The sequence below is a fragment of the Roseivivax marinus genome (assembly GCF_900109705.1).
Taxonomy (GTDB): Bacteria; Pseudomonadota; Alphaproteobacteria; order Rhodobacterales; family Rhodobacteraceae; genus Roseivivax; species Roseivivax marinus.
The window spans coordinates 1-53,617 of the sequence record NZ_FOAI01000009.1; the positions used below are offsets into that span (position 1 = coordinate 1).

General features: G+C 66.9%; 68 protein-coding genes (1 of these 68 cut by a window edge). 57 read left to right on the forward strand and 11 right to left on the reverse strand.

The window, feature by feature from the left end; all coding sequences use genetic code 11:
• From BMX29_RS12090 to rpmD, 24 genes are all read left to right on the forward strand, one after another.
• On the forward strand, positions 1-177 hold a 177-nt coding region (locus tag BMX29_RS12090; protein ID WP_483313988.1), incomplete at its 5' end, for an EF-Tu C-terminal domain-related protein.
• A 234-nt stretch (positions 178-411) separates the two neighbouring features.
• Entirely contained in the window at positions 412-720 is a 309-nt protein-coding gene (gene rpsJ / locus BMX29_RS12095) for a 30S ribosomal protein S10 (RefSeq protein ID WP_043773807.1), read from the forward strand.
• Positions 721-735: 15 nt separating this feature from the next.
• Positions 736-1,605 (forward strand): 50S ribosomal protein L3, encoded by an 870-nt coding sequence (gene rplC, locus BMX29_RS12100; RefSeq protein ID WP_092813458.1) that lies wholly within the window; start codon positions 736-738, stop codon positions 1,603-1,605.
• On the forward strand, positions 1,602-2,219 hold the full coding sequence (gene rplD, locus BMX29_RS12105; RefSeq protein WP_043845674.1) for a 50S ribosomal protein L4: 618 nt from the start codon (positions 1,602-1,604) through the stop codon (positions 2,217-2,219). The genes rplC and rplD overlap by 4 nt, the downstream gene beginning before the upstream one ends.
• Entirely contained in the window at positions 2,216-2,512 is a 297-nt protein-coding gene (locus BMX29_RS12110) for a 50S ribosomal protein L23 (protein ID WP_043845675.1), read from the forward strand. The genes rplD and BMX29_RS12110 overlap by 4 nt, the downstream gene beginning before the upstream one ends.
• Before the next feature lie 325 nt (positions 2,513-2,837).
• Positions 2,838-3,680 carry a 50S ribosomal protein L2 gene (rplB, locus tag BMX29_RS12115; protein WP_043845677.1) on the forward strand — a complete coding sequence of 281 codons (843 nt, stop codon included), beginning with the start codon at positions 2,838-2,840 and terminating at the stop codon, positions 3,678-3,680.
• A gap of 3 nt (positions 3,681-3,683) precedes the next feature.
• Positions 3,684-3,962 (forward strand): 30S ribosomal protein S19, encoded by a 279-nt coding sequence (rpsS, locus tag BMX29_RS12120; RefSeq protein WP_043845679.1) that lies wholly within the window; start codon positions 3,684-3,686, stop codon positions 3,960-3,962.
• 3 nt (positions 3,963-3,965) lie between these two features.
• Positions 3,966-4,346 (forward strand): 50S ribosomal protein L22, encoded by a 381-nt coding sequence (gene rplV / locus BMX29_RS12125; protein WP_043845681.1) that lies wholly within the window; start codon positions 3,966-3,968, stop codon positions 4,344-4,346.
• Entirely contained in the window at positions 4,346-5,053 is a 708-nt protein-coding gene (gene rpsC, locus BMX29_RS12130; RefSeq protein ID WP_043845683.1) for a 30S ribosomal protein S3, read from the forward strand. The genes rplV and rpsC overlap by 1 nt, the downstream gene beginning before the upstream one ends.
• Before the next feature lie 13 nt (positions 5,054-5,066).
• Positions 5,067-5,480 carry a 50S ribosomal protein L16 gene (gene rplP, locus BMX29_RS12135; RefSeq protein WP_043845685.1) on the forward strand — a complete coding sequence of 138 codons (414 nt, stop codon included), beginning with the start codon at positions 5,067-5,069 and terminating at the stop codon, positions 5,478-5,480.
• Between the two features lie 85 nt (positions 5,481-5,565).
• Positions 5,566-5,856 carry a hypothetical protein gene (locus tag BMX29_RS12140; protein WP_092813176.1) on the forward strand — a complete coding sequence of 97 codons (291 nt, stop codon included), beginning with the start codon at positions 5,566-5,568 and terminating at the stop codon, positions 5,854-5,856.
• Positions 5,857-5,927: 71 nt separating this feature from the next.
• Positions 5,928-6,548, forward strand: a complete 621-nt coding sequence (locus BMX29_RS12145) for a TIGR02466 family protein (protein ID WP_092813179.1) — start codon at positions 5,928-5,930, stop codon at positions 6,546-6,548.
• 132 nt (positions 6,549-6,680) lie between these two features.
• Entirely contained in the window at positions 6,681-7,097 is a 417-nt protein-coding gene (locus BMX29_RS12150; protein WP_092813182.1) for a hypothetical protein, read from the forward strand.
• Between the two features lie 264 nt (positions 7,098-7,361).
• Complete coding sequence (gene rpmC, locus BMX29_RS12155; protein WP_043845692.1) at positions 7,362-7,568, forward strand: 50S ribosomal protein L29; 207 nt, start codon at positions 7,362-7,364, stop codon at positions 7,566-7,568.
• 13 nt (positions 7,569-7,581) lie between these two features.
• A complete protein-coding gene (gene rpsQ, locus BMX29_RS12160) occupies positions 7,582-7,908 on the forward strand; it encodes a 30S ribosomal protein S17 (RefSeq protein ID WP_043845694.1) in 327 nt (108 codons plus the stop codon).
• A 94-nt stretch (positions 7,909-8,002) separates the two neighbouring features.
• The gene (rplN, locus tag BMX29_RS12165) at positions 8,003-8,371 is read left to right on the forward strand and encodes a 50S ribosomal protein L14 (RefSeq protein WP_043845696.1); all 369 of its coding nucleotides are present in this window, start codon (positions 8,003-8,005) and stop codon (positions 8,369-8,371) included.
• Positions 8,371-8,682, forward strand: a complete 312-nt coding sequence (gene rplX, locus BMX29_RS12170; RefSeq protein WP_092813185.1) for a 50S ribosomal protein L24 — start codon at positions 8,371-8,373, stop codon at positions 8,680-8,682. The genes rplN and rplX overlap by 1 nt, the downstream gene beginning before the upstream one ends.
• The gene (rplE, locus tag BMX29_RS12175; protein WP_043845700.1) at positions 8,675-9,235 is read left to right on the forward strand and encodes a 50S ribosomal protein L5; all 561 of its coding nucleotides are present in this window, start codon (positions 8,675-8,677) and stop codon (positions 9,233-9,235) included. The genes rplX and rplE overlap by 8 nt, the downstream gene beginning before the upstream one ends.
• A 13-nt stretch (positions 9,236-9,248) precedes the next feature.
• On the forward strand, positions 9,249-9,554 hold the full coding sequence (gene rpsN / locus BMX29_RS12180) for a 30S ribosomal protein S14 (RefSeq protein WP_043845701.1): 306 nt from the start codon (positions 9,249-9,251) through the stop codon (positions 9,552-9,554).
• Between the two features lie 12 nt (positions 9,555-9,566).
• Positions 9,567-9,959 carry a 30S ribosomal protein S8 gene (rpsH, locus tag BMX29_RS12185; protein WP_092813188.1) on the forward strand — a complete coding sequence of 131 codons (393 nt, stop codon included), beginning with the start codon at positions 9,567-9,569 and terminating at the stop codon, positions 9,957-9,959.
• 12 nt (positions 9,960-9,971) lie between these two features.
• A complete protein-coding gene (rplF, locus tag BMX29_RS12190) occupies positions 9,972-10,505 on the forward strand; it encodes a 50S ribosomal protein L6 (protein ID WP_043845705.1) in 534 nt (177 codons plus the stop codon).
• Between the two features lie 11 nt (positions 10,506-10,516).
• Complete coding sequence (gene rplR, locus BMX29_RS12195; RefSeq protein ID WP_092813190.1) at positions 10,517-10,876, forward strand: 50S ribosomal protein L18; 360 nt, start codon at positions 10,517-10,519, stop codon at positions 10,874-10,876.
• A gap of 189 nt (positions 10,877-11,065) precedes the next feature.
• Positions 11,066-11,656 (forward strand): 30S ribosomal protein S5, encoded by a 591-nt coding sequence (gene rpsE, locus BMX29_RS12200; protein WP_043845709.1) that lies wholly within the window; start codon positions 11,066-11,068, stop codon positions 11,654-11,656.
• A gap of 3 nt (positions 11,657-11,659) precedes the next feature.
• On the forward strand, positions 11,660-11,848 hold the full coding sequence (gene rpmD, locus BMX29_RS12205; protein ID WP_043845711.1) for a 50S ribosomal protein L30: 189 nt from the start codon (positions 11,660-11,662) through the stop codon (positions 11,846-11,848).
• A 130-nt stretch (positions 11,849-11,978) separates the two neighbouring features.
• Here the strand turns inward: rpmD and BMX29_RS12210 are convergent, their stop codons facing one another.
• The 3 genes from BMX29_RS12210 to BMX29_RS12220 form a co-directional block, all read right to left on the reverse strand.
• The gene (locus tag BMX29_RS12210) at positions 11,979-12,986 is read right to left on the reverse strand and encodes a zinc-dependent alcohol dehydrogenase family protein (protein ID WP_043845712.1); all 1,008 of its coding nucleotides are present in this window, start codon (positions 12,984-12,986) and stop codon (positions 11,979-11,981) included.
• 95 nt (positions 12,987-13,081) lie between these two features.
• Positions 13,082-14,356, reverse strand: a complete 1,275-nt coding sequence (locus tag BMX29_RS12215; protein WP_092813192.1) for a DEAD/DEAH box helicase — start codon at positions 14,354-14,356, stop codon at positions 13,082-13,084.
• A gap of 318 nt (positions 14,357-14,674) precedes the next feature.
• Entirely contained in the window at positions 14,675-15,298 is a 624-nt protein-coding gene (locus tag BMX29_RS12220) for a hypothetical protein (RefSeq protein WP_092813194.1), read from the reverse strand.
• Positions 15,299-15,444: 146 nt separating this feature from the next.
• Between BMX29_RS12220 and rplO the strand changes: the two genes are divergently transcribed.
• From rplO to BMX29_RS12270, 10 genes are all read left to right on the forward strand, one after another.
• Entirely contained in the window at positions 15,445-15,918 is a 474-nt protein-coding gene (gene rplO, locus BMX29_RS12225) for a 50S ribosomal protein L15 (RefSeq protein WP_092813197.1), read from the forward strand.
• A gap of 110 nt (positions 15,919-16,028) precedes the next feature.
• Positions 16,029-17,390, forward strand: coding sequence for a preprotein translocase subunit SecY (secY, locus tag BMX29_RS12230; RefSeq protein ID WP_043845722.1), 1,362 nt, complete (start codon positions 16,029-16,031; stop codon positions 17,388-17,390).
• Complete coding sequence (locus BMX29_RS12235) at positions 17,387-18,031, forward strand: adenylate kinase (protein WP_043845724.1); 645 nt, start codon at positions 17,387-17,389, stop codon at positions 18,029-18,031. Before secY ends, BMX29_RS12235 begins: the two co-directional genes overlap by 4 nt.
• A gap of 321 nt (positions 18,032-18,352) precedes the next feature.
• On the forward strand, positions 18,353-18,721 hold the full coding sequence (rpsM, locus tag BMX29_RS12240) for a 30S ribosomal protein S13 (protein WP_043845726.1): 369 nt from the start codon (positions 18,353-18,355) through the stop codon (positions 18,719-18,721).
• A 15-nt stretch (positions 18,722-18,736) separates the two neighbouring features.
• Complete coding sequence (gene rpsK, locus BMX29_RS12245; RefSeq protein ID WP_043845728.1) at positions 18,737-19,132, forward strand: 30S ribosomal protein S11; 396 nt, start codon at positions 18,737-18,739, stop codon at positions 19,130-19,132.
• Between the two features lie 118 nt (positions 19,133-19,250).
• Positions 19,251-20,267, forward strand: coding sequence for a DNA-directed RNA polymerase subunit alpha (locus tag BMX29_RS12250; RefSeq protein WP_043845730.1), 1,017 nt, complete (start codon positions 19,251-19,253; stop codon positions 20,265-20,267).
• Positions 20,268-20,397: 130 nt separating this feature from the next.
• Complete coding sequence (gene rplQ, locus BMX29_RS12255; RefSeq protein WP_043845732.1) at positions 20,398-20,817, forward strand: 50S ribosomal protein L17; 420 nt, start codon at positions 20,398-20,400, stop codon at positions 20,815-20,817.
• 227 nt (positions 20,818-21,044) lie between these two features.
• Positions 21,045-22,421: a trypsin-like peptidase domain-containing protein gene (locus BMX29_RS12260; protein ID WP_092813199.1), complete on the forward strand. Its 1,377-nt coding sequence runs from the start codon at positions 21,045-21,047 to the stop codon at positions 22,419-22,421.
• A gap of 2 nt (positions 22,422-22,423) precedes the next feature.
• Positions 22,424-23,743: a replication-associated recombination protein A gene (locus BMX29_RS12265; RefSeq protein ID WP_092813201.1), complete on the forward strand. Its 1,320-nt coding sequence runs from the start codon at positions 22,424-22,426 to the stop codon at positions 23,741-23,743.
• A gap of 166 nt (positions 23,744-23,909) precedes the next feature.
• A complete protein-coding gene (locus tag BMX29_RS12270; protein ID WP_217644383.1) occupies positions 23,910-24,320 on the forward strand; it encodes a c-type cytochrome in 411 nt (136 codons plus the stop codon).
• A gap of 99 nt (positions 24,321-24,419) precedes the next feature.
• Here BMX29_RS12270 and BMX29_RS12275 read toward each other — a convergent pair whose 3' ends face one another.
• Positions 24,420-25,376: an L-malyl-CoA/beta-methylmalyl-CoA lyase gene (locus tag BMX29_RS12275; RefSeq protein WP_092813204.1), complete on the reverse strand. Its 957-nt coding sequence runs from the start codon at positions 25,374-25,376 to the stop codon at positions 24,420-24,422.
• A 64-nt stretch (positions 25,377-25,440) separates the two neighbouring features.
• On the reverse strand, positions 25,441-26,274 hold the full coding sequence (locus BMX29_RS12280) for a LytS/YhcK type 5TM receptor domain-containing protein (protein WP_092813207.1): 834 nt from the start codon (positions 26,272-26,274) through the stop codon (positions 25,441-25,443).
• 244 nt (positions 26,275-26,518) lie between these two features.
• On the opposite strand from BMX29_RS12280, the gene dgcN reads away from it, so the two are divergent.
• The 3 genes from dgcN to BMX29_RS12295 all read left to right on the forward strand — a co-directional run bounded on the left by dgcN (position 26,519) and on the right by BMX29_RS12295 (position 29,611).
• Positions 26,519-27,520, forward strand: coding sequence for an N-acetyltransferase DgcN (gene dgcN / locus BMX29_RS12285; RefSeq protein WP_043845742.1), 1,002 nt, complete (start codon positions 26,519-26,521; stop codon positions 27,518-27,520).
• Positions 27,521-27,615: 95 nt separating this feature from the next.
• Positions 27,616-28,581, forward strand: a complete 966-nt coding sequence (gene dgcA / locus BMX29_RS12290; protein WP_092813210.1) for an N-acetyl-D-Glu racemase DgcA — start codon at positions 27,616-27,618, stop codon at positions 28,579-28,581.
• Between the two features lie 169 nt (positions 28,582-28,750).
• Positions 28,751-29,611 carry a D-amino-acid transaminase gene (locus BMX29_RS12295; protein WP_092813213.1) on the forward strand — a complete coding sequence of 287 codons (861 nt, stop codon included), beginning with the start codon at positions 28,751-28,753 and terminating at the stop codon, positions 29,609-29,611.
• A gap of 193 nt (positions 29,612-29,804) precedes the next feature.
• Here BMX29_RS12295 and BMX29_RS12300 read toward each other — a convergent pair whose 3' ends face one another.
• From BMX29_RS12300 to BMX29_RS12310, 3 genes are all read right to left on the reverse strand, one after another.
• Positions 29,805-30,431, reverse strand: coding sequence for a DUF5671 domain-containing protein (locus tag BMX29_RS12300; protein ID WP_092813216.1), 627 nt, complete (start codon positions 30,429-30,431; stop codon positions 29,805-29,807).
• On the reverse strand, positions 30,431-30,745 hold the full coding sequence (locus BMX29_RS12305; protein WP_092813219.1) for a DUF1244 domain-containing protein: 315 nt from the start codon (positions 30,743-30,745) through the stop codon (positions 30,431-30,433). Before BMX29_RS12305 ends, BMX29_RS12300 begins: the two co-directional genes overlap by 1 nt.
• A 74-nt stretch (positions 30,746-30,819) precedes the next feature.
• Positions 30,820-31,683: a MurR/RpiR family transcriptional regulator gene (locus tag BMX29_RS12310; protein ID WP_051487814.1), complete on the reverse strand. Its 864-nt coding sequence runs from the start codon at positions 31,681-31,683 to the stop codon at positions 30,820-30,822.
• Between the two features lie 118 nt (positions 31,684-31,801).
• Between BMX29_RS12310 and BMX29_RS12315 the strand changes: the two genes are divergently transcribed.
• The 16 genes from BMX29_RS12315 (at position 31,802) to BMX29_RS12390 (ending at position 47,976) form a co-directional block, all read left to right on the forward strand.
• The gene (locus BMX29_RS12315) at positions 31,802-32,575 is read left to right on the forward strand and encodes an N-formylglutamate amidohydrolase (protein WP_092813222.1); all 774 of its coding nucleotides are present in this window, start codon (positions 31,802-31,804) and stop codon (positions 32,573-32,575) included.
• The gene (locus tag BMX29_RS12320; protein ID WP_205620768.1) at positions 32,572-33,117 is read left to right on the forward strand and encodes a TRAP transporter small permease subunit; all 546 of its coding nucleotides are present in this window, start codon (positions 32,572-32,574) and stop codon (positions 33,115-33,117) included. The genes BMX29_RS12315 and BMX29_RS12320 overlap by 4 nt, the downstream gene beginning before the upstream one ends.
• A complete protein-coding gene (locus tag BMX29_RS12325; protein WP_092813225.1) occupies positions 33,107-34,435 on the forward strand; it encodes a TRAP transporter large permease in 1,329 nt (442 codons plus the stop codon). The genes BMX29_RS12320 and BMX29_RS12325 overlap by 11 nt, the downstream gene beginning before the upstream one ends.
• Positions 34,436-34,498: 63 nt before the next feature.
• A complete protein-coding gene (locus tag BMX29_RS12330; protein WP_043845752.1) occupies positions 34,499-35,539 on the forward strand; it encodes a TRAP transporter substrate-binding protein in 1,041 nt (346 codons plus the stop codon).
• Positions 35,540-35,622: 83 nt separating this feature from the next.
• The gene (locus tag BMX29_RS12335) at positions 35,623-36,987 is read left to right on the forward strand and encodes a glutamine synthetase family protein (protein WP_092813228.1); all 1,365 of its coding nucleotides are present in this window, start codon (positions 35,623-35,625) and stop codon (positions 36,985-36,987) included.
• 70 nt (positions 36,988-37,057) lie between these two features.
• Entirely contained in the window at positions 37,058-38,440 is a 1,383-nt protein-coding gene (locus BMX29_RS12340; RefSeq protein ID WP_092813230.1) for an aldehyde dehydrogenase family protein, read from the forward strand.
• 64 nt (positions 38,441-38,504) lie between these two features.
• On the forward strand, positions 38,505-39,650 hold the full coding sequence (locus BMX29_RS12345; RefSeq protein WP_092813233.1) for an iron-containing alcohol dehydrogenase: 1,146 nt from the start codon (positions 38,505-38,507) through the stop codon (positions 39,648-39,650).
• Between the two features lie 331 nt (positions 39,651-39,981).
• On the forward strand, positions 39,982-41,427 hold the full coding sequence (pyk, locus tag BMX29_RS12350; RefSeq protein WP_092813236.1) for a pyruvate kinase: 1,446 nt from the start codon (positions 39,982-39,984) through the stop codon (positions 41,425-41,427).
• Positions 41,428-41,636: 209 nt separating this feature from the next.
• A complete protein-coding gene (locus BMX29_RS12355; RefSeq protein ID WP_043845761.1) occupies positions 41,637-41,861 on the forward strand; it encodes a hypothetical protein in 225 nt (74 codons plus the stop codon).
• 116 nt (positions 41,862-41,977) lie between these two features.
• On the forward strand, positions 41,978-42,178 hold the full coding sequence (gene rpmI, locus BMX29_RS12360; RefSeq protein WP_043845762.1) for a 50S ribosomal protein L35: 201 nt from the start codon (positions 41,978-41,980) through the stop codon (positions 42,176-42,178).
• A 26-nt stretch (positions 42,179-42,204) separates the two neighbouring features.
• Positions 42,205-42,570, forward strand: coding sequence for a 50S ribosomal protein L20 (rplT, locus tag BMX29_RS12365; protein WP_043845763.1), 366 nt, complete (start codon positions 42,205-42,207; stop codon positions 42,568-42,570).
• Between the two features lie 148 nt (positions 42,571-42,718).
• Positions 42,719-43,792, forward strand: a complete 1,074-nt coding sequence (gene pheS, locus BMX29_RS12370) for a phenylalanine--tRNA ligase subunit alpha (RefSeq protein ID WP_092813239.1) — start codon at positions 42,719-42,721, stop codon at positions 43,790-43,792.
• 381 nt (positions 43,793-44,173) lie between these two features.
• Positions 44,174-44,464 carry a YrhK family protein gene (locus BMX29_RS12375; protein ID WP_092813241.1) on the forward strand — a complete coding sequence of 97 codons (291 nt, stop codon included), beginning with the start codon at positions 44,174-44,176 and terminating at the stop codon, positions 44,462-44,464.
• Between the two features lie 89 nt (positions 44,465-44,553).
• Positions 44,554-46,950, forward strand: coding sequence for a phenylalanine--tRNA ligase subunit beta (gene pheT, locus BMX29_RS12380; RefSeq protein ID WP_092813244.1), 2,397 nt, complete (start codon positions 44,554-44,556; stop codon positions 46,948-46,950).
• Positions 46,951-47,014: 64 nt separating this feature from the next.
• Positions 47,015-47,452 carry a hypothetical protein gene (locus BMX29_RS12385; RefSeq protein WP_092813247.1) on the forward strand — a complete coding sequence of 146 codons (438 nt, stop codon included), beginning with the start codon at positions 47,015-47,017 and terminating at the stop codon, positions 47,450-47,452.
• A gap of 74 nt (positions 47,453-47,526) precedes the next feature.
• Positions 47,527-47,976: a YtoQ family protein gene (locus tag BMX29_RS12390; RefSeq protein ID WP_092813250.1), complete on the forward strand. Its 450-nt coding sequence runs from the start codon at positions 47,527-47,529 to the stop codon at positions 47,974-47,976.
• Between the two features lie 42 nt (positions 47,977-48,018).
• Here BMX29_RS12390 and BMX29_RS12395 read toward each other — a convergent pair whose 3' ends face one another.
• Positions 48,019-48,720, reverse strand: coding sequence for a glutathione S-transferase family protein (locus BMX29_RS12395; RefSeq protein ID WP_092813253.1), 702 nt, complete (start codon positions 48,718-48,720; stop codon positions 48,019-48,021).
• Positions 48,721-48,852: 132 nt separating this feature from the next.
• Here BMX29_RS12395 and mscL point away from each other — a divergent pair, with 132 nt between their 5' ends.
• Positions 48,853-49,287 (forward strand): large conductance mechanosensitive channel protein MscL, encoded by a 435-nt coding sequence (gene mscL, locus BMX29_RS12400; RefSeq protein WP_043845776.1) that lies wholly within the window; start codon positions 48,853-48,855, stop codon positions 49,285-49,287.
• A gap of 49 nt (positions 49,288-49,336) precedes the next feature.
• The gene (locus BMX29_RS12405; protein WP_043845778.1) at positions 49,337-50,224 is read left to right on the forward strand and encodes a cation diffusion facilitator family transporter; all 888 of its coding nucleotides are present in this window, start codon (positions 49,337-49,339) and stop codon (positions 50,222-50,224) included.
• Between the two features lie 10 nt (positions 50,225-50,234).
• Here the strand turns inward: BMX29_RS12405 and BMX29_RS12410 are convergent, their stop codons facing one another.
• Positions 50,235-50,594 carry a YigZ family protein gene (locus BMX29_RS12410; protein WP_092813461.1) on the reverse strand — a complete coding sequence of 120 codons (360 nt, stop codon included), beginning with the start codon at positions 50,592-50,594 and terminating at the stop codon, positions 50,235-50,237.
• A 33-nt stretch (positions 50,595-50,627) separates the two neighbouring features.
• Positions 50,628-51,749: an alanine dehydrogenase gene (gene ald, locus BMX29_RS12415; RefSeq protein ID WP_092813255.1), complete on the reverse strand. Its 1,122-nt coding sequence runs from the start codon at positions 51,747-51,749 to the stop codon at positions 50,628-50,630.
• A 136-nt stretch (positions 51,750-51,885) separates the two neighbouring features.
• On the opposite strand from ald, the gene BMX29_RS12420 reads away from it, so the two are divergent.
• Complete coding sequence (locus BMX29_RS12420) at positions 51,886-52,344, forward strand: Lrp/AsnC family transcriptional regulator (protein ID WP_092813258.1); 459 nt, start codon at positions 51,886-51,888, stop codon at positions 52,342-52,344.
• Between the two features lie 100 nt (positions 52,345-52,444).
• On the forward strand, positions 52,445-53,617 hold the 5' portion of the coding sequence (locus BMX29_RS12425) for a BCCT family transporter (protein ID WP_092813261.1). Its footprint extends 489 nt past the window's final position; 1,173 of the gene's 1,662 nt are visible here — the first part of the coding sequence; its start codon is at positions 52,445-52,447; the stop codon falls past the right edge of the window.

Below are 53,617 nucleotides of genomic sequence, written 5' to 3' on the forward strand. Positions count from 1 at the left end.
GACGTGACCGGCACCGTGACGCTGCCCGAGGGCACCGAGATGGTCATGCCGGGCGACAACCTGAAGTTCGGCGTCGAGCTGATCGCGCCGATCGCGATGGAAGACGGCCTGCGCTTCGCCATCCGCGAAGGCGGCCGCACCGTCGGCTCGGGCGTGGTCTCCAAGATCATCGAGTGATCGGGTAACCGGTCTCTCGATGCCCCGGGCAACGTTCCGGGGCACCCCTCCGCCGCCGTCGCGTCCTTCGGAACGCGGCGCCGGTGTAAAAAGAATACGGGCCGACGGCCCGGCCAGGCCCCGGATCACGTCCGGGGCCACGCCGGTCCGGAGGTCCGATGCGGGTTCGACGAAGGGGCAGGGTGGTCTTGCTCCCTCCTCTCAACTCTCACCTGACCGATGAAGGCCAGAGACATGCAAAGCCAGAACATTCGCATCCGGCTCAAGGCGTTCGATTACCGCGTGCTGGATGCCAGCACGCAGGAGATCGTGAACACCGCCAAGCGGACCGGTGCCGACGTGCGCGGGCCGATCCCGCTGCCGAACAAGATCGAGCGGTTCACCGTCCTGCGTGGTCCCCACGTGAACAAGAAGTCGCGCGACCAGTGGGAGATCCGGACCCACAAGCGCCTTCTCGACATTGTCGATCCGACCCCGCAGACCGTGGACGCGCTGATGAAGCTCGACCTCGCTGCCGGCGTCGACGTCGAAATCAAGGTGTAAAGGAGGGCAATGACCATGCGCTCTGGTATCATCGCAAAGAAGGTCGGGATGACCCGGATCTTCCAGGACGACGGGAAGCAAGTCCCCGTGACCGTCCTGCAACTCGACAAGCTTCAGGTCGTCGCACAGCGCACCGTCGACGCACACGGCTACTCGGCCGTGCAGCTCGGCTGCGGCACGATCAAGGCCAAGAACGTCTCCAAGCCCATGCGCGGCCACTTCGCGATCGCGAAGGTCGAGCCCAAGCGCAAGGTCGCGGAGTTCCGCGTCGCGCCCGAGAACCTGATCGAGGTCGGTGAGGAAATCACCGCCGACCACTACTTCGAAGGTCAGTTCGTGGACGTGTCCGGCACCTCGATCGGTAAAGGCTTCGCCGGCCCGATGAAGCGCCACAACTTCGGCGGTCTGCGGGCGTCGCACGGTGTGTCGATCTCGCACCGTTCGCACGGCTCCACCGGCCAGTGTCAGGACCCCGGCAAGGTGTTCAAGGGCAAGAAGATGGCCGGCCACATGGGCGCTGCCCGGGTGACCACGCAGAACCTGCAGGTCGTGAAGACGGACGCGGATCGCGGCCTCATCATGATCAAGGGTGCGGTTCCCGGCGCCAAGGGCGGCTGGGTGACGATCAAGGACGCGGTCAAGAAACCGACGCCCGAGAACATCATCCTGCCCGCGGCCCTGAAGTCGGCTGCCGACGAGGCCAAGCGCCTCGCCGAGGAAGCCGCCAAGCAGGCCGAGGAAGAGGCCCGCGCTGCAGAGGAGGCCCGCCTCGCGGAGGAAGCCGCCCAGCAGGAGCAGGCGCTGAAGGAAGCCGAGGCCGAAATCTCCGAAGAGTCGGCCGAGACCGACAACTCGGACGCCGAGAAGAAGGACGGTGAGGCATGAAACTCGACGTGATCAAACTGGACGGCGAGACCGCCGGGTCGGTGGATCTCGCGGACGAGATCTACGATCTCGAGCCGCGCGCCGACATCCTGCACCGTGTCGTGCGCTGGCAGCGCAACAAGGCGATGCAGGGCACCCACTCGACGCTGGGTCGCTCGGAGGTCAGCTACTCGACCAAGAAGATCTACCGCCAGAAGGGCACCGGTGGCGCACGCCACGGCGACCGCGGCGCGCCGATCTTCCGGAAGGGCGGCATCTACAAGGGCCCGAAGCCGCGCAGCCACGCGCACGACCTTCCCAAGAAGGTTCGTCAGCTCGGCCTCAAGCACGCGCTGTCCTCGAAGGCCCGCGCCGGCAACCTGGTCGTGATCGACTCGGCCGAGACCGACGGCAAGACCAAGTCGCTCGCCAAGGCGATCAAGGATCTGGGCTGGAAGCGTGCGCTGGTCATCGACGGCGCCGAGGTCAATGACGGCTTCGCCCGTGCCGCGGCGAACATCGACGGTCTGGACGTCCTGCCGTCGATGGGCGCGAACGTCTACGACATCCTCAAGCGGGACACCCTGGTGATCACCCGCGCGGGGATCGAAGCTCTGGAGGCTCGTCTGAAATGAGCGCGAAGGCAGAACATTACGACGTGATCCGCCGCCCGGTCATCACCGAGAAGTCGACCATGACGTCCGAGGACAACGGCGTCGTCTTCGAGGTGGCGATGGACTCGACCAAGCCGCAGATCCGCGACGCGGTCGAGGCTCTGTTCGGCGTCAAGGTGAAGGCGGTCAACACGCTGATCCACAAGGGCAAGGTGAAGCGCTTCCGCGGCCAGAAGGGCCGTCGCGCCGACACCAAGAAGGCCTATGTGACGCTCGTCGAGGGCAACACCATCGACGTGACCACCGGTCTCTGATCTGGCCCCTCGGGGCTGATGGACCCGGGCGGCCCCTGCAGCGATGCGGGGGCCGTCCTGCTTCTGACGAAGGCCCGCCGCGGGCAATTGTCACGCGTCGGCCCGCCGGTTCGACCGGACCGCGACATCCCCTCTGGACGTGTCGCTGCCGCCGCGTTAGAAGCCCCCGATCGCGCGGCCCGGGATTCGCTCCCGGGCCGCGCGACCATTCTACCACCGGGGACCTTCGGGGCCCTACATCCGACGACCGGGTTCGCCCGGTCCGAACATAGGCGGGGCGCCCATCCGGGGCCGCTTCGCCGTCTGCAAACGGAAGACAGAAAGCATGGCACTCAAGTCGTACAAGCCGACGACGCCGGGCCAGCGCGGGCTGGTGCTGATCGACCGTTCGGAGCTGTGGAAAGGACGTCCGGTCAAGTCCCTCACCGAGGGTCTGACCAAGAAGGGCGGCCGCAACAACACCGGACGGATTACCGCGCGTCGTCGCGGCGGCGGGGCAAAGCGCCTCTACCGGATCGTCGATTTCAAGCGCAACAAGTTCGACGTCAACGGCACCGTGGCGCGGATCGAATACGATCCCAACCGCACCGCCTTCATCGCGCTCGTCCAGTATGACGACGGCGAACAGGCCTACATCCTCGCGCCCCAGCGCCTCGCCATCGGCGATCGCGTGGTTTCGGGCTCGCGCGTGGACATCAAGCCCGGCAACGCGATGCCGTTCTCGGGCATGCCGATCGGCACGATCGTTCACAACATCGAGCTGAAGCCCGGCAAGGGCGGTCAGATCGCACGCGCCGCGGGCACCTACGCCCAGTTCGTCGGCCGGGACGGTGGCTACGCCCAGATCCGCCTGTCCTCGGGCGAGCTTCGCCTCGTGCGCCAGGAATGCATGGCGACGGTCGGCGCGGTCTCGAACCCCGACAACTCGAACCAGAACTTCGGCAAGGCCGGCCGTATGCGCCACCTTGGCAAGCGTCCGTCGGTTCGCGGTGTCGTGATGAACCCGATCGACCACCCGCACGGTGGTGGTGAGGGCCGGACCTCGGGTGGTCGTCACCCGGTCAGCCCGTGGGGCAAGCCGACCAAGGGTCACCGTACGCGGGACACCAACAAGGCTTCGCAGAAGCTCATCATTCGCTCGCGTCACGCTCGGAAGAAGGGTCGCTAACACATGACACGTTCCGTCTGGAAGGGTCCTTTCGTCGACGCCTACGTCCTGAAGAAGGCCGAGGCATCGCGCGAGTCGGGCCGCAACGAAGTCATCAAGATCTGGTCGCGCCGGTCGACCATCCTGCCGCAGTTCGTCGGTCTCACCTTCGGCGTCTACAACGGCCACAAGCATGTGCCCGTCAACGTCACCGAGGACATGATCGGCCAGAAGTTCGGTGAATACTCGCCCACCCGCACCTACTACGGGCACGCGGCGGACAAGAAAGCGAAGAGGAAATAAGCCATGGGCAAGGATAAGAATCCCCGCCGCGTGGCGGATAACGAGGCGATGGCGAAGCTGCGCATGCTCCGCACCTCGCCGCAGAAGCTGAACCTCGTCGCGGCGCTCATTCGTGGCAAGAAGGTGGATCGTGCCCTGAACGACCTGACCTTCTCGAAGAAGCGTATCGCCGAGGACGTCCGCAAGTGCCTTCAGTCGGCCATCGCGAACGCCGAGAACAACCACGGTCTCGACGTCGACGAACTGATCGTCGCAGAGGCCTATGTCGGCAAGAACCTGGTCATGAAGCGCGGGCGTCCCCGGGCACGTGGCCGCTTCGGCCGCATTCTCAAGCCGTTCTCGGAAATCACCATCAAGGTGCGTCAGGTCGAGGAGCAAGCCTAATGGGTAACAAGACCAATCCGATCGGGATGCGCCTCCAGGTCAACCGCACCTGGGACAGCCGCTGGTATGCCGACACCAAGGACTACGGCAACCTGCTGCTGGAAGACCTGCGCATCCGCGAGTTCATCCACGAAGAGTGCAAGCAGGCGGGCGTCGCCCGCGTGATCATCGAGCGTCCGCACAAGAAGTGCCGCGTCACGGTGCACGCAGCGCGTCCGGGCGTCATCATCGGCAAGAAGGGCGCGGACATCGAGACGCTCCGCAAGAAGCTTGCCTCGATGACCGCATCCGAGCTGCACCTCAACATCGTCGAGGTCCGCAAGCCCGAGCTCGACGCGCGCCTCGTGGGCGAGAACATCGCCCAGCAGCTCGAGCGCCGGGTGTCGTTCCGCCGTGCCATGAAGCGCTCGGTGCAGAACGCCATGCGCATGGGCGCCCAGGGCATCCGTGTGAACGTGTCGGGCCGTCTCGGCGGCGCCGAGATCGCACGGACCGAGTGGTACCGCGAAGGCCGCGTACCGCTGCACACGCTGCGTGCCGACATCGACCACGCGAATGTCGAGGCGGTCACGCCCTACGGCATCATCGGGATCAAGGTCTGGATCTTCAAAGGCGAGATCATGGAGCACGATCCCCAGGCACGCGATCGCAAGTCGCAGGAAATCCAGGACGGACCCGCACCGCGTGGCGGCCCCGGCCGTCGGTAAGGAGGGCTGAGACATGCTTCAACCTAAGCGTACCAAGTACCGCAAGCAGCAGAAGGGCCGGATCAAGGGCGAAGCCAAGGGCGGCTCCGACCTGAACTTCGGCACCTTCGGCCTGAAGGCGACCCAGCCCGAGCGCGTCACCGCGCGCCAAATCGAGGCAGCTCGTCGTGCCATGACGCGTCACATGAAGCGTCAGGGCCGTGTCTGGATCCGCATCTTCCCGGACGTGCCCGTGTCGGCCAAGCCGATCGAGGTCCGGATGGGTAAAGGTAAGGGTTCGGTCGACCGCTGGGCCTGCAAGGTCAAGCCGGGCCGCGTGATGTTCGAGATCGACGGCGTGGGTGAGGAAGTGGCGCGCGAGGCGCTGCGCCTGGCCTCCATGAAGCTGCCGATCAAGACCCGCGTCGTTCAGCGCGAAGACTGGTAAGGGATCGCGGCGGACATTAGGTGTTCGCCCGACGGGGCCCCCGGTGGAAACGCCGGGGGCCCTTTTCTGTCTGACGGGGGACGCGATGCAACTCTACACCGTTCGGTTCCGCGGCACCGGCGTGCCGGTTGTGACGCCCGAGGGTGCCGCGCGGGCGTTCGAGGTGTCCGTGACGCTCAATGCCACCGGCGAGGAGGCGGCCGAGGCGCGGGCGCGGCTCGACGTCTACCGCGAATGGACGTCGCGGGGCTGGGGCGCAGAGGCGAGCGGCGCGCTGCCCGACCTCGCGGTGCTCGCGCTCGAACGTGTGTCATCGCTGCGCGCGCCGTTCACCGCCAAGGGCGTGGGCGACATCGTGCCCCTCCACGACGGCTGACGCACCCCGTTCCGTTCGGCGCGGCCCTGCGCTAGGGAGGCGGCAACCGCCAGCCAGCCCGGAGAGCCCCCATGGCCGACATCCGCTCCCTCTTCGCGACCCGCCTCTACCGCGCGCGCCTGTCCGATTTCGATCCGCAGGTGGACGCGCGCGAACTCGAAGCGTCGTGCCTGTCCATCGCCGAGGACGACGAGGCCGGCCAGGACTGGTGCAAGGAGAACGGGTATCCCGGCTACACCTCCTATGCCTCGCTGACCGATTTGCCGTGGCGCTTCCCGATCTTCGCCGACGTGGTGAAGGCGCTCGACAAGCACGTGATGGCGTTCGCCGAAGACCTTCAACTCGATCTGGGCGAGAAGGGCCTCCGGCTCGAGGATATCTGGATCAACGTGCTGCCCGAGGGCGGCAGCCACGGCAGCCACATCCACCCGCATTCGGTGATCTCGGGCACGACCTACGTGGCGATGCCCGATGGCACCAGCGCGCTCAAGCTCGAGGACCCGCGCCTGCCGATGATGATGGCCGCGCCGACGCGCGAAAAGGACTGCCGCGAAGAGCTCAAGAGCTTCGTCTATGTGGCCCCTCAGGCGGGGGACGTGATGCTGTGGGAAAGCTGGCTGCGCCACGAGGTGCCGATGAACATGGCCGAGGACGACCGCATCAGCGTCTCTTTCAACTATGCATGGGAATAAGGCGCCCTGATGCAGCGGTGCGCGCACGCGGATTAACCTTCGGGCGCGGCGCTTAGTCCGTTTTGAGATTTCGGCAAGCTTCCGTAGCATAATTTTCACGAGGGATCGTGAAGGTGTTACGGAGGGTATCCGATGATGAGTGTTTCGAAGGGACTGGCCGTTATCGCGGCAGGATTGGCCCTGTCGCCCGTGGCGGCAGTGGCTCAGAACATCGAGTGGATCAACGCGGTGGCCGTGATCGCCGAGGACCGCGAGGGGATGGAGTTGCACCTGCGCGCCGACGAGGTGACCGATGACCTCTCGCGCGCCCGCGTCATGCGCGGGATCTGCGACCATTTCCTCCCGTCCGCCGTGCCGCTCATCAAGGAACTGACCAAGGTGCAGGAGCCGGACTTCGTGAAGGTGCGGATCACTACCCGCGCGTGGGAACAGGTCCTGGGTGCCGGCGGCCGGTGGGAGGCTACGTTCGCCATCGAGAACGCGACCTGCGGCGATGAGGATATCGCCAGCCGTCGCACCATGTCGCCTTCGGCGCTCCACTTGCGCTAAAGTCAGGGGCAGGGGGCTCGAACTGGCCCCCCTCCTCACGGTGCCGCTCGAACGTCGCGTGCCGCGAAGAGGCTAGGTGGGACCGTCGTTGCGGCCCGTCTGCCGGCATCGTCGCGCCCGCGCGCGACGTGCCGGCAATCGAGTCTTGCGTTCTTCTCCTTATCCGTCTAATGGGGCCGCTCATCCACGGACTCCACCGGAATCAGGGTGACCCTCGCGCATAGGGCAGGGGCCCTCCGGTGATGTTGAGAAGAAAGGGGCGACATGAACGCCAGCGAACTCCGTGACAAGACCCCGGATCAGCTCCGGGATCAGCTTGTCCAGCTCAAGAAGGAGGCCTTCAACCTCCGCTTCCAGCAGGCCACCGGCCAGATGGAAAATACCGCGCGCATGCGCACGGTCCGCCGCGACGTGGCGCGGATCAAGACCGTCCTGAACGAAAAGGCCGCGTCCGCGGCCGCGACCGAGTAAGAGGAAACGACACATGCCCAAGCGCATCCTGCAAGGCACCGTGACCTCGACCGCCAACGCACAGACGGTGACGGTCTCGGTCGAACGCCGCTTCAAGCACCCGGTGCTTCAGAAGACGATCAAGAAGTCGAAGAAGTACCGTGCCCATGACGAGGACAACAGCACCCAGGTCGGTGCCTCGGTCCTCATCCGCGAATGTGCGCCGAAGTCCAAGACCAAGCGGTGGGAAGTGATGACCCCCGCGATGATCGAGGAGCAGAAGGCCCAGCACGAAGAGCTTGCCCGGATGGAGCGCGAACGCGCCGAAGCCAAGCAGGCCGAAGCCCAAGGCGCCGAGTGACGGTGCCGACCGCGTCCCCAGCGGGGGCCCGGACTTTTCAGTCGAAACCCCGGAGAGTTAACGAGAACAGCTCCGGAAGGTCGGGAGAAACCACATGATCCAGATGCAGACCAATCTGGATGTCGCTGACAATTCGGGCGCCCGAAAAGTTCAGTGCATCAAGGTTCTGGGTGGCTCCAAGCGCAAGTACGCATCCGTGGGCGACATCATCGTCGTCTCGGTCAAGGAAGCCATCCCGCGCGGTCGCGTGAAGAAGGGCGACGTCCGCAAGGCTGTCGTCGTGCGCACCGCCAAGGAGGTCCGCCGTGAGGACGGGACCGCCATCCGTTTTGATCGCAATGCCGCGGTGATCCTCAACAACTCGGGCGAGCCTGTCGGCACCCGTATCTTCGGCCCCGTCGTGCGCGAGCTCCGGGCGAAAAACTTCATGAAGATCATCTCGCTGGCCCCGGAGGTGCTCTGATGGCTGCGAAACTCAAGAAGGGTGACAAGGTCGTCGTCCTTGCCGGCAAGGACAAGGGCAAGGAAGGTACGATCCAGCAGGTCATGCCGAAGGAAGGCAAGGCCGTGGTCGAGGGCGTCAACATGGCGATTCGCCACCAGCGCCAGACCCAGTCGAACCAGGGCGGGCGCCAGCCCAAGGCTCTGCCGATCGACATCTCGAACCTCGCCTTCGTCGACGCCAAAGGCAAGCCGACCCGCGTGGGCTTCCGCATGGAAGGCGACAAGAAGGTCCGCTTCGCCAAGACCACGGGGGACGTGATCGATGCTTGATACCGCGAACTACACCCCGCGTCTGCGTCAGCAGTTCCGCGAAGAGATCCGCGCCAAGCTCAAGGAAGAGTTCGGCTACACGAACGACATGCAGATCCCGCGTCTGGACAAGATCGTGCTCAACATCGGCTGTGGTGCCGAGGCGGTGCGCGATTCCAAGAAGGCGAAATCGGCTCAGGAAGACCTGACCAAGATCGCCGGCCAGCACGCCGTGGTGACCAAGGCGAAGAAGTCGATCGCAGGCTTCCGCGTCCGCGAAGAAATGCCGCTCGGTGCGAAGGTGACCCTGCGCGGTGACCGGATGTACGAATTTCTCGACCGGCTGATCACCATCGCGATGCCGCGCATCCGCGACTTCCGCGGCGTGAAGCCCAGCTTCGACGGCCGCGGCAACTTCGCGATGGGTCTGAAGGAGCACATCGTCTTCCCCGAGATCGAGTTCGACAAGGTCGACGAGGTCTGGGGCATGGACATCATCATCGCCACCACGGCGAAGACCGATGCCGAAGGCAAGGCGCTGCTGAAGAACTTCAACATGCCGTTCACGAGCTGAAGGGAAACGAGACATGGCTAAGAAATCCATGGTCGAACGTCAGAAGAAGCGTGAGCGGCTCGTTGCACAATACGCCGCCAAGCGCGCTTCTCTGAAAGAGATCGCAAACGACGAAGCGAAGCCGATGGAAGAGCGGTTCAAGGCACGCCTGAAGCTGGCGCAGCTGCCCCGCAATTCCTCGCCGACGCGTCTGAACAACCGCTGTCAGCTGACGGGGCGTCCGCACGCCTATTACCGCAAGCTGAAGATCAGCCGGATCATGCTGCGCGACCTGGGCAACCAGGGTCTGCTGCCCGGCATGGTCAAGTCGAGCTGGTAAGGAGGGGCTGACATGAACGATCCTATCGGCGATATGCTCACCCGCATCCGCAACGCCGGCATGCGTGGCAAATCCACCGTCTCGACGCCGGCCTCCAAGCTGCGCGCCTGGGTTCTCGACGTGCTCGCGGACGAAGGCTACATCCGCGGCTACGAGAAGATGACCGGCAAGGACGGTCACCCGGCACTGGAAATCTCGCTCAAGTACTACGAGGGCGAGCCGGTGATCCGCGAGCTGAAGCGCGTCTCCAAGCCCGGCCGCCGCGTCTATCTCGGCGTCCAGAACATCCCGCAGGTCCGCCAGGGTCTCGGCATCTCGGTCGTGTCCACGCCCAAGGGCGTGATGAGCGATCACGCTGCCCGTGCCCAGAACGTCGGCGGCGAAGTGCTCTGCACGGTATTCTAAGGAGGACACCTGATGTCTCGTATTGGTAAAAGGCCGGTCGAGCTGCCCTCGGGTGTATCCGCATCCATGTCGGGCCAGACGATCGAGGTGAAGGGGCCGAAAGGCACCCAGACGTTCACCGCGACCGACGACGTGACGATCGCGATCGACGACAGCTCGGTGACCGTGTCGCCGCGCGGCAAGTCGAAGCGGGCGCGCCAGCAGTGGGGCATGACCCGCACGATCGTCGCCAACCTCGTCCACGGGGTCCAGAACACCTTCAAGAAGGAGCTGGAGATCCAGGGCGTGGGTTACCGGGCACAGGTTCAGGGCAACGTCCTGAAGCTGAACCTCGGCCTGTCGCACGACGTCGAATTCCCCATTCCGGAAGGGATCACCATCACCGCGGCGAAGCCGACCGAACTCACCGTCGAAGGCCACGACCTTCAGCAGGTGGGGCAGGTGGCCTCGAACATCCGCGACTGGCGGCGGCCGGAGCCCTACAAGGGCAAAGGCATCCGCTACAAGGGTGAGTACATCTTCCAGAAGGAAGGCAAGAAGAAGTAAGGACGGCGAACATGGCATACGACAAGAGAGTGCAGTTCCTGAAGCGCCGTCTGCGCGTCCGGAACAAGCTGCGCGCGGTGAACGAGGGGCGGATGCGCCTTTCGGTCCACCGTTCCAACAAGAACATCTCGGCGCAGCTGATCGACGACGTGAACGGCGTGACCGTCGCCTCGGCCTCCACGCTCGAGAAAGAGTTCGGCGTGGTCGGCAAGAACTCCGTGGAAGCGGCCGCCAAGATCGGCGCCGCGATCGCGGAGCGGGCCAAGAAGGCCGGCGTCGAGGAAGCCTACTTCGACCGGGGCGGCTTCCTGTTCCACGGCCGCGTGAAGGCGGTTGCGGACGCGGCCCGCGAGGCGGGTCTCAAGATCTGATGGCGGAGGCGGGGCGCGATGCGCGTCCCGCCCTCGCCCGGTTCCGGCGCTTCAGCGCAGGAGCCACGGCGCAGACGGCCCGCGGGCCGTCTCGATGATCGGGGGGCGCCCGCGCTACGGCCCGGGTCCCACTTCGATTGGACCGAGAAGCGGCGCGCAACGCGCCCATGACGGAACAAAGGATGCCTAATGGCAGAACGTGACAACAGACGGGGCGGCCGTCGCGACCGCGACGAAGCGCCCGAATTCGCAGATCGCCTGGTCGCGATCAACCGCGTCTCGAAGACGGTGAAGGGCGGCAAGCGCTTCGGCTTCGCGGCACTCGTCGTCGTGGGCGACCAGAAGGGCCGCGTCGGCTTCGGCAAGGGCAAGGCTAAGGAGGTCCCCGAGGCCATCCGCAAGGCGACCGAGCAGGCCAAGCGCAAGATGATGCGCGTGCCGCTGCGCGAGGGCCGGACCCTGCACCACGACATCGAGGGTCGCCACGGCGCGGGCCGCGTCGTGATGCGCACGGCGCCGCAAGGTACCGGGATCATCGCCGGTGGTCCCATGCGTGCTGTGTTCGAGATGCTCGGCGTCCAGGACGTCGTGGCGAAGTCGAACGGCTCGCAGAACCCCTACAACATGATCCGTGCCACGCTCGAAGGCCTCGGCCGCCTGCAGTCGCCGCGCCACGTCGCGCAGCGTCGCGGCAAGAAGGTCTCGGATATCCTTCCCAAGCGCGAGGAGAACAACCCGCAGGCGGAAGGCGATCACGTGCGCGTGTCGGAGGAGGCGTAACCCATGGCCAAGACCATTGTCGTCAAGCAGATCGGCTCGCCGATCCGCCGCCCCGCCATCCAGCGCCAGACGCTGATCGGCCTCGGGCTGAACAAAATGCACAAGACCCGCGAGCTCGAGGACACCCCCTCGATCCGCGGCATGATCCGCAAGATCCCCCACCTCGTCGAGATCGTCGAAGAGCGGGGCTGAGCCCAGAAAATCTTATTTAAGATTTTTGCGCCCCTTCGGCCTTCCGGCCGGAGGGGTTCTTATTTGTGCTTTACCGTCCTGCGCCGGGAAGCGGCACGATCTTAATTGAGATCGTGCCCGGCGGAGCGCCTCAGATCTGGACGACGATCTTGCCGAAATGCGCGCCCGACTCCTCGTGCCGGAAGGCGTCGGCAAGATCCTGAAGTGGGAATGCCCGGTCGAGGATCGGCTTGAGGCCCGTCGTCTCCATGCCCCTGACCATGTCGGCCTGGTGCGCGCGGCTGCCGACGATCAGCCCCTGCAGGACCTGATGCTTGGCCATCAGCTTGGCTGTGGGGATCTCGCCCGCGCGGCCGGTAAGGACGCCGATCAGGGCCATGTGCCCACCGATCCGGCAGGCCGAGATCGACTGCGCCAGTGTCGCCGGTCCGCCGACCTCGACCACGTGGTCGACGCCACGCCCACCGGTCATCCCGGCGATCGTCTCGCCCCACGTCTCGTCCTCGCTGTAGTTGACCACGGCGTGGGCGCCCAGTTCCCGCAGGCGCTCCGCCTTCTGGTCCGACGAGGTCGTCGCGAAGACCCGGGCGCCCATGGCGCGGGCGATCTGGAGCGCGTAGATGGACACGCCGCCGGTGCCCAGCACCAGCACGTCGTCTCCCGCCTTCAGACCGCCGTCGACCACCAGGGCGCGCCACGCGGTCAGACCGGCCGTGGTGATCGTCGCGGCCTCCTCGTGGCTCCAGCCGATGGGCGACCGGGTGAAGGACGTGGCGGGCGCGACCACGACCTCGCGGGCGAAGCCGTCGATGCCGTCGCCGGGGGTGGTGGTGAAGTCGGCGATGGGCGGCGGTCCGTCGTGCCAGCCGGGGAAGAACGTCGACACCACGGCGTCGCCCGCCGCAAACTCGGTCACGCCGTCGCCCACGGCCTCGACCTCGCCGGCGCCGTCCGACATCGGAATGCGGCCGTCCTCGCTGGGCATGGCGCCCGACACGATGCCGTAATCGTGGAAGTTCAGCGACGAGGCGCGCACCCGCACCCGGATCTCGCCAGGGCCGGGATCGCCGGGGTCGTCCATGTCTGTGAGGGTCAGCTTGTCGAGGCCACCGGGGGCCTTGAGGGTCATGGCTTTCATCTGCCGTCTCCGGTTCCGTGGGAATGGAGGGCAGGTAACCGCGCAGGGCGCGGGTTCAACCGGCCCCGCCCGCATCGGGGCAGGGCCGGTCGGGATCAGGCCGCGCGGCGTCCGCGGCGGGGACGGCGATTGCGGGCGGGCTGGCCGCCTCCGCCGCCGTTGCCACCCCCATTGCCACCGCCGCCGCCCGAGCGGCGCCGACCGCGGCCACCGCCGCCGCCGGGCTTCTTGCCGCGGCCTTCGGACGGGGCACCGGCCCACGGCTCGCCGCCGGCCACGGGGATCGCCTTGCCCATGACCTTCTCGATGTCGCGCAGCTCGCCCATCTCGGCGGGCGCACAAAATGCAACGGCGGCGCCGTCGCGGCCCGCGCGGGCGGTCCGGCCGATGCGGTGGACGTAGTTGTCCGGCACGTTCGGCAGGTCGTAGTTGTAGACGTGGCGCACCTCGGGCACGTCGATGCCGCGCGCGGCCACGTCGGTCGCGACCAGCACGCGCAGGTCACCGGCGCGGAAGCCGCGCAGCGCGCGCTCACGCTGACCCTGGCTCTTGTTGCCGTGCACCGACGCGGCGGAGAAGCCCGCGCGGTCCAGCGTCTTCATCAGCCGCTCGGCCCCGTGCTTGGTGCGCGCGAAGACCAGCGCCGATTCGTCGCGGTGCTTGCTCAGCATGTCGATCAGCAGGCCGGTTTTCTCGGTCTGCTCGATGAAGTGCACGCTCTGCGTGATCTTGTCGGCGGGCTTGCCGGGAGGGGCTGTCTCGATCCGGACCGGGTCGGTCAGGTAGGCGTTCGCGATCTCGGTCATCTGCTTGGGCATGGTGGCCGAGAACAGCATGGTCTGACGCTCGGCCGGCAGCAGAGGCGCGATCTTGCGCAGCGCGTGGATGAAGCCGAGGTCGAGCATCTGGTCCGCCTCGTCGAGGACGAGGAACCGGGTTTCCGACAGCGACACCGAACCGCGGTCTAGCAGGTCGATGAGGCGGCCGGGTGTCGCGACGAGCAGGTCGCAGCCGCGTCCGAGCCGCTGCTCCTGCGGCCGGATCGAGGCGCCGCCCACGACCAGTTCGACCCGGATCTGAGTGCCGGCGGCGTAGGCGCGCAGGTTGTCGAGGATCTGCTTGGCCAGTTCCCGGGTGGGCGCGAGGATCAGGCCGCGCGTGGTCTTGGGCGCGGGCCGGCCCTCCATCCGCATGAGCGCGGAGGTCAGCGGCAGACCGAAGGCCGCGGTCTTGCCGGTTCCGGTCTGGGCAAGGCCCATGACATCGCGGCCGTTCATGGCCTCGGGGATGGCCTTGGTCTGGATCGGGGTCGGGTCGGTGATGCCCATCTCTTCGAGATTGCGGGCGAGGCGGGGCGGCAGCCCCAGCATGTCAAAATCCAAGGGATCGTCCTGTGATGCGACGGCACACCGCGCGCGCCGACGAAAGAAAAAGAGGCGCTGCCGGCGAAAGGGCAGAGCGGTCGCGTTCGGGCTCGCCTGGCGGACGGCACGAAGGGCCGGCTGCAAGCGTCGGACCCCCGCGTGAATTGGGAACCTGTTCGGGATGGTTGCGCTGCGCCTCGGGGATGTCGCATCCCACGTCTACGGGCGGCACCTGCTCACGCGGCAGGTCTGGCGCATGGGTGCAGATAGCCATGTGAACCTTGAAAGTCAATGACCGCCGGTTTGGCTTCCCGCGGAGTGACCCTACGCCCTCTCTCTCAGGTTGCTGACCAGTGCGTCGACAATCCAGATCGCTGTGGTGAGCGGAATATCGGCTTCAAACTGCCCGATCCGATAGCGCTTTCGATGATCCATCCTCTGTAAGGGGTATCGAAACAGGCTCCCGTGTTTTGCGTGTCGCTCGGAAAACCATTGCAGCGCCTTGCGCGGGTCCTCGATGCCTTGTCCGATGTCTGAATTATCCGGGACGCCCATCTCACGAAGCCACCGCTCATCGTCGATACCCATCCGCTTGAAGGGTTCTGCGATGTCGTCTCGCTGACCGCGCAACAGGGTCTTCCAGTTCGACCGGACCCGCTTCGTCACGGATTTCATGAGCTCGGGGTCGTGAAGCTCTAGTTCGTCATAAAGCTTGAGAAGATCGTGACCGAAGACTTTGTTCAGAGTTTCTTCGGAAAACAGACGCATCCTCAACTGCGCCTTCAGTGACAACTCCAAAGCGTGGGCCGCGAGATAGTCCAAGGGCGCGGAAACCCGCGCCGACTGATCCGGAGCGTCTCTGAGAGTGATGGCAGCATCCCGGAAGCTCTCAGCCATGGTGTGGAACCCGATGGCCGCCCCTTTCGATCCAGCGTTTTCGTCGGTCACCTGCTCACGCCTCCAACGTCTTGATCCTATGCCTGAGCGCGTCTATACGCACCCGGCGGTTCCATCCGGGAGCTGCGACTCAATCACGTCAAGCCGTGGTCGGCCCAAACTCGCTTCGGGGGCCGCATCCGGCAAGGAGAAGCGACATGAAACTGAACGAACTGCGCGACAACGACGGCGCGATGCAGCGCAAGAAGCGCATCGCGCGCGGCCCGGGCTCCGGCAAGGGCAAGATGGGCGGCCGCGGCATCAAGGGCCAGAAGTCCCGCTCGGGTGTGGCCATCAACGGCTACGAAGGCGGCCAGATGCCGCTCTACCAGCGTCTGCCCAAGCGCGGCTTCACCAAGCCGAACCGCAAGAAATTCGCCGTCGTCAACCTCGGCATGATCGACAAGTTCGTCATCGCGGGCAAGATCGACGCCGGCCAGCCGGTGACCGAGGATGTCCTCGTCGCCTCGGGCCTCGTGCGCCGCAAGCTTGACGGCATCCGCGTGCTTGCCAAGGGCGAACTGTCCAAGCCGGTGAACCTCGAAGTCACGGGCGCCTCCAAATCGGCCGTCGATGCGGTCGAGAAGGCGGGTGGGTCGCTCAAGGTCGCGACCGCGGCAGCGGCCGAATAAGGAGTTGTGGGCGACCGCGTCGCCCATTACACCTCCGACGAGTTTTCCGACGCCGCCCCGAGCTCGAAAACGCTCGCGGGCGGCGTTCGTCTGAAAAAGAAGGGCGCTTCATGGCATCCGCAGTCGAACAGATGGCCGCCAACACGAGTTGGGCGGCTCTGGGCAAGGCCACCGACCTCCGCAACCGCATCCTCTACACGCTGGCGCTGCTGTGCATCTTCCGGCTGGGCACGTTCATCCCGGTTCCGGGCATCGACGGCGTCGCGCTGCGCGATTTCATGGAAGGCGCGGCTGCCGGGATCGGCGGCATCCTCACCATGTTCACCGGCGGCGCGCTGGGGCGGATGGGCATCTTCGCCCTGGGCATCATGCCCTACATCTCGGCCTCGATCATCGTTCAGCTGCTGGCCTCGATGGTGCCCGCGCTCGAACAGCTCAAGAAAGAGGGCGAGCAGGGCCGCAAGAAGATCAACCAGTATACGCGCTATGGCACCGTTCTGCTTGCGACCTTCCAGGCCTACGGCCTCGCCGTGTCGCTCGAGGCGGGTGACCTTGTGACCGATCCGGGCTGGTACTTCCGCGCGGCCACCGTGATCACCCTCGTGGGCGGCACCATGTTCCTGATGTGGCTGGGCGAGCAGATCACCCAGCGGGGCATCGGCAACGGCATCTCGCTCATCATCTTCGTCGGCATCATCGCCGAGGTGCCCGCCGCGCTGGCGCAGTTCCTCGCCTCGGGTCGCTCGGGCGCGATCAGCCCGGCCGTCATCATCGCCGTCATACTGATGGTCGTGGCGGTGATCATGTTCGTGGTCTTCATGGAGAGGGCGCTGCGAAAGATCACCATCCAGTATCCGCGCCGCCAGGTCGGCATGAAGATGACCGAGGCGCAGAACAGCCACCTGCCGGTCAAGGTTAACCCGGCCGGCGTGATTCCCGCGATCTTCGCCTCGTCGCTGCTGCTGCTGCCGACCACGATCTCGACCTTCTCGGGCACCGATACCGGTCCCGTGATGTCGACGATCCTGGCCTATTTCGGCCCCGGCCAGCCGCTCTACCTGCTGTTCTTCGCCGCGATGATCGTGTTCTTCGCCTACTTCTACACGTTCAACGTCTCGTTCAAGCCGGACGACGTGGCCGACAACCTGAAGAACCAGAACGGCTTCGTGCCGGGCATCCGCCCCGGCAAGCGGACGGCAGAGTATCTTGAATACGTGGTCAACCGCATCCTGGTGCTCGGCTCGGCCTACCTGGCGCTCGTCTGCCTGCTGCCCGAGATCCTGAGAAGCCAGTTCGCGATTCCGTTCTACTTCGGCGGCACCTCGGTGCTTATCGTGGTGAGCGTGACCATGGACACCATCCAGCAGGTGCAGAGCCACCTCCTGGCGCATCAGTACGAAGGTCTTATTCAGAAGTCGCAGCTGCGCGGCAAGGGTAAGGGCCGCAAGAAGGGGGGACCGGCGCGCCGATGAACATCATACTTCTAGGACCGCCCGGCGCGGGCAAGGGAACGCAGGCGCGCCGACTGGAGCAGTCGCGCGGAATGAAACAGCTCTCCACCGGGGACATGCTGCGCGAGGCGAAGGACTCCGGCAGCGAGATGGGCCTCAAGGTCGCGGACATCATGGCGCGGGGCGACCTCGTGACCGACGAGATCGTCATCGGCCTCATCCGCGAGAAGCTGCAGACCGAGAATGCCAGCGGCTTCATCTTCGACGGGTTCCCGCGCACGCTGAAGCAGGCCGATGCTCTGGGCGAACTGCTGTCCGAGATGGGCCAGACGCTGGATCACGTGATCGAGCTGCGGGTGGACGACGAGGCGCTGGTGCAGCGCATCACCGCGCGGTCGACCTGTGCCAATTGCGGCGAGGTCTACAACGACATCACCAAGCCGATCCCGGCCGACGGCAAGTGCGCGAGCTGCGGCGGCACGGAGTTCAAGCGCCGTTCCGACGACAACGAGGACAGCCTGCGCAAGCGTCTGATGGAGTACTACAAGCAGACCTCTCCGCTGGTCGGCTACTACTACGTCAAGGGCACCTATTCCCGCGTCGACGGTCTGGCCGAGATCGACGAGGTCGGCGCCGCCCTGGCCGAACGCCTGGACAGCTGATCGACGCTACGAACCAGGCACCGGGCCGCGCCGCCGAAAGGTCGCGCGGCCCGGTCCGGTCCGGGGCGGGGGATCGCTTTGGCGGGCGTGCGGCCCGCCCGGATCACCGCGGCTTGGCGGCCGTCCCGGCGCGGGGTTGACGCGACGGTCAAATCGCACTACCCACCGCCATCTCTAGCAGAGAATCGCGCTTGCCGGGCGCTTCACGCGCGCGGCAGACCACCTGATCGACGGACGGCCCGAAGGCATCGCGCCCCGAGGGCCAAATGTTGTGAAAAAAGGTTCTGGAGCTACGGAACCGCAACGAAGAGGAATTCCGGTTTGGCACGTATTGCCGGCGTCAACATCCCCACCGCGAAGCGCGTTCCGATCGCGCTGACATACATCCACGGCATCGGTCCTTCGACCGCGAAGGAAATCTGCGCCGCCGTGAACATCGACGAAGCCCGTCGCGTGAACGAGCTGAGCGACGCCGAAGTCGTCGCCATGCGCGAGCACATCGACGCGAACTTCACCGTCGAAGGCGACCTGCGCCGTGAAGTGCAGGTGAACGTCAAGCGCCTGATGGATCTCGGCTGCTACCGCGGCCTGCGCCATCGTCGCAACCTCCCCGTGCGCGGTCAGCGCACCCATACCAATGCCCGCACCCGCAAGGGCCCGGCAAAGCCGATCGCTGGCAAGAAGAAGTAAGGGAGGTCACGAGACATGGCACGAGATACCCGTACGCGCGGAGGCAAGAAGAAGGTCTCCAAGAACATCGCCGCAGGCGTGGCGCATGTGAATTCGTCATTCAACAACACCAAGATCCTCATCTCGGACGTGCAGGGCAACGCGATCTCCTGGTCGTCGGCCGGCACGATGGGCTTCAAGGGCTCGCGCAAGTCGACGCCCTACGCCGCCCAGCTCGCCGCAGAGGATGCCGGCAAGAAGGCGCAGGAGCACGGCATGAAGACCCTCGAGGTCGAAGTGCAGGGCCCCGGCTCGGGCCGCGAATCGGCGCTGCGCGCGCTGGCCGCGGTTGGCTTCAACATCACGGCAATCCGTGACGTGACGCCGATCGCGCACAACGGCTGCCGCCCGCCGAAGCGTCGCCGCGTCTGAACGACACCGATGACGGAACGGGGCCGCGCCACGCCCGCGCGGCCCCGAACTGCCGTTTTAACCTCGGGCGTCCGCGGCCTTCGGGACATGGGGCCGGGACAGGAATGGAGGTCACCACATGATCCACAAGAACTGGGCCGAGCTGATCAAGCCCACGCAACTCGACATCCGTCCGGGCAACGATCCCAGCCGGACCGCGACCGTCGTGGCCGAACCGCTCGAGCGCGGCTTCGGTCTCACGCTCGGCAACGCCCTGCGCCGCATCCTGCTGTCCTCGCTGCAGGGTGGCGCCATCACGTCGGTGCAGATCGACAACGTCCTCCACGAGTTCTCGTCGGTGGCCGGCGTCCGTGAAGACGTGACCGACATCGTCCTGAACCTCAAGGGTGTCAGCCTGCGTATGGAAGTCGAGGGCCCCAAGCGCCTCTCGATCTCGGCCAAGGGGCCGGGCGCCGTGACCGCCGGCGACATCTCCGAGTCGAACGGCATCGAGATCCTCAACAAGGATCACGTGATCTGCCACCTCGACGACGGCGCCGACCTGTTCATGGAACTGACTGTCAACACCGGCAAGGGCTACGTCTCCGCGGACAAGAACAAGCCCGAGGACGCGCCCATCGGCATGATCCCGATCGACGCGATTTACTCGCCGGTCAAGAAGGTCGCCTACGACGTGCAGCCCACCCGTGAGGGCCAGGTGCTGGACTACGACAAGCTGACCCTCAAGGTCGAGACCAACGGCGCGGTCACGCCCGAGGACGCGATCGCCTACGCGGCCCGCATCCTGCAGGACCAGCTGTCGATCTTCGTCAACTTCGACGAGCCGGAAAGCGCCTCGCGCGACGACGGCGATGACGGTCTGGAGTTCAACCCGCTCCTTCTCAAGAAGGTCGACGAGCTCGAGCTTTCGGTCCGTTCGGCGAACTGCCTGAAGAACGACAACATCGTCTACATCGGCGACCTGATCCAGAAGACCGAAGCCGAGATGCTCCGCACCCCGAACTTCGGCCGCAAGTCGCTGAACGAGATCAAGGAAGTGCTGTCGGGCATGGGGCTGCACCTCGGCATGGATGTCGAGGACTGGCCGCCGGACAACATCGAGGATCTCTCGAAGAAGATGGAAGACTCGTTCTGAGTCTTTGACACGGCGCGCGGCGTGCTGCATGGCCCGCCGCGCGAACCGGGTGCCCCGCGCACCCCAAGGAGAGCGGTTTTCACGCAAGGGACCGCCGGACAAAGCACAACGACGACCAAGGAGACCAGACATGCGTCATGGACACGGATACCGCAAACTCAACCGCACCCACGAGCACCGCAAGGCGCTGTGGGCGAACATGGCCGGCTCGCTGATCGAGCACGAGCAGATCAAGACCACGCTGCCCAAGGCGAAAGAGCTCAAGCGCGTGATCGACAAGCTGATCACCCTCGGCAAGCGCGGCGACGTGCACGCCCGTCGCCAGGCTGCCGCGCAGCTCAAGCAGGACATCCACGTCGCCAAGCTGTTCGACGTGCTCGGTCCGCGCTACACCGAGCGCTCGGGGGGCTACTGCCGCGTGCTGAAGGCTGGCTTCCGCTACGGCGACATGGCACCGATGGCGATCATCGAGCTGGTCGACCGCGACGTCGAAGCGAAGGGCGCCGCCGACCGTGCGCGCCTCGAGGCCGAGGAAACCGCCGAGGGCTGATCCTCGTCCGCGCGCAGTTGCGAGAGTTTCGGAGGTCCCGCCATCGTGCGGGGCCTCTTTTCGTTCCGAGGCAATTCATCCCGGGGCCGCGGCCAGTAACAAGCGCCGCTGTGCCCCGCGGGGCTTAGCGCGGCATACCGGGCAAGGATACGTAACCTGCCCTTGCGCTTGAAGTGGGGGGCGGCGCTGGACTATCTCGAAGCCCGGGGATCGTGAAGGTGTCATCCATGCGTGTTCTGATCTTGATTCTCTGTCTGGGCCTGTCCGCGCCGCTGGCGGCGGAAGAGCGCGTGCCGCAAAGCCCCGCCGAGATTTCGTTGACGTTCGCGCCGCTCGTGCGGGAGGCGGCACCAGCGGTTGTGAATATTTACGCGCGTCGTGTCGTGGAACAGCGGTCCCCCTTCGCGGGCGATCCGTTCTTCGGTGAGTTTTTCCGGAATTTCGGATCGACCCGGCCGAGAGTGCAAAACTCGCTCGGCTCCGGGGTGATCCTGTCGGCGGACGGCATCGTGGTGTCGAACTACCACGTGGTCGGAGAGGCCGAGGATATCCGCGTGGTCCTCAACGACCGCCGTGAATTCGGCGCGCGGGTGCTGCTGGGCGACGAGGAAGCCGATCTCGCGATCCTGAAGCTCGAAGGCGCGGGCGACATGCCGCACCTCTCCTTGCGCGACAGCGACGACGTCGAGGTGGGCGAGCTGGTGCTGGCCATCGGCAACCCGTTCGGTGTCGGCCAGACGGTGTCCTCGGGGATCGTGTCCGGCCTCGCACGGTCGGGGACCGCCACCGGGAGCGCACGCGGCTACTTCATCCAGACCGATGCGCCGATCAACCCGGGCAATTCCGGCGGCGCTCTGATCGACGTCTCGGGACGGCTGATCGGGGTGAATACCTCGATCCTGTCGCGCTCGGGCGGATCGAACGGCATCGGATTCGCGATACCCGCGGCACTGATCGCCCAGTTCGTGGCGCAGGCCGAGGCCGGGCAGGAGCGGTTCCGCCGGCCCTGGGCCGGACTGACCGGGCAGCCCGTCGATGCAGACCTCTCGGACAGCCTCGGGCAGGCGGCGCCGGCCGGAGTTCTGATTTCAGCGATCCATCCGGCGAGCGCCTTCCGCGACGCGGGGCTCGAGGTCGGGGACGTTGTCGTCGCCGTGGACCACCAGGCGGTGAACACGCCGGCCGAGATGATCTACCGCCTGTCGGTTCGCGGCATCGGCGCGGAGAGCGTCGTGACCTATGCCCGCGCGGGCGTCGAGAGCGAGGCTCGGGTCGCGCTGATCGCGGCGCCGGACGCGCCGGCGCGGGACGCTGTCACGCTGGCGCGCGGTGACGTGTTGCCTGGCCTCGCGCTGTCGCGGGTGAACCCCGCAGTCATCGAGGAGATGGAACTGCCGCTCTCGGCCGACGGGGTGGTGGTGACCGATCCGGGCCGCTGGGGCGCGCGAGCCGGGCTGCGCGCCCGCGATGTGCTGCGGTCGGTCAATGGCCGCGCTGTGCAGGCGCCGTCCGATGTCGGGCCGGCGCTGCGCGCGGCCGCGTCGGTGGTGGAGATCGAAGTGGTCCGCGGGGGCCGCCGCCTCGCGCTGCGGTTCCGGGTCTGAGCATGGCGGATCTCTTCGATCAGGACCCCACCGCCCGGGCCGAGGCGGAATCACGCGCCCCGCGACCGCTGGCCGACCGTCTGCGGCCCGCGCGGCTCTCCGACGTGATCGGGCAGGCGCACGTGATCGGACCGGAGGGGCCCTTGGGCACGATGCTCGCCTCGGGCGCGCTGTCCTCGCTGGTGTTCTGGGGGCCGCCGGGGGTGGGCAAGACCACCATCGCGCGGCTGCTCGCCGATGAGACCGACCTGCACTTCGTCCAGATCAGCGCGATCTTCTCCGGCGTGGCCGAGCTCAAGAAGGTGTTCGAAGCAGCCAAGCAGCGCCGCCGCGCCGGGCAGGGCACGTTGCTCTTCGTTGACGAGATCCACCGCTTCAACAAGGCGCAGCAGGACAGCTTTCTGCCGCACATGGAGGACGGGACGATCCTGCTGGTGGGCGCCACCACCGAGAACCCGTCCTTCGAACTGAACGCGGCACTTCTGAGCCGGGCGCAGGTGCTGGTGCTGGAGCGCCTTGGCGCGGGCGAGCTCGAGGACCTCGCCGCGCGGGCAGAGGCCGAGCTGGACCGCCCGTTGCAGCTCGAACCCGACGCGCGGTGCGCGCTGATCGAGATGGCCGATGGCGATGGGCGGGCTCTCTTGAACCTCGTGGAACAGGTGGCGGCGTGGCGGCCGGACGCACCGCTCGACACCGCGGCGCTGCGCAAGCGTCTGACTCGGCGCGCGGCGCTCTACGACAAGTCGGGCGACGGGCACTACAACCTGATCTCGGCGCTGCACAAGTCTGTGCGCGGCTCCGACCCCGACGCCAGCCTCTACTGGTTTGCACGGATGCTGGAGGCAGGCGAGGACCCGCGCTACCTCGCGCGTCGGATCACGCGAATGGCGGTGGAGGATATCGGGCTGGCTGATACCCAGGCCCAGGCGGTCTGTCTCGACAGTTGGAACACCTACGAGCGGCTGGGGTCGCCCGAGGGCGAACTGGCGCTGGCGCAGGCGGTCGTCTACCTCGCGCTCGCGCCCAAGTCGAACGCAGCCTACGTGGCGTACAAGGCGGCGCGGCGTGCGGCCAAGTCCACGGGCTCGCTGATGCCGCCGAAGCATATCCTGAACGCACCGACGGGGCTGATGAAGGACCAGGGCTACGGCAAGGACTACGCCTACGACCACGATCAGGACGAGGCGTTCTCGGGGCAGGATTACTTCCCCGAGGACATGGAGCGGCCAGACTTCTACGCGCCGGTCGAACGCGGGTTCGAGAGGGACCTGAAGAAGCGCGTGGAGTACTTCGCGCGGCTTCGAAAAGAGCGCAACGGCTAGGGTTCCGCCCCGCGGGTGCAGACCTTCGTGGCACACGGCAATCGTCTGCCGAGACGCGCCTCCCCGAATGGCATTTTCGCGCGCCCCACGATTCCGTGATGGTCCGCCCGGTGGGCGGCAAGCGTTCGAACTGCAATCGTGAGGTAACGCTAGGGAGGAGGAACCGATGCGTAAGACACTACTCACCGCGGCATTCGTCATGTCCGGAGGCGCCGTGATGGCGCAGGACACCGGACCGTCGAAGACAGACCCGCAGGTCGCTTTCAACAACAATTGCCGTCAGTGCCATTCGACCGACGAGGGCGATCACCGGCTCGGGCCGAGCCTGTACGAGATCGTCGGCAAGGAGGCCGGCGTGCAGGAAGGCTACCAATACAGCAGCGCGCTCGAGTCGGCGGACCACACCTGGGATGAGGACATGCTCGATCAATGGATCGAGAACCCCGATCAGGTGGTCAGCGGTCACAAGATGAAGCCGTATCCGGGGCAGGATGGCCCCGAGATCCGCGCGGCGATCATCGAGCATCTCGGCAGTGGCAGCGGCGAAGACGCGGAGGGTTCTGAAGAGCAGTCGTGACAAGCGCCGCGAGCGTAGTCGAAGTCAGACGGATAAAGAGGGGCGGCACCCGGGTGCCGCCCCTCTTCCATTACTTTCGCTCCGGTGTGCGAGGGAGGATCAGAGGCCGATCATCTCGGCCTGACGCACGATCACCTCGGCCTGCTTGATCGAGGCGATGTCGACGAGCCGCCCCTTGTAGACCGTCGCGCCTTCGCCACGGGCCTTGGCCTCTTCCATGGCGGCGAGGATCTCGCGCGCTTCGGTCACGGCCTGCTCGGTCGGGGTGAAGACCTCGTTGGCGAGCGCCACCTGCTTTGGGTGAATCGCCCATTTGCCGACCATGCCCAGCGTCGCCGAGCGCAACGCCTGCGCGCGGAAGCCCTCGTCGTCCGAAAAGTCGCCGAAGGGGCCGTCCACCGGAAGCACGCCGTGGGTCCGACAGGCCGCCACGATGGCCGCCTGCGCCCAGTGCCACGGGTCAGACCAGTACTTCTGGCCTTCGCGGTGCATGTAGTAGTTCTCCTGCGTGCCGCCGATGCCGGTGGTCGCCATGCCCATCGACGCCGCGAAGTCGGCGGCGCCGAGGCTCATCGCCTGCATCCGGGGGGAGGCGGCCGCGATCTCCTCCACATGGCTGATTCCGGCAGCACTCTCGGCGATGACTTCGAAGCCCAGCGGCTTGCTGCGGCCCTTTGCACGCTCGATCGCGGTGACGAGCGCATCGACGGCGTAGAGATCGCCCGCGCAGCCCACCTTGGGGATCATGATGAGGTCGATCCGCTCGCCCGCCTGTTCCATCAGGTCGACCACGTCGCGGTACCAGTAGGGCGTGTCGAGGCCGTTGATGCGAACTGACAGGGTCTTCTGGCCCCAGTCGATATCGCCGATGGCCTCGATGACATTCTTGCGCGCGGTATCCTTGTCGTCGGGCGCGACGGAGTCTTCGAGGTCGAGGTTGATGACGTCCGCCTCGGACGCTGCCATCTTCTCGAAGATCTGGGGGCGGGAGCCGGGGCCGAACAGCTGACAGCGGTTGAGCCGGGCGACCGGGGCGGGCTGGATACGGAACGACATGAATCCTCGCGCAACAAAGTTTCGTTTTCCTCGTCCGTTCGGATATGGATTTGCGCGGAGCGGTTCAAGCGGATTTGCGTGCGCGTGGGATCGGGGGATTGGCGGGCCCCATGAGGTTGCTGGCGCGGTCGAACAGCGCGGCCGTCGTCGGGCAGCCGGAACCGGCTGGTGTCGGGCATCCTTCGCAGCCGGCGGCCATGGCGACGGCCGAGCCGCCGGTCGCTTCGAGGGGCGCCATCGGATCGGGCTCCGCCGGCTGCATCCCCGAGAGAGGGGGCAGCGCCTCGGCAGCCTCGGCCCTTTGCTGTGCCTCGGTCCGCGCGGTCCAGCGCGCCTCCTCGAAGATCAGGCCGACCGCAACCGCGCCGGCGACGTTGAGCACGACAAGGCACGGAATCGGCCCGAGGAAGGCCGCGGCCTGGATATCCCCGGGCAGCGCGAAGACGGGCAGTATGTGCAGGCACGATATCGCCCCGAGCCCCGCGAGGGCGGGAATGCCACGCTGCCGGTCCCCGCTGACCAGTGCGCGCCACGCAAGTCCCGAGCCTGACGCGAGGCAAAGCGCGACGGCCCCCGCCTCGGCCCCCGCGCCGCCGATCCACAGCCGTGCCGCCGCTGCGATGGCGGTCGCGGGCAGGGCGCCGGCCACGCCCAGAAACCCGCCTGCCAGCGCCAACGGTACGGCGCGCATGTCGAGAAAGACGCCTGGTCCGATATGGACCGGCGTCGCGAATTGCAGGGCCGCCCCGACCCCGAGCGCGGCCCCGGTCAGGAGGGCCCCCCGGACCGAGCCGAACTGTCGCAGGAGGGGGGCGAAGAGGATGGCCGCAACCGCAAGGGCTGCCACCGCGTCGAGCAAATTGAACGCCTCCCTCAGGAAGCCGGCGAGCGTGGGCATGAGCGTTAGGCCCCGTGTGTCGTGTCAGGCCGCCACTTTGTCGCCGCGGATCATACCCTTCCCCTAATTCGGTCGTTCGAATTAGATCGATCGGGAACGGCGCGGTGCGAATCTCGCAGGCATTCGGCGCGAATTTGCGAAAAATACGCGCGGTGACCGTTGGAACCTCGGTCGAATTGAGCCACGTTCTGCGCCGTGGCGCGGGGGTGGACCCTGCTCCGGTCAACGCATGAGGGCCAATTCCATGATCGAGACGCCGTATCTTCTGTTCCTGGGCGATGCGCCCGACCCGCTGGCCGCCAAGGTGGCACAGGGGATCAAGGACTGGCGGCCCGACAATTGCGTGGGCCAGTTCCGGATGGACGGCTGCAAGGCCGACATGAAGCTGCCCGACATGACGCTGGCCGAAGCCAAGGAGGCCGGGGCCAAGACGCTCGTGATCGGCGTTGCGAACCGTGGCGGCAAGATCTCGGCGGCCTGGAAGGAAGTCCTGCTCGAGGCGCTCGATCTCGGCTACGACCTTGCCGCGGGCCTCCACACCCTTCTGCGCAACGAGCGCGACCTCGCCGAGAAGGCCAGGGAAACCGGCCGCGCGCTCCACGACGTGCGCATCCCCGAAGTCGAGTATCCCATCGCCAACGGCGAGAAGCGCCGCGGCAAGCGCGTGCTCGCGGTCGGCACCGACTGCTCGGTCGGCAAGATGTACACCGCGCTCGCGCTCGACCGCGACATGAAGGCGGCCGGCATGAAGTCGTCCTTCCGCGCCACCGGCCAGACCGGCATCCTGATCACCGGCGAGGGCGTTCCGCTCGACGCCGTGGTCGCGGACTTCATGGCCGGTTCGATCGAGTGGCTGACGCCCGACAACGACGACGACCACTGGGACGTGATCGAGGGACAGGGCAGCCTGTTCCACGTCTCCTATTCCGGGGTCACGCTGGCGCTGGTCCACGGCGGCCAACCCGACGCGCTGATCCTCTGCCACGAGCCCACCCGCACCCACATGCGCGGCCTGCCGGGCTATGCGCTGCCCTCGCTCGAGGCGCTGCGCGACACCGCGCTTGAACTGGCGCGGGTGGCGAACCCGAACTGCCAGGTGATCGGCATCGCGGTGAACACCGCCGGGCTCGACGACAGCGAGGCGGAGGCATACCTGCACCAGGTTCAGGATCGCATGGGCCTGCCGGCGGTCGACCCCTATCGCCACGGCACCCAGCCGCTGGTCGAGGCGCTCCAGAAGCTCTGAGCCTTGGTCCGCGGCGCGCCCGGGGCGCCGGCCCCGGCGCATGTGGCGCGGCGGGACCGAGTATTTTTCAACGAGAAGAAGCAGGGGACGGCGCCATGCAGATCGAGGTTTCGCGGGACGTGTTCCGGCTTGCCGAGGCTTTCACCATCGCGCGGGGCTCGCGGACCGAGGCGCAAGTTCTTACCGTGCGGATCTCCGCGGACGGCGTGACCGGGTGGGGCGAGTGCGTGCCCTACGCCCGCTACGACGAGACGCTCGACAGCGTGGAGGCCGAGATCCGCGGCCTGCCCGACGGCTTCGACCGCGGCGCGCTGCAAGAGCTTCTGCCCGCCGGGGCCGCGCGCAATGCGGTCGACTGCGCGCTGTGGGACCTCGAGGCCAAGCGGGCGGGCAAGCGCGCGTGGGAGCTGGCCGGCCTCGCGCGGCCGGGCCCGGAACTCACCGCCTACACGCTGTCCCTGCAGGAGCCCGACAAGATGCGCGCCGCCGCGCAGAAGCACGCGCACCGGCCGCTTCTGAAGGTCAAGCTGGGCACCCCGGACGACATGCCGCGCCTCGAGGCGGTGCGCGCCGGCGCGCCGGAGGCCCGCATCATCATCGACGCGAACGAGGGCTGGAGCGCCGAGGTCTACGCCGACCTTGCGCCGCATCTCACGCGGCTCGGGGTCGAACTGGTGGAGCAGCCGCTGCCCGCGGGCGAGGATGACGCGCTGCTCGGCCTCGACCGCCCGGTGCCGATCTGTGCCGACGAAAGCTGCCACGATCGCGCCTCGCTGCCGGCGCTCAAGGGCAAGTACGACATCGTCAACATCAAGCTCGACAAGACCGGAGGCCTGACCGAGGCGCTGGCTCTTCGCGCCGAGGCCGAGCGGCAGGGCTACGACATCTTCGTGGGCTGCATGGTGGGCTCGTCGCTTGCCATGGCGCCGGCCACGCTGGTCGCGCAAGGCGTGTCGGTCACCGATCTCGACGGACCGCTTCTGCTGGCCGAGGACCGCGATCCGCCGCTCACTTTCGACGAGGCCGGCGTCCACCCGCCAGACGCCGCCCTCTGGGGCTGATCGCCGGCGGCGGATCCCGGGCGAGGCCTGCCGCTTCTTCTCGGGACAAATATCCAGGGGGCCGCGGCAGCGCCCCGGTCTGTCCGCGCCACCCCCGACCCGCCTGCATCGCCCTTGACCGGGCGCGCGCTTTCGACAAGGTCTGCCGCAACGATCAAGGAGTGACGCCATGCGAACCGTCTACGTCAACGGAGAGTACCTCCCCGAAACCGAGGCGAAGGTCTCGATCTTCGACCGCGCCTTCCTCATGGCCGATGGTGTCTACGAAGTGACCAGCGTTCTCGGCGGCAAGCTGATCGATTTCGACGGCCACGCCCGCCGGCTGCAGCGGTCGCTGGGCGAGCTCGACATGCAGAGCCCGGTGACGACGGAGGAACTGCTGGAGATCCACCGCGAGCTTGTGCGCGTGAACGAGGTCGACGAGGGCATGATCTACCTGCAGATCACCCGCGGCGCGCCGGACGACCGGGACTTCGTCTTTCCCGATCCCGAGACGACCGCACCGACCATTGTGCTCTTCACCCAGTCGAAACCCGGCCTCGCCGACAGCCCGAAGGCGAAGGAGGGGATGAAGGTGATCTCCATCGAGGACCAGCGCTGGAGCCGCCGCGACATCAAGACGGTGCAGCTTCTGTATCCGTCCATGGGCAAGATGATGGCCAAGAAGGCCGGCAAGGACGACGCCTGGATGGTCGAGGACGGCAGCGTGACCGAGGGCACCTCGAACAACGCCTACATCGTCAAGGGCGACACCATCGTCACCCGCGGGCTGTCGAACGACATCCTGCACGGGATCACCCGAGCTGCCGTGCTGCGCTTTGCCGAAGAGGCGCAGATGAAGGTCGAGGAGCGGCCGTTCACCATCGAGGAGGCGCAGGGCGCCGACGAGGCTTTCATCACCTCGGCCTCGACCTTCGTGATGCCCGTGGTCGAGATCGACGGCGTGGCCCTGGGCGACGGCACGCCGGGTCCTCGTGCCGCGAGACTGCGCGAGATCTACCTCGAGGAAAGCCGCAAGATGGCGATCTGATCACCGGCGCGGACCCCGGGTGGGACGCTGCGCCGATCGGGACAGTCTGAGGGCGAGGGCAGGGCGGTCCGGTGGGCCGCTGCCTTCGCCTTGCCGCGCGTGCCGGCTCCTGCGGGACCGGCGGAGGGGGCGCTGACTGCTGTCGCCTGCGGCGTCGTCCCCCGGGATATTTTCGCCAATAGAAAGCAGGCGCTCAGGTCTCGGGGGTTCGGGTGAAGCCGCGAAAGTAGAGGTAGATCGTGCCCGCAACGAGCGCCACGAGCGCCGACTTGGCGAGGAAGTCGGGGTGCAATCCGCCGCCGAGTGCGGCGGAGACGGCCGAGACGAGATCACCCACCAGAGTGAGCGCCGCGAAGAACATCGCGCCGTGCGCCAGCCAGTCGCGCACCGCAGAGCGTCTGAGCGAGCGGTCGGCTCGAGCGGCACGGCCCGTCCTGAAGTTCAGAACGAGGAATAGCGGAGCGAACACCGCGAGGCTCGCCAGCGCGCCGCGCACCCGCCAAGCAGTCCAGCTGAAGTCCTCCATCGGGTCTCCGAGCCAGCGGTCGATGAGGGCGAAACCGAGGTTGATCGACTGGAACACCGTCACGCCGAGAGCCACGAACATCAGTCCGTAAACCAGCGCCTCGCGCGCCGAGACGGCCGGCCGTGGCCGCGGGACGGGCAGGGGGTAGGACAGCTCGGCCCAGTCGGCGAGCGCCTTTTCGGCTTCACCGCGCGACCAGCCCGCCTCCGTCAGGGCGCGGACGATGTCGGGGCGCGCGTGGCCCGCCCTCAGCGCGTCCGCGACGAAGGCGCCGAGCCGGTCGGAGGCGCGCATCAGCTCTTGGAGCCGACGTTCTCGGCGAAGCTCTTCTCGAAGGCCGCCTGCTTGTCGCTGCCGGCGTCGGTCTGATGGTTGGCCTTCCATTCGGACATGGGCATTCCGTAGAAGATCTCGCGCGCCTCGTCCTTGCCCATGTCGATCCCGCGCTCCTGCGCGGCCTCCTGGTACCAGCGCGACAGGCAGTTCCGGCAGAACCCTGCGAGGTTCATCATGTCGATGTTCTGCACGTCGGTGCGTTCTTCCATCAGGTGCTGACGCAGGCGGCGGAATGCGGCGGCTTCGAGCTCGAGGCGGGTCTGATCGTCCATTGCGTGTCTCCTTGGATTGCCCCTGAGATCGTGGCTTTCGCGCGCCTGTTCAAGGCAATGCGCTCAAGCGCGGTTCAGAGCGAGCGGAAGATTCGTGACTCGCCGATCATGTTCTCGAGCGCGGCGATCCGCTCGGCGCTGGAATCGGAGCGGCGGTTCTGCACCTCGGCCACCAGCGCCTCGATCAGGAAGTTCATCGCAAGCGTCGAATCCCAGCTCGACGGCACCTCGACCATGACGCGGAAGCAGTGCGCGGCGTGTTTCTCGATGGGCGACCCCCAGGTGTCGGTGAAGAGCACGATGTTCGCGCCCTGGTTCACCGCGAGGCCCGCGAGCTTTTCCAGCTCCTTCTCGTAGCGCCGGATGTCGAAGACGATCAGTGTCGCGCGGGCGTCCATGTCGAGAAGCGCCTGCGGCCAGACGCTGGGCGAGCTGTCGAGCAGAAAGACCTGCGGCCGGATGATCTGGAGATGGTTGTAGAAATAGTGCGCGTTCGACCGCGTGATCCGCCCGCCCAGCAGGTGGAGGCGGCGCTCGGGTTCGGACAGCAGCTCGGCCACCCGGTCGAACTCGGCGAGGTCGAGCCGGTCGAGCGTGCGGTTGATGTTCTCGGAGGCCGCCTCGATGAAGCGCGAGACGATGTGGTCGCCGTGCTCTGCCCGGCGCGCGGCGTCGAGCTTGGCCAGCGGCTGCTTCATGCGCGCCGCCACTTCCTCGCGGATCGCGTCCTGGAGGTCGGGGAAACCCTCGAACCCCAGTTTCCGGGCGAGGCGGACGATGGTGGGCGTCGAGACTTCCGCGCTTTCGGCGAGCCGGGTGATCGATTGCAGGCCCGCGACCAGCGAATCGTTCAGGAGCACCGCGGCGAGTCGGCGCTCGGAGGCGGTCAGCTCGTCGTGCTTGTCGCGCAGGAGGTCGCGCACCAAAGGTCTGCCCACGGGGCGTTCCTTTCTGTTCACCGGCCGATCATGTGTAGCGAACGCTTCAGAAATATTATTGACAGAGCGAACGTCGGTGTAGTGATGTTTACAGAACGAGGGACGGGGTGCAACAGACATGCGCGAGGCGTGGACATCGGTCGAGGTTCTGAACGACGGCGGCACCGCCCCGGTGGCGCTGATCTGTGAACACGCCGCCCACGCCATTCCTGACGAGCTGGAAGAACTGGGCCTCGGGCCGGAGGCGCGCCATTCGCACGCAGCCTGGGACATCGGCGCCAGGGACGTGGCCGTGGCCTTGTCCGAGCTGATGGACGCACCGCTGGTGGCGGGAACGATCTCGCGCCTCGTCTACGACTGCAACCGGCCGCCCGAGGCACCTGACGCGATCCCGGCACGCAGCGAGGTGTTCGATATTCCGGGCAACCGTGACCTGCAGGGCCGCGACCGCGCCCGCCGGGTGGCCGAGGTCCATGACCCGTTCCACGCAGAGGTCTCGCGGGTGGCGGCAGGGCGCGCGGCGCTCGTGACCGTCCACAGCTTCACGCCGGTCTATCACGGGAAGCCGCGCGAGGTGGAGATCGGCTATCTCTGTCATCGCGACGCGCGCCTTGCCGAAGCGGCGCTGGCTGCCGAGCAGGGCGCCGGCCGCTACAGGGCTGCGCTGAACGAGCCCTACGCACCGTCCGACGGGGTGACCTACACCCTGCAGCGCCACGGCGAGGATCACGGCCGCCCTGCCTTGATGATCGAGGTTCGAAACGACCTGATCGCCACGGGCCCGCAGGCCCGCGCCATGGCCGAGCATCTTCATCCGATCCTGCGTGCGGCGCTGGCCGAGCTCGGCGCATCCGCGGCAAGCCACACCGACGCCGGTGAGGTGGCGGAATGATCGGGGCGCTGCGCACCTACGTCGCCGTGGTCGACCGCTTCAACTACGGGCTCGGGCGAGTCATCATGTTCGGGATCTTCGCCCTGATGGGCGTGCTGCTGTTCTCGTCGATCAACAAGACCTTCTTCACGCCCACGCTCTGGACGCTGGAAATGGCGCAGTTCCTGATGGTGGGCTACTTCATCCTCGGCGGTCCCTACGCAATGCAGATGGGCGCGAACGTCCGGATGGACCTGTTCTACGGAGAGTTCTCGCCGCGCCGGAAGGCGTGGACAGACTGCTTCACCGTGCTGTTCCTTCTGGTCTACCTCGCCATCCTGCTCTGGGGCGGGATCGAGTCGACCATCTACTCCTTCCAGTACGGAGGCGAGCGCAGCCCGTCGGCATGGCGGCCGTATCTCTGGCCGATCAAGGTGACCATGTGCATCGGTATCGGGCTCATGCTGCTTCAGGCGCTGAGCGAGCTGGCCAAGGACATTCTCTTCCTCAGGACGGGCGAGCCGGTGCGCCACCAGGACCAGGAGCCCAGCGATGCCCTATGAGTTGATCGCCGCGCTCATGTTCTCGAGCATGATGCTGCTGCTGTTCACCGGGCAGCGCGTGTTCGCGGCCATCGGCTTCGTCGCCGTCGTGGCGGCGGTTCTGCTCTGGGGCGACCGGGGCGGCTACGACATCGGCTTTTCGGCCGCGATCAAGGTGATGCGGTGGTATCCGCTGCTGACGCTGCCGATGTTCATCTTCATGGGGTACGTCCTGTCGGAGTCGAAGATCGCCGACGACCTCTACAAGATGTTCCACGTCTGGATGGGCGGCCTGTCCGGCGGCCTTGCCATCGGCACGATCGGGCTGATGGTGCTGATCTCGGCCATGAACGGCCTCAGCGTCGCGGGCATGGCCATCGGGGCCACGATCGCGCTGCCGGAACTGCTGAAGCGCAACTACGACAAGCTGATGGTCACGGGGGTCATACAGGCCGGGTCCTCGCTGGGGATCCTCGTGCCGCCCTCGGTGGTGCTGGTGCTCTACGCGATGATCGCGCGGCAGCCGGTGGGCCAGCTGTGGCTGGCGGGGGCGATCCCGGGGCTGATGATGGCCGCGCTCTTCATCATCTACATCGCGATCCGCTGCCGGCTGAACCCCGAACTCGGGCCGACCCTGCCGCCGGAGGAACGCGCGCAGTACACCCGCGCCGAGAAGCTGCGGCTGCTGTCGGCGGGTCTTTTGCCGGTGGGCATTTTCGCTGTGATGATGGTGCCCTTCGTCAACGGCTGGACCAGCCTCGTCGAAAGCTCGGCCATCGGCGCGATCGCGGCCTTCCTCGCCGCGGTGCTCAAGCGGCGCATGACGTGGCGGGTGTTCGAGACCAGCCTGCGCCAGACGCTCGGCATCACCTGCATGTTCATGTGGATCATCCTCGCGGCGCTGGCCTTCGGAGCGGTGTTCGACGGGCTGGGCGCGGTGAAGGCGATCGAGGATCTGTTCACCGACAAGTGGGGCCTGAACCCCTGGGTGATCCTAATCCTCATGCAGCTGTCTTTCCTGGTGATGGGCACGTTCCTCGACGACACCGCGATGCTGGTCATCGTGGCCCCGCTCTACGTGCCGCTGGTCGGGCAGCTCGGTTTCGACCTGGTGTGGTACGGTGTGCTTTACACCATCACCTGCCAGATCGCGTACATGACTCCGCCCTTCGGCTATAACCTCTTCCTGATGCGGGCGATGGCGCCGCCCGAGATCACGCTGCGCGACATTTACCGCTCCATCGTGCCCTTCGTCGGTGTCATGATCGTCGCGCTGGCGCTGGTGATGATCTTCCCGCAGATCGCGCTTTGGCTGCCGGAAACCGTCTATTCGAACTGAGTTCAAACCCGAGAGGCCGGACCAACCGGCCCGTTCAGAAACCGACAGGAGAGAGTGACGACAATGACCCTGACCAGACGCAACATGATCAAGGGCGCGGCCATCGCCGCCCCGGCGAGCCTGGCCGCCCCCGGCATCGCCCGCGCACAGGAACCGATCCGCTGGCGCTTCCAGACCTACGCGGGCTCCGCGCTGGGCGAGCAGGTGACCAAGCCGATCATCGACTACATCAACACCGTCGCGAACGGCGAGCTCGAGATCGAGCTGTTCTACGCCGACCAGATCGTGCCCACCGGCGAGCTGTTCCAGGCGCTCCAGCGCGGCACCATCGACGGCGTGCACTCGGACGACGACTCCATGGCTTCGCCGACGCCACTGCGCGTCTTCGGCGGCTACTTCCCGTTCGCGACCAAGCACATCCTCGACGTGCCGGTGCTGTTCAACCAGTACGGCCTAGCCGATATCTGGGACGAGGAATACGCCAAGGTCGGCGTGAAGTGGCTGTCGGCGGCAGGGCAGGACCCGTGCAACTTCAACACCACGCGCGAGATCACCAGCGTCGACGACCTCGACGGGCTCAAGCTCTATACCTTCCCGACGGCGGGCCGCTTCCTGAGCCGCTTCGGCGTGGTGCCGGTGAACATCCCCTACGAGGATGCCGAGGTCGCGGTGCAGACCGGCGAACTCGACGGCATGGCGTGGTCGGGCATCACCGAGGACTACACCGTCGGCTGGGCGGACGTGACCGACTACTTCCTGACCAACAACATCTCGGGCGCGTGGATCGGGTCGTTCTTCGTGAACCAGGAGCGCTGGGCCGAACTGCCCGAGCACCTGCAACAGCTCGTGATGGCGGCGATCGAGGCCGGCCACACCTACCGCAACCAGTGGTACTGGGGCGGCGAGGCGCGTCTGCGCGCGCAGGGCGACAAGCTCGAGCTGCGGACCGTGCCGGCCGAGGAATGGGCCGAGGTCGAGAACGCGGCCAAGGAGTTCTGGGACGAGATCGCGCAGGAAGGCGAAGTCCACCAGAAGATCGTCAGCATCTTCCGCGAGTACAACGACGTCATCAACCAGGCCGGACCTCCGTACACCAACGGCTGAGGCCGGGACCGGAAACACGACGAAAGGACGGCCCGCGCCTCGCGGGCCGTTCGCCACGACAGGGACGGGAAGGACCACGCGACATGGCGGGCAACCTCACATTCGAGCAGCTCAAGGAGATGGCCGCGACGGGCGAGATCGATACCGTGCTCGCTGCGATGGTGGACATGCAGGGCCGCCTGATGGGCAAGCGTTTTCACGTCTCGAACTTCATCGACCACGCCGTCGACGAGACCCATTGCTGCAACTACCTGCTGGCGACCGACCTGGTGATGTCGACGCCCGAGGGCTACGCAGCGACGTCGTGGCGGAAAGGCTACGGCGACTACACGCTGAAGCCCGACCTCGACACGCTGCGCCGGGTTCCGTGGCTGGAAAAGACCGCGCTGGTGCTGGGGGACGTGCTCGATCACCACGGCCACGCGCCGGTGCCCCACGCCCCGCGCGAGATGCTCAAGCGGCAGGTCGAGCGTCTGTCCGCGATGGGCTTCGACGCGGCGATGGCGACCGAGCTGGAGTTCTTCCTGTTCGAGGGCGACTACCGCACCCTCCAGAAGGACGGATACCGCAGCCTCGTGCCCTTCAACGGCCACAACGAGGATTACTGCCTGTTCCAGACCACCAAGGAAGAGAGCATCCTGCGTCCGCTGCGCAACCATCTGGTGGGAGCCGGCATCCCGGTCGAGAACACCAAGGGCGAAGCAGAGGTCGGCCAGCAGGAGTTGAACATCCGCTACGGCGACCCGGTGGCCTGCGCCGATCACCACACGATTGCCAAGCACGCCACCAAGGAGATCGCGTGGATGAATGGCGCGGCGGCGACGTTCCTGCCGAAATGGGCGCCCGACAAGGTCGGCTCCTCGAGCCACGTGCATCTGTCGCTCTGGAAGGACGGTGCGCCCGCCTTCCTCGACAAGGATGGCGCGCACGGCATGTCCGACACCATGCGCGCCTTCTGCGCCGGCATGATCGCCTTCGCCCGCGACTACACGTTCTTCCTCGCGCCGTACGTCAACAGCTACAAGCGCTTCGCCCCGGGCACCTTCGCCCCGACCCGGACCGTCTGGTCCGTGGACAACCGAACCGCGGCCTTCCGTCTGTGCGGCGAAGGCACCAAGGGCATTCGAATGGAGTGCCGCATCGGCGGCTCCGACATGAACCCCTACCTTGCGCAGGCCGCGCTGATCGCGGCGGGGATAAAGGGGATCGAGGACGGGCTGACGCTCGATCCGGCCTACGAGGGCGATGCTTACGAGACCGACGACGTGACCGAGATCCCGCGCACCCTGCGCGAGGCGACGGAGACACTGCGCGGCTCGGACATGCTGCGCGCCGCCTTCGGGGACGAGGTGGTCGATCACTACGTCCGTTGCGCCGAGTGGGAGCAGGAGGAATTCGACCGCGCGGTGACCGACTGGGAACTGGCACGCGGGTTCGAACGGGCTTGACGGCCCGCCACGACAGAAGGTCGCGCCGGACCGGCCCCGCCAGGGCGCCGCGGCGCACGAAAGGAGCGACATGACCGACACGCTGAAGTGCATCTCCCCGATCGACGGCTCGGTGTTCGCCGAACGCCCCGTCCTGAGCGTCGAGGAGGGCCGCGCCGCCGCCGGGCGTGCGCGTGCCGCGCAGGCCGACTGGGCCGCCCGTCCGATCCGCGAGCGCGCGGATCTCGTGCTCAAGGGCATCGCCGCGGTGGGCGAGATGAACGACGAGATCGTGCCCGAACTTGCGCGCATGATGGGCCGCCCGGTCCGCTATGGCGGAGAGTTCGGCGGCTTCGAGGAGCGCGGCTCCTACATGGCGCAGATCGCCGAGGAGGCGCTGGCCGACATCGAGGTCGGCGACGACGACCAGTTCCGCCGCTACATCCGGCGCCTGCCGTGGGGCGTGGCGTTCGTGGTCGCGCCGTGGAACTACCCGTGGATGACCGCGATCAACACCGTCGCCCCGGCGCTGATCGCAGGCAACACCGTCGTTCTCAAGCACGCCACTCAGACGCTGCTGGTTGGCGAGCGTATGGCACGCGCCTTTCACTCGGTCGGCATCCCCGAGGACGTTTTGCAGAACGTGTTCCTGTCCCACGACACCACCAACACGCTGATCGGTGAGCGGGCCTTCGACTTCGTGAACTTCACCGGGTCCGTCGGGGGCGGGCAGGCGATGGAGCGCGCGGCGGCGGGCACCTTCGTGCCGGTGGCGACCGAACTCGGCGGCAAGGACCCGGGCTATGTCATGGACGACGCCGACCTCGACGCGGCGGTGAACGGCCTGATGGACGGCGCCATGTTCAACGCCGGTCAGTGCTGCTGCGGGATCGAACGCATCTACGTCCACGAGAGCCTCTACGACAGCTTCGTCGAGAAGGCGGTGGCCTGGGTGAACGAGCTGACCCTCGGCAATCCGCTGGACGAGGCAACCAGCATCGGGCCCATGGCCAATGTGCGCTTCGCGCAGGTCGTGCGGGACCAGGTCGAAAAGGCCGTGGCGGCGGGTGCCACCGCGCATATCGCGACGATGCCGGCGGATGACGGCGGTGCCTACCTGACACCGCAGATCCTCACCGGGGTCACTCACGACATGGATGTGATGCGCGAGGAAAGCTTCGGACCGGTGGTCGGCATCATGCCGGTCAAGGACGATGACGAGGCCGTCGCTCTTATGAACGACTGCAAGTTCGGCCTCACCGCCAGCCTCTGGACGCGCGATGTCGAGCGCGCGGCGCGCGTGGGCGACAGGGTCGAGACCGGCACGCTCTTCATGAATCGCGCCGACTACCTCGATCCCGCGCTGTGCTGGACGGGCTGCAAGGACACCGGGCGCGGCGCCGGCCTTTCGGTGCTGGGCTTCCACGCCCTGACGCGGCCGAAGTCCTACCACCTGAAAAAGACCACGGCCTGACCGGCCGACAGGCGCGGGGCAGGGGCCTCGCGCCGCCACACCCCCAAGAGAAGAAGGTGATCCCATGAGCCCCACCGGCACCTGGTCCTATCCCACCGCCATCCGTTTCGGCGCCGGGCGCCTCAAGGAGCTGCCCGACGCCTGCGCCGCGGCCGGCATCAAGAAACCGCTTCTGGTGACCGACCGCGGCCTCGCCCCGCTCGACATCACGACGCGCGCGCTCGACATCCTCGAGGGCGCAGGGCTTGGCCGGGCGATGTTCGCCGAGGTCGATCCGAACCCGAACGAGAAGAACCTCGCGGCAGGGATCGAGGCGTACAAGGCCGGCGGCCATGACGGCGTGATCGCCTTCGGTGGCGGCTCGGGCCTCGACCTCGGCAAGATGGTCGCCTTCATGTGCGGCCAGACCCGGCCGGTGTGGGACTTCGAGGACATCGGCGACTGGTGGACCCGCGCCGACGCGTCCGCCATCGCGCCCAACATCTGCGTGCCGACGACCGCCGGCACCGGCTCCGAGGTGGGGCGCGCCAGCGTCATCACCAATTCCGAGACGCATGTGAAGAAAATCATCTTCCATCCGAAGGTGCTGCCCTCGGTGGTCATCGCCGACCCCGAGCTGACCGTGGGAATGCCCAAGGCGATCACCGCCGGAACCGGCCTCGACGCCTTCGCGCACTGCGTCGAGGCGTTCTCGTCGCCGCATTACCACCCGATGAGCCAGGGCATCGCGCTGGAGGGGATGCGGCTGGTGATCGAGAACCTGCCGCGCGCCTATGCCACGCCGGACGATCTTGAGGCGCGGGCGCACATGATGTCGGCGGCCGCGATGGGCGCGACCGCGTTCCAGAAGGGCCTCGGTGCGATCCATGCGCTCAGCCACCCCGTGGGTGCGGTCTTCAACACGCACCACGGCACCACCAACGCGGTCTGCATGCCTGCCGTTCTGGACCTGAACGAGCCGAAGATCCGCGACCGTTTCGACCGGGCCGCCCCATATCTCGGGATCGAGGGCGGCTACGACGGCTTCCGCGCCTTCGTGCAGGAGTTCAACGACGGCTTCGGCATCCCCCGCCAGCTGCGCGATCTGGGCGTCACGGCGGGCCGGGTCGACGACATGGTGGCGATGGCGCTGGAGGACCCGTCCTGCGGTGGCAATCCGGTGACGCTGGATGCGGACAACGTGCGGGCACTCTACGAGGCGGTGATCTGATCGCCCGGCGGCGCGCCCGTGCGGGCGCGCCGCGATCGATCGACGACTCGAAATTCCCGCGGCGCTTTTCCGGCGGCCTTGTGCCTGCAAGACTTGCACTGGTGCGTGATGGATCGGCTGCGCGCGCGTCTCGTCATGCGCGTGTCACCGCGATGCCCGATCAGGGCTTGCGCGCCGCGGCGTCATTGCTCAGGCAGGGACGTGCGGAGGTGCCCGTGCGCCGCACGACTACAGGTCGGCATGGTGTTAGCGGTATCGCCGTGGCATATCTTGCGCGCGCGGCCTTGGCGGCGCGGCTGACGGACCAACAGACGAGGGCAGGACTCCGACCATGAGACGCACCCGAAACGTGAAGATCGTGGCCACGCTCGGCCCGGCCTCCTCCACCTACGAACAGATCAAGGCACTGCACGAGGCAGGCGCCGACGTGTTCCGGCTCAACATGAGCCACGGCACGCACGACGAGATCGCCAAGCGGCACGAGATCATCCGCAAGGTGGAGGCCGATCTGTCCTCGACCATCGCGATCCTCGCCGACCTTCAGGGCCCCAAGCTGCGCGTCGGCGTCTTCGCCAACGGCTCCGAGGAACTGGTTGAGGGCGCGTCCTTCCGGCTCGATCTCGACGACGCGGAGGGCGACGCGAAGCGCGTGCAACTGCCGCACCCCGAGATTTTCCAGGTGCTCGAACCGGGCGCCTCGCTGCTGGTGAACGACGGCAAGATCCGCCTCAAGGTGAAGGATTGCGGCCCCGAGTTTGCCGACTGCGAGGTTGTCGTCGGTGGCACGATCTCGAACCGCAAGGGCGTGAACGTGCCGGACGTGGTGCTGCCGCTGGCCGCGCTGTCGGACAAGGACCGCACCGACCTCGAATTCGTCTGCGACCTCGGTGTCGACTGGCTGGCGCTGTCCTTCGTGCAGCGCCCCGAGGATGTCCACGAGGCGCGCACGCTGGCACGCGGTCGTGCGGCGATCCTGTCGAAGATCGAGAAGCCGGCGGCGGTACGCAGCTTTGACGCCATCCTCGAGGCCTCCGACGGCATCATGGTCGCACGCGGTGACCTGGGCGTCGAGCTTCCGGTTCAGAATGTGCCCCCGATCCAGAAGCGCCTGACACGCGCCTGTCGCGCCGCCGCCAAGCCGGTGATCGTGGCGACCCAGATGCTCGAATCGATGATCGAAAGTCCGATGCCCACCCGTGCCGAGGTGTCCGACGTCGCGACCGCGATCTACGAGGGCTCGGACGCGATCATGCTGTCGGCTGAATCCGCTGCCGGCCAGTATCCGATCGAGGCGGTCACGACGATGGACAACGTGGCCCGCGAGGTCGAGAGCGACGACAACTACCGCCAGATCATCAATGCCCAGCGGGGCGCCGAGCGCGCGACTGTCGCGGACGCGATTGTCGCCGCCGCGCGCGAGATCACCGAGACCACCGACATCAAGGCGATCTGCTGCTACACCCAGTCGGGCACGACGGCGCTCCTGGTGGCGCGCGAGCGGCCTCCGGTGCCGATCCTCGCGCTGTCCTCGTCGCAGATCACCGCGCGCCGGCTGGCGCTCTCGTGGGGAACGAAGTGCGTGCAGACCGCCGAGCTCGACCGCTTCAAGAGCGCGGTGGTCAACGCGGCACGGGCGGCGCGGGCTTTGGGCTACGCCGGTCCCGACGACCAGATCGTCGTGACCGCGGGTGTGCCCTTCAACACCACCGGAACCACCAACATCCTGCGCGTCGCCCCGTGCGACGAGCGGCTGATCTTCTCGACAGACCCCGAGTGATCGGGTGCGCCGCCGGGGCAGGGGCCCTGCGCGGCGTGTCGCCCGTGGCGCGGTCCGGTGCAGCGATGCATCGGTCCGCGGTATGCGCTCCTGGGCCAGATTGGCGTGGCGCAAGCCTGCCGGTATCCTGCTACGCATCGTGCCCGATATGGTCGCGCCCCGAGCGGGGCGTACCGGGTGCCGGACCGCCGCAGGAGACACCGTCCGCCATGCCCCCCGATCTCGCCCTGACCATCGGCCTCATCCTCGCGGTCTTCGCGATCCCCTCCATCGTCTCGGCGATGTCCGACGGTCGGGCGCCGCGGATCTCGGCGCTGGTGGTGACGATCTCGGGCGGGCTTCTGATCTACGCCCTGCGCGCCCGTCCCGGCGGCTATGTGCCGGCCGAGATTCCCGACGTCATGGTTCGCACGATCTCCGCCCTCTTGAACTGAGCTCTTGCATTGCGCCCGAACCTCGTCTATCGGGCGCCACTCACCATCCGCGCGGCCGGCCAAATCGGTATGCCGTGTCGCGGGGCACCCGTATCTTCCGTTCAAGGAGGCCCGAAATGCCGAAGATGAAGACGAAATCCAGCGCCAAGAAGCGCTTCAAGGTCTCGGCCAGCGGCAAGGTCATTGCCGGCCAGGCCGGCAAGCGCCACGGCATGATCAAGCGCCACAAGAAGTTCATCCGCGACGCGCGGGGCACCACGACGCTGTCCGCACCCGACGCGAAAATCGTCAAGGGCTACATGCCCTACGACCGCTGAACGTCTGATCGAGAAGGAGCTGCATCATGTCCAGGACCAAAGGCGGAACCGTCACCCACGCCCGTCACAAGAAAATCACGAAGGCCGCGAAGGGCTATTACGGCCGTCGCAAGAACACCTTCAAGGTCGCGAGCCAGGCCGTCGACAAGGCCAACCAGTACGCGACCCGCGACCGCAAGAACCGCAAGCGCAACTTCCGCGCCCTGTGGATCCAGCGCATCAACGCCGCCGTGCGTGCCCATGACGAAAGCCTGACCTACTCGCGCTTCGTCGGCGGCCTCGCGAAGGCCGGCATCGAGGTCGACCGCAAGGTGCTCGCCGACCTCGCCGTGCACGAGCCCGAGGCGTTCGGCGCGATCGTCGAGAAGGCGAAGGGCGCGCTGGCGGCCTGAGCCGCGGCGTATTCCGCACGAGATCACGAAGGGCCGTCCCGCCGGGGCGGCCCTTTTTCGTAGGCCGGGCCGGGTGTCGGGGACGGCGGCTTGCAGAGGCCGCGCGGGGCCGCTAGCTAGGCGGCGGCTCAGTTTCGAGAGGCTTGCCATGGACGATCTTCGCGACACCTACCTTGCCCGCATCGCGGATGCCGCCGACGAGGCGACGCTCGAGGCGTTGCGCGTCGAGGCCGTCGGCAAGAAGGGAGCCGTCAGCCTCAAGATGCGCGAACTGGGCAAGATGAGCCCCGAGGAGCGGCAGGTCATGGGACCGAAGCTCAACGCGCTCAAGGACGAGATCAATTCGGCGCTGGCCGCCAAGAAGGCCGCGCTGGCCGATGCCGCGCTCGACGAACGCCTGCGGACCGAGTGGCTCGATGTGACGCTGCCTGCGCGGCTGCGGCGGCAGGGCACCATCCACCCGATCAGCCAGGTGACCGAAGAGGTGACTGCGATCTTCGCGGACATGGGCTTTGCCGTGGCCGAAGGTCCGCAGATCGATACCGACTGGTACAATTTCGACGCGCTGAACATCCCGTCTCATCACCCCGCGCGGGCCGAGATGGATACCTTCTATATGCATCGGGCCGAGGGAGACGACCGCCCGCCACACGTGCTGCGGACGCACACCTCGCCGGTGCAGATCCGGCACATGGAAAAGTACGGCGCGCCCTGCCGTATCATCGCGCCGGGCCGCGTCTACCGCGCCGATTTCGACCAGACCCACACGCCGATGTTCCATCAGGTCGAAGGCCTTGCGCTCGACAAGGACATCTCCATGGCGAACCTCAAATGGGTGCTCGAGGAGTTCTTTGCCGCCTTCTTCGAGGTCGACGGCATCAAGACCCGCTTCCGTGCCTCGCACTTCCCCTTCACCGAGCCGTCGGCCGAGGTCGACATCCAGTGCTCGTGGGAGGGCGGCCAGCTCAAGATCGGCGAGGGTGACGGCTGGCTCGAGGTGCTGGGCTCGGGCATGGTCCATCCCAAGGTGCTGCAGGCCGGTGGCGTCGATCCCGCCGAATGGCAGGGCTTCGCTTTCGGCATGGGCATCGACCGGATCGCCATGCTGAAATACGGCATCCCCGACCTGCGCGCCTTCTTCGACAGCGACCTGCGCTGGCTGCGCCACTACGGCTTCGGCGCCCTCGACGTGCCGACGCTGCACGGCGGGCTGTCCCGGTAAAAGGTAGGGCAGCGCGTGTCTCGCGTGCCGCATGTGCATGGGGCGACTTGCCCTTCGCTCGAAAGCCCCGGAGCGCGAACGCCTTCAGCCAGAGGCGCCGGGGGACCAGTCCAATGCGCCCGACCCTCGTCGCTGGAGGGCGCGTTGGCGATGCCAACCTCTCCGCACGGCCGTCCTCCAGGGTTTGCGGGATAAAGCGCTGATCGCGCCCGGACCGCCCGCGCCCGTCCAGGGGTAGGCGCGGCTCAAGGCGCAGGGTGGAAGCCATCGCGTCCGTCACGTAGCCCTCCGCCCTTTGTTCTCCTGCACCACCCGTCCAAGGAAACCCGGTGGGCCGCTTATTCATTCCACTTGGGACAGCACGAACCCGAGGGAAGACCGATGCAGCTATTCCGCCACGAGACCCGCCAGAGCACCGAACACACGCGCAAGCTCTACGCTCGTTACGCGCTCGCTCACACGATGGTCGATTTTCTCGCGGCGGTGCTCTTCCTCGTGGGGTCGGTACTGTTCTTCTGGAACGAACTGGAGACCGCGGCGATCTGGTGTTTCGTGGTGGGCTCGGTGTTCTTCTGCGTGAAGCCGACGCTGAAGCTCGCCCGTGAAATCCACATGTGGCGCGCCGGCAAGACGGATGCGCTGGCCGAGGAAGAGGAGGGCGCGCTTATCTGAGCAGCCCTGCACACCCGGGCGCCCTTTCCCCCTCCGCGCCGATGGGCTAGAGCGGCCCGGACCCGACGACCGACCCGAGGCCGAAGCTCATGAAGTTCACCCTGTCCTGGCTCAAGGATCACCTCGACACCACCGCGACCGTCGACGAGATCGCCGAAACGCTCACCGATCTCGGGCTCGAGGTCGAGGGGATCGAGAACCCCGCCGAGGCGCTGCGCCCGTTCACCATCGGCAAGGTGGTGGCGGCCGAAAAGCATCCGGATGCGGACAAGCTGAAGGTGTGCCGCGTCGAGACCGACACCGGCGAGAGCCAGATCATCTGCGGTGCCCCGAACGCGCGCGAGGGGATCACGGTCGTCGTTGCCAAGCCAGGGACCTACGTGCCCGGCATCGACACCACCATCCAGATCGGCAAGATCCGCGGCGTCGAGAGCCACGGGATGATGTGCTCGGAACGCGAGATGGAGTTGAGCGACGAGCACAACGGCATCATCGAGCTGCCGTCGGGCGAGGTCGGCCAGAGCTTTGCCGACTGGCTGGCGCAGAACGACCCCGCCAAGGTCGATCCGGTGATCGAGATCGCCATCACCCCGAACCGCCCCGACGCGCTGGGCGTGCGCGGCATCGCCCGCGACCTCGCGGCGCGTGGTCTCGGCACGCTCAAGGCACGTGACCTCGACCCGGTGCCCGGCAGCTTCGACAGCCCGTTGACCGTCAGCATCGACGAGGGCGCCCGCGACGGCTGCCCGGTCTTTTATGGGCGCCTGATCCGCGGCGTGACGAACGGCCCCAGCCCGGCCTGGCTTCAGGACGCGCTGAAGGCCATCGGCCTGCGCCCGATCTCGTTCCTCGTGGACGTGACCAACTTCTTCACCTTCGACCGCAACCGCCCGCTGCACGTCTTCGATGCCGACAAGGTGTCGGGGAACCTGCGGGTTCACGCGGCCGAGGGCGGCGAGACGCTCGAGGCACTGGACGAGCGGACCTACACGCTCGAGCCCGGCATGATCGCGATCTCGGACGACGCCGGCGTGCAGAGCCTTGGCGGCATCATGGGGGGCGAGACCACCGGCGTGACCGAGGACACCGTCAACGTCTTCGTCGAGGCCGCGTTCTTCGACCCGATCCGCACGGCATTCACGGGCCGCGCGCTCAAGATCAACTCCGACGCCCGTTACCGGTTCGAGCGCGGGATCGACCCCGAGTGGACGCCGCACGGGATCGAGCACGCCACGCGCATGATCCTCGACCATGCCGGCGGCGAGGCGAGCCACGTCGTCAAGGCGGGCGAAATCCCCGATCACGCGCGGGCCTACACGCTCGACACCGACCGCTGTTCGCGCCTCGTGGGCATGGAGATCCCCGCCGAGACGCAGCGCGCGACGCTGACCGCGCTGGGCTTCACGATGGAGGGCGACACCGCCCACGTGCCGTCCTGGCGTCCCGACGTGATGGGCGAGGCCGACCTCGTGGAGGAAGTGGCGCGGATCGCGTCCCTGACGAAGCTCGAGGGCAAGCCGATGCCCCGGATGACCGACGGCGTGCCGAAGCCGATCCTGTCGCCGCTGCAGAAGCGCGAGCAGGCGGCGCGGCGCACGGCGGCAACGCTCGGCTACAACGAGTGCGTCACCTACTCGTTCATCGACCGCGAGGCCGCGTCGCTGTTCGGGGGCGGCGACGACGCCACCATGCTCGCCAACCCGATTTCGTCCGAGATGAGCCACATGCGTCCCGCCCTGCTGCCGGGCCTGTTGCGCGCCGCGGCGCGCAATCAGGCGCGCGGTGCCGGCGATCAGGCTCTGTTCGAACTGGGCTACGCCTTCTCGGGCGGCGAGCCGGGCGAGCAAGCGCAGATGCTGACCGGCCTGATGGTCGGCCGCACCGGGCCGAAGGATGTGCACGGCAGCGCCCGCGCGGTCGACGTTTTCGACGTGAAGGCCGACGCGGAGGCGGTTCTCGCCGCCATCGGCGCGCCGGCCAAGGTGCAGATCCAGCGCACCGGCGATGCGTGGTGGCATCCCGGCCGGCACGGCGTCATCTGCCTCGGGCCGAAGAAGGTGCTGGGCGTCTACGGCGAGGTGCATCCGCGCATCCTCGAAGCGCTCGACGTGAAGGGCCCGGCCGTGGCGTTCACCGTGTTCCCCGAGGCAGTGCCGCTGCCCAAGCAGGTCCGGACCACGCGCCCGGCGCTCGAAGCCACCGATCTCCAGGCGGTTGAACGCGACTTCGCCTTCGTTGTGGACGCGGACGTGGCCTCGCTCGACCTCGTGAACGCGGCGGCGGGTGCGGACAAGGCGCTGATTTCAGACGTGCGGGTGTTCGACGAATTCGTCGGCGGCAGCCTCGGCGAGGGCAAGAAGTCCCTCGCGGTCACCGTGCGCCTGCAACCGCGCGATGCCACGCTGACCGACAAGGATATCGAGGCCGTTTCGGCCAAGGTCGTCGAAAAGGTGCAGAAGGCCACGGGCGCCGAACTGCGCGGCTGAGGCTTTGGCGGACCCGCGCGGTCTGCTAGGCTCCGGAGGCATTTCAGCCTTCGGAGCCTTTTTCATGTCTCGTTTTTCCCTTTTCGCCGGTGCGGCGGCGTTGATCCTCGGGGCCCATGCCGCTCCCGTTGCCGCCCAGTCCTCGAACGCCGCGCGCTACCTGCTTCAGCAGGAACTGTCCAAGGCCTGCGAGTTCTCCGGAGGTGGCGGACAGATTTCGAACGTCGGGCTCATGGAGCGCGATTTCGACGGCGACGGCCGCGACGATCTACTGATTGCTCACGAGGCGATCCGCTGCGGCGGCTCCGGCCGCAGCAGCTTCTGCGGGATGCAGGTGTGCAGCGTGCGCATCTGGCTGCGCCGCGGCGATCTTCTGACGCTCGAGAAGGACATGCTCGGCGGCGGGATCGAGGTATCGGGCGGCACGCCTCCGACGATCTCGGGATACGGACACGGCGGCGGTCAATGGTCGATGCGCTGGAGTGGCGGGGCCTTCCGCTGAGCTGCTATCGCCTTGCGGCCGGCGTGCGCCCGCTTAGGTGACACCGCGCGAGGCATTTCAGAGAAGGACACGCAATGGGCCTGACCATCTATCTCTCGGGCGAGATCCACACCGACTGGCGCGACCGGATCATCGACGGGGCGCAGGGCCTCGACGTGACCTTCTCGGGCCCGGTGACCGATCATGGCGCGTCGGACGATTGCGGCGTGACCATCCTCGGCTCCGAGGACAGCAAATACTGGCACGACCACAAGGGCGCGATGGTCAACGCGATCCGCACCCGCAAGGGGCTGTCGGATGCCGACATCGTCGTCGTACGCTTCGGCGACAAGTACAAGCAGTGGAACGCGGCCTTCGACGCGGGCTATGCCGCCGCTCTGGGCAAGTCGCTCATCGTTCTCCAGCCCGAAGAGCACGACCACGCCCTCAAGGAAGTGGACGCCGCCGCGCTGGCCGTCGCGCGCGAGCCCGAGCAGGTGGTCGAAATCCTGCGCTACGTCCTGACCGGCACTCTACCGGGATAAGCCTGCGGGCGGGGACGGCGCGAGCCGTTCCCGCCCGGCCGCTCAGTCGTCTTCGGCCGGGATGTTGAGCCCCGTCTGCACGGCCTCGCGCGCGAGGAACCGGTCCAGGTAGGCGGGCACGTTCCTGAGGTCATGGAAGCCGACCATGTCCTTGGCGTCGTAGAAATCCAGCGCGTTCAGCCAAGGCGCGATGGCGATGTCGGCGATGGAATAGTCGCCGGCGATCCATTCGCGCTTGTCCAGTTCGCAATCCAGAACACCCAGCAGGCGCTTGGCTTCGTTGATGTAGCGTTCGCGCGGGCGCGGGTCCTCGATGTCCTTGCCGCCAAGCTTCACGAAGAAGCCGAGCTGGCCGAACATCGGACCGAGGCCGCCCATCTGCCACATCAGCCACTGGATCACGGTGGCGCGTTCGGCCGCCGTGGTGCCCATCAGCCGCCCGGTCTTGTCGCCCAGGTGGATCAGGATCGCGCCACTCTCGAACAGGCCGAGGGGCCGGCCATCCGGGCCGTCGGGGTCGATGATCGCGGGGATCTTGTTGTTGGGGCTGAGCGACAGGAAGGCGGGGCTCTTCACGTCCTCGTCGCCGAGCGAGACGCGATGCGGCTCGTAGGGCAGGCCCAGCTCTTCCAGGGCGATCGAGATCTTAACGCCGTTGGGCGTCGGGAAGGCGTAAAGCTGGATGCGGTCGGGATGCCGCGCGGGCCAGCGTTCGGTGATCGGGAAGTCGGAGAGATCGGCCATGGCGGATGCGTTCCTGTTGTCCGTGACAAACTGTGCGACCAAGGCTAAGGCGCGGGCGGGCGAAGGAAAGCGCCCCGAGGGTGCGCGCACGCAAGCGGGCTGTGCGCGGCCACGATCGCGAGGGACAGGACCATGATTCAGGAATTCAGGGACTTCATCGCCAAGGGCAACGTGATCGACCTTGCCGTCGGCATCATCATCGGCGCGGCCTTCACCGCGATCGTCAATTCGCTGGTCAGCGATCTCATCAACCCGATCATCGGCTTGTTCACCGGCGGCATCGACTTCTCGGGCTGGTTCTACGTGCTGGGCGATGCGCCGGAGGGCGGCTATGCCAGCGTCGAGGCCGCGCAGGAGGCCGGCGCGGCGGTGTTCGCAGTGGGTAATTTCCTGATGGCGGTCATCAACTTCTTCATCGTCGCGCTCGTCGTTTTCGCGCTGGTCAAGATCGTGAACCGGATCAAGTCGGCGGCGGAGAAACCCGACGACGTCGCGCCCGAGGTGCACACCGGCCCGTCCGAACTGGACGTGCTGATCGAGATACGCGACCAGCTCAAGCGCGACTGAGCCCGCAGACCGAAGAGCCAGGACACACGACCCCGAAAGGAGGGCGCCCATGCCCGAACGCACGCGCATCGCGGCGGCCTCCATCGGGGTCGGACTGGCCGTTCTCGGCATCAAGACCCTCGCCTGGTGGATGACCGGCTCGGTCGCGCTTTTGTCGGACGCCCTCGAGAGCATCGTCAACGTGGGCACGGCGGTGGCGGCGCTTGCTGCGGTCCGCGTTGCCGAACGGCCCCCGGATGCCGAGCATCCGTACGGCCACGACAAGGCCGAGTTCCTCGCCGCCGTGGCCGAAGGCGTGCTGATCGTGCTCGCCGCTCTCTTCATCCTGCGCGAGGCGTGGCACGGGCTGATAAATCCCGAACCGATCCGGGCCGCCTGGGCGGGCATTGGCGTGAATCTCGTGGCAGGCGTTCTGAACGGCGTCTGGGCCACGGTGCTGATCCGCCGCGGCCGGCGGCTGCGCGCCCCTGCGCTGGTGGCGGACGGGCGTCACCTCTGGGCCGATGTGGTGACCTCGGTCGGCGTGGCCTCTGGCGTGGTGTTGGGGGTGCTGACCGGGCTCACGTGGTTCGATCCGCTGCTGGCGGGGTGCGTGGCGCTCTACATCCTCTATTCCGGGTGGGGCGTTCTGAGCGCCTCGGCCTCGAGCCTCATGGACGAATCCGTGCCGGAGCACGAGCTTGCCGATCTGCGCGCGATCATCTCGGACACGGGGCAGGGCGCGGTGCAGGCGCACGACCTGCGCACGCGTCACGCGGGCCGGACCGTGTTCGTCGAATTCCACCTCGTGGTGCCGAGCGACATGGCGGTAAGCGATGCCCACGAGATCTGCGACCGGATCGAAACCGGCCTGATCGACGCGCTTGGCGAATGTTCGGTCACGATCCACGTCGAGCCCGAGGAGAAGGCCAAGCGCGGCGCCATCGTGATGTCGTGAGGGGAGGCGTTTAGCCCTTCAGCGCGTCCAGGTAGGTTCGCACGCAGGTCTGGACGTGACGGAAGCGGTCGCCGCCCAGATGCGTGCCGCCGAACCATCGTGTGACCACGATGACGTGGCCTTCCAGACCCTCGCGTTCCAGCATCCGCAGGATCGTCATGCCCGCGCCGGCCTCGCCGTCGTCGTCCTTGACGGGGCCCTCGGCCAGCAGCGCGGCCCAGCTGTTGTGGGTGGCTTTCGCGAACTTCTTTCGGCGCTTGAGGTCGGCCACGAGCGCCTGCGCAGCGGCACGGTCCGCGGCGGGTCCACCCGCCACGGCATATTTCGAGCCGCGGTCGCTCAGAACCTTGTCGAGCACGAGAAGCGTCATGGCCGGGACGGGTGCCCCGGCCACGCCGCGGGGTCAACCCTCGCGGACGATCTTCTGCGGCGAGGTCACGTCGAGGCCGAGCGCCTTGCCGACAGCGTAGTAGGTCAGCTTGCCGGCATGGACGTTGAGGCCGTTGAGCAGGTTCTCGTCGTCGGCGCAGGCCTGCTGCCAGCCCTTGTCGGCCAGCGCCAGCATGAACGGCAGGGTCGCGTTGCCAAGCGCCAGCGTCGAGGTGCGCGCCACTGCGCCCGGCATGTTGGCCACGCAGTAGTGCATGATGCCGTCGACCTCGTAGACCGGGTCCTGGTGGGTGGTGGCCTTCGATGTCTCAAAACAGCCGCCCTGGTCGATCGCCACGTCCACAAGCGCCGCCCCGGGCTTCATGTCTGCCAGCATCTCGCGGGTGACCAGCTTGGGCGCCGCGGCGCCGGGGATCAGCACGGCGCCGATCACCATGTCGGCCTCGCGCACCAGCATCTCGAGGTTGGCCTTCGACGAGTAGACCGTCTCGAACTCGCCGCGGAACATGTCGTCGAGCTGGCGCAGGCGGGGTAGGGACCGGTCGAGGACCGAGACGCGCGCGCCCATGCCCGAGGCGATGCGTGCGGCCTGAGTGCCGACGACACCGCCGCCGATCACCACGACGCGGGCCGGCATCACGCCCGGCACGCCGCCCATCAGCACGCCGCGTCCGCCATTGGCCTTCTGCAATGTCCACGCGCCCATCTGCGGCGCCAGCTTGCCCGCGACCTCGGACATCGGCGCCAGAAGCGGCAGCCCGCCGCGGTCATCGGTGACGGTCTCGTAGGCGATGCAGGTCGCGCCGCTGTCGATCAGGTCGCAGGTCTGCTCGGGATCGGGGGCGAGGTGCAGGTAGGTGAAGAGAATCTGGCCTTCGCGCAGCATCTTGCGCTCGGCGGCCTGCGGCTCCTTCACCTTCACCACCATGTCGGCAGCGTCGAAGATTTCCTTCGCGGCCCCGACGATCCTGGCGCCGTGCGCCTCGTAGTCGGCATCCTCGAAGCCCGCGCCGATCCCGGCGCCGGACTGGATCAGAACCTCGTGGCCGTGTGCGACCGCTTCGGCCGCTGCCGCGGGGGTTACGCCGACGCGGAATTCCTGCGCCTTGATCTCGGTGGGGCATCCGATCTTCATGTGGGGTCCTCCTGTGCGCCTCTGACGTGGAACCTATCCGGAAATCGTGCAATATCCCGGCAAAGGATGCCCGCTGTTTGCGCTGTCGGTGGCAGGATCTGCGCAAGAGGGTGCAAAAGCGGGAGATACGTGCGTGATGAGCGCCGACGAGACCGATCTGCGGATTCTGCGCATCCTTCAGAAGCGCGGCCGAATCTCGAATGCCGAACTGGCCGAGGCGGCGCATATCTCGGCGTCGGCCTGCCATCGGCGGGTCGCGCGGCTCGAGGCGGAGGGCTTCATTTCCGGTTACGTGGCGCTGTTGAACCCGCGCCGGTTCCGCCTCCCCACCACCGTCTTTGTGGAGATCACCCTCGATGGGCAGTCCGACGAGGTGCTGGACGACTTCGAGACCGCGGTGGCCCGCGTACCCGAGGTGCTGGAGTGTCACCTGATGGCCGGCTCGGCGGATTACCTGCTCAAGGTCGTGGCTGAGGACACCGAGGACTTCGCCCGCATCCACCGCCGGCACCTCACGCGGCTGCCTCATGTGGCGCAAATGCAGTCGAGTTTCTCTTTGCGTAGCGTGCATTCCACCACTGCTTTGCCCATCTGACTCGACTTTCGGGGGATACGGCGTAGTTTCTCGTCTCAATATTCCGTGACTGCGATAAGAAAACATGCCCCGGAGCGGACCGGGCGGACAGGGAGCACACATGCACGACAAGATGCGACAAGAGTCGTTGCTGTTCTTTCCGAAGGTGAACAAGCGCGTGTTCGGGGTCTCGGCGATCCTGATCGTCGGCTTCATCATCTTCGGGGCAGTGTTCAGTGAAACGGCGGGCACCGTCTTCTCGGCGATGCAGGGTTGGCTGGCCGGCAACTTCGGCTGGGCGATGATCATCCTCGTGAACATCCTGCTGATCGCGGTGGTGTATCTCGCCTTCGGGCGGTTCGGGGACATCCGCCTCGGCCGCATGAACGAGAAACCGGCCTACGATCTCTTCTCGTGGACGGCGATGCTGTTCTCGGCGGGGATCGGCATCGGCCTGATCTACTGGGGTGTGGCCGAGCCGCTCTACCACTACTTCGCGCCGCCCATCGGCGATCCCGAGACGGAGGCCGCCGCGCGCCAGGCAATGGTGATCTCGTTTCTGCACTGGGGGTTCCACGCCTGGGCGATCTACGCGATCGTGGCGCTGAGCCTTGCCTACTTCCATTTCCGCAAGGGTCTGCCGCTGACCATCCGCTCGGCGCTCTATCCGCTGCTGGGCGAGAGGATCTTCGGCTTCTGGGGCGACGTCGTCGATATCCTCGCGGTGTTCGGCACCATGTTCGGCATCGTGACCTCGCTCGGTCTCGGCGCCATGCAGATCAACTCGGGCCTCGGCACCGTGTTCGGCATCGGCCAGTCTGCGACCGTCCAGATTATCATCATCGCGGTCATCACCGCGATGGCGACGATGTCGGTGGTCGCGGGACTCGACGGCGGCATCAAGCGGCTCTCGAACATCAACATCCTGCTCAGCATCGTCTTCCTGGCGTTCATGCTGGTGGTCGGTCCGACGCTCTTCATCTTCGACACCTTCGTGCAGAGCTACGGCGCCTATGTCCGCGACCTCGTGGAGTGGGGCACCTGGGCCGAGGCCTGGCAGAGCGATGGCACCTGGCAGAACTCCTGGACCATCTTCTACTGGGCCTGGTGGGTCAGCTGGGCGCCCTTCGTGGGCGTGTTCGTGGCGCGCATCAGCCGCGGCCGCACGATCCGGGAGTTCCTGATCGGCGTGATGCTTCTGCCGGCGACGATCATGTTCTTCTGGTTCTGCGCCTTCGGCGGCACCGCGCTGCAGATTTCGCTGGGCGGGGATGCCTCGCTGGTCGAGGCGACG

Bases quoted from the DNA above. Each gene is read 5' to 3' on its own strand.
- rplF (WP_043845705.1), top strand. From the start codon at position 9,972: ATGTCTCGTATTGGTAAAAGGCCGGTCGAGCTGCCCTCGGGTGTATCC.
- BMX29_RS12315 (WP_092813222.1), top strand. From the start codon at position 31,802: ATGCGCGAGGCGTGGACATCGGTCGAGGTTCTGAACGACGGCGGCACC.
- BMX29_RS12140 (WP_092813176.1), top strand. From the start codon at position 5,566: ATGCAACTCTACACCGTTCGGTTCCGCGGCACCGGCGTGCCGGTTGTG.
- rpmI (WP_043845762.1), top strand. From the start codon at position 41,978: ATGCCGAAGATGAAGACGAAATCCAGCGCCAAGAAGCGCTTCAAGGTC.
- BMX29_RS12335 (WP_092813228.1), top strand. From the start codon at position 35,623: ATGGCGGGCAACCTCACATTCGAGCAGCTCAAGGAGATGGCCGCGACG.
- BMX29_RS12210 (WP_043845712.1), bottom strand. From the start codon at position 12,986: ATGAAAGCCATGACCCTCAAGGCCCCCGGTGGCCTCGACAAGCTGACC.
- BMX29_RS12215 (WP_092813192.1), bottom strand. From the start codon at position 14,356: ATGCTGGGGCTGCCGCCCCGCCTCGCCCGCAATCTCGAAGAGATGGGC.
- rpsQ (WP_043845694.1), top strand. From the start codon at position 7,582: ATGCCCAAGCGCATCCTGCAAGGCACCGTGACCTCGACCGCCAACGCA.
- BMX29_RS12235 (WP_043845724.1), top strand. From the start codon at position 17,387: ATGAACATCATACTTCTAGGACCGCCCGGCGCGGGCAAGGGAACGCAG.
- BMX29_RS12410 (WP_092813461.1), bottom strand. From the start codon at position 50,594: ATGACGCTTCTCGTGCTCGACAAGGTTCTGAGCGACCGCGGCTCGAAA.
- BMX29_RS12300 (WP_092813216.1), bottom strand. From the start codon at position 30,431: ATGCGCGCCTCCGACCGGCTCGGCGCCTTCGTCGCGGACGCGCTGAGG.
- secY (WP_043845722.1), top strand. From the start codon at position 16,029: ATGGCATCCGCAGTCGAACAGATGGCCGCCAACACGAGTTGGGCGGCT.
- rpmD (WP_043845711.1), top strand. From the start codon at position 11,660: ATGGCCAAGACCATTGTCGTCAAGCAGATCGGCTCGCCGATCCGCCGC.
- BMX29_RS12280 (WP_092813207.1), bottom strand. From the start codon at position 26,274: ATGCCCACGCTCGCCGGCTTCCTGAGGGAGGCGTTCAATTTGCTCGAC.
- rplC (WP_092813458.1), top strand. From the start codon at position 736: ATGCGCTCTGGTATCATCGCAAAGAAGGTCGGGATGACCCGGATCTTC.
- BMX29_RS12405 (WP_043845778.1), top strand. From the start codon at position 49,337: ATGCCCGAACGCACGCGCATCGCGGCGGCCTCCATCGGGGTCGGACTG.
- mscL (WP_043845776.1), top strand. From the start codon at position 48,853: ATGATTCAGGAATTCAGGGACTTCATCGCCAAGGGCAACGTGATCGAC.
- BMX29_RS12325 (WP_092813225.1), top strand. From the start codon at position 33,107: ATGCCCTATGAGTTGATCGCCGCGCTCATGTTCTCGAGCATGATGCTG.
- rpsK (WP_043845728.1), top strand. From the start codon at position 18,737: ATGGCACGAGATACCCGTACGCGCGGAGGCAAGAAGAAGGTCTCCAAG.
- rpsS (WP_043845679.1), top strand. From the start codon at position 3,684: ATGACACGTTCCGTCTGGAAGGGTCCTTTCGTCGACGCCTACGTCCTG.
- rplP (WP_043845685.1), top strand. From the start codon at position 5,067: ATGCTTCAACCTAAGCGTACCAAGTACCGCAAGCAGCAGAAGGGCCGG.
- BMX29_RS12275 (WP_092813204.1), bottom strand. From the start codon at position 25,376: ATGTCGTTCCGTATCCAGCCCGCCCCGGTCGCCCGGCTCAACCGCTGT.
- dgcA (WP_092813210.1), top strand. From the start codon at position 27,616: ATGCAGATCGAGGTTTCGCGGGACGTGTTCCGGCTTGCCGAGGCTTTC.
- BMX29_RS12340 (WP_092813230.1), top strand. From the start codon at position 37,058: ATGACCGACACGCTGAAGTGCATCTCCCCGATCGACGGCTCGGTGTTC.
- BMX29_RS12420 (WP_092813258.1), top strand. From the start codon at position 51,886: ATGAGCGCCGACGAGACCGATCTGCGGATTCTGCGCATCCTTCAGAAG.
- rplN (WP_043845696.1), top strand. From the start codon at position 8,003: ATGATCCAGATGCAGACCAATCTGGATGTCGCTGACAATTCGGGCGCC.
- BMX29_RS12390 (WP_092813250.1), top strand. From the start codon at position 47,527: ATGGGCCTGACCATCTATCTCTCGGGCGAGATCCACACCGACTGGCGC.
- rplD (WP_043845674.1), top strand. From the start codon at position 1,602: ATGAAACTCGACGTGATCAAACTGGACGGCGAGACCGCCGGGTCGGTG.
- rpsH (WP_092813188.1), top strand. From the start codon at position 9,567: ATGAACGATCCTATCGGCGATATGCTCACCCGCATCCGCAACGCCGGC.
- rplV (WP_043845681.1), top strand. From the start codon at position 3,966: ATGGGCAAGGATAAGAATCCCCGCCGCGTGGCGGATAACGAGGCGATG.
- dgcN (WP_043845742.1), top strand. From the start codon at position 26,519: ATGATCGAGACGCCGTATCTTCTGTTCCTGGGCGATGCGCCCGACCCG.
- rpsE (WP_043845709.1), top strand. From the start codon at position 11,066: ATGGCAGAACGTGACAACAGACGGGGCGGCCGTCGCGACCGCGACGAA.
- rplO (WP_092813197.1), top strand. From the start codon at position 15,445: ATGAAACTGAACGAACTGCGCGACAACGACGGCGCGATGCAGCGCAAG.
- ald (WP_092813255.1), bottom strand. From the start codon at position 51,749: ATGAAGATCGGATGCCCCACCGAGATCAAGGCGCAGGAATTCCGCGTC.
- BMX29_RS12270 (WP_217644383.1), top strand. From the start codon at position 23,910: ATGCGTAAGACACTACTCACCGCGGCATTCGTCATGTCCGGAGGCGCC.
- pheT (WP_092813244.1), top strand. From the start codon at position 44,554: ATGAAGTTCACCCTGTCCTGGCTCAAGGATCACCTCGACACCACCGCG.
- BMX29_RS12295 (WP_092813213.1), top strand. From the start codon at position 28,751: ATGCGAACCGTCTACGTCAACGGAGAGTACCTCCCCGAAACCGAGGCG.
- BMX29_RS12110 (WP_043845675.1), top strand. From the start codon at position 2,216: ATGAGCGCGAAGGCAGAACATTACGACGTGATCCGCCGCCCGGTCATC.
- rpsC (WP_043845683.1), top strand. From the start codon at position 4,346: ATGGGTAACAAGACCAATCCGATCGGGATGCGCCTCCAGGTCAACCGC.
- BMX29_RS12260 (WP_092813199.1), top strand. From the start codon at position 21,045: ATGCGTGTTCTGATCTTGATTCTCTGTCTGGGCCTGTCCGCGCCGCTG.
- rpmC (WP_043845692.1), top strand. From the start codon at position 7,362: ATGAACGCCAGCGAACTCCGTGACAAGACCCCGGATCAGCTCCGGGAT.
- rpsJ (WP_043773807.1), top strand. From the start codon at position 412: ATGCAAAGCCAGAACATTCGCATCCGGCTCAAGGCGTTCGATTACCGC.
- BMX29_RS12385 (WP_092813247.1), top strand. From the start codon at position 47,015: ATGTCTCGTTTTTCCCTTTTCGCCGGTGCGGCGGCGTTGATCCTCGGG.
- BMX29_RS12345 (WP_092813233.1), top strand. From the start codon at position 38,505: ATGAGCCCCACCGGCACCTGGTCCTATCCCACCGCCATCCGTTTCGGC.
- BMX29_RS12145 (WP_092813179.1), top strand. From the start codon at position 5,928: ATGGCCGACATCCGCTCCCTCTTCGCGACCCGCCTCTACCGCGCGCGC.
- rplT (WP_043845763.1), top strand. From the start codon at position 42,205: ATGTCCAGGACCAAAGGCGGAACCGTCACCCACGCCCGTCACAAGAAA.
- BMX29_RS12250 (WP_043845730.1), top strand. From the start codon at position 19,251: ATGATCCACAAGAACTGGGCCGAGCTGATCAAGCCCACGCAACTCGAC.
- BMX29_RS12330 (WP_043845752.1), top strand. From the start codon at position 34,499: ATGACCCTGACCAGACGCAACATGATCAAGGGCGCGGCCATCGCCGCC.
- BMX29_RS12305 (WP_092813219.1), bottom strand. From the start codon at position 30,745: ATGGACGATCAGACCCGCCTCGAGCTCGAAGCCGCCGCATTCCGCCGC.
- pyk (WP_092813236.1), top strand. From the start codon at position 39,982: ATGAGACGCACCCGAAACGTGAAGATCGTGGCCACGCTCGGCCCGGCC.
- BMX29_RS12375 (WP_092813241.1), top strand. From the start codon at position 44,174: ATGCAGCTATTCCGCCACGAGACCCGCCAGAGCACCGAACACACGCGC.
- rplX (WP_092813185.1), top strand. From the start codon at position 8,371: ATGGCTGCGAAACTCAAGAAGGGTGACAAGGTCGTCGTCCTTGCCGGC.
- pheS (WP_092813239.1), top strand. From the start codon at position 42,719: ATGGACGATCTTCGCGACACCTACCTTGCCCGCATCGCGGATGCCGCC.
- rplB (WP_043845677.1), top strand. From the start codon at position 2,838: ATGGCACTCAAGTCGTACAAGCCGACGACGCCGGGCCAGCGCGGGCTG.
- BMX29_RS12265 (WP_092813201.1), top strand. From the start codon at position 22,424: ATGGCGGATCTCTTCGATCAGGACCCCACCGCCCGGGCCGAGGCGGAA.
- rplR (WP_092813190.1), top strand. From the start codon at position 10,517: ATGGCATACGACAAGAGAGTGCAGTTCCTGAAGCGCCGTCTGCGCGTC.
- BMX29_RS12355 (WP_043845761.1), top strand. From the start codon at position 41,637: ATGCCCCCCGATCTCGCCCTGACCATCGGCCTCATCCTCGCGGTCTTC.
- rplE (WP_043845700.1), top strand. From the start codon at position 8,675: ATGCTTGATACCGCGAACTACACCCCGCGTCTGCGTCAGCAGTTCCGC.
- BMX29_RS12150 (WP_092813182.1), top strand. From the start codon at position 6,681: ATGATGAGTGTTTCGAAGGGACTGGCCGTTATCGCGGCAGGATTGGCC.
- BMX29_RS12320 (WP_205620768.1), top strand. From the start codon at position 32,572: ATGATCGGGGCGCTGCGCACCTACGTCGCCGTGGTCGACCGCTTCAAC.
- rpsN (WP_043845701.1), top strand. From the start codon at position 9,249: ATGGCTAAGAAATCCATGGTCGAACGTCAGAAGAAGCGTGAGCGGCTC.
- BMX29_RS12395 (WP_092813253.1), bottom strand. From the start codon at position 48,720: ATGGCCGATCTCTCCGACTTCCCGATCACCGAACGCTGGCCCGCGCGG.
- rplQ (WP_043845732.1), top strand. From the start codon at position 20,398: ATGCGTCATGGACACGGATACCGCAAACTCAACCGCACCCACGAGCAC.